The sequence below is a fragment of the Streptomyces sp. 4N509B genome (assembly GCF_052245655.1).
Classification (GTDB): Bacteria; Actinomycetota; Actinomycetes; order Streptomycetales; family Streptomycetaceae; genus Streptomyces.
In genome coordinates, this window is record NZ_JBQQBZ010000015.1 from 1 (window position 1) to 57026 (window position 57026).

Genomic DNA, 57026 nt, shown 5'->3' on the forward strand with positions numbered 1-57026 from the left:
AGCCGTATTCTCCGGAGGAGGTGCGGGAGGCGTTGCAGATCGGTCCTGACGCGCCGATCATCACGACGGACGCGCGGGCGCGGGGTGAGGCGAAGTCCACGTTGATCACCCTCGTCGAACACGCGCTCATGGCCCGCCTCCGCTGACCACGCGCGGTTTGGGGGGCGGCTTCGACCGCCGGCCGACCGCGCGGTCCCCAGGGCCGTCCCGTCATCCCCGACGTGCTCGTGACGCCTGCGACTTCCCCGGTTTCGTTGTCGCCCCCGGCCAGCCTGCAAGGCTGACTCCCTCCTCCGCCTTGCAATCGAAGCCTCGTGACGCCGCTCCCTGACCCACGGGGGATGCCGGGACGGCCCTTAGACTGACCCCGTGCGTATCGCCAGATTCTCCATCGACGGCACCGTCGGCTTCGGCGTGGTCGAGGGCGACGAGCTGGACATCGTCCGCGGTCACCCCTTCGCCGGCGTCGAGCGGTCCGGCCGGCGCGTCCCGCTCGACAAGGTCCGTCTGCTGCCGCCCGTCCTGCCGAGCAAGGTCGTCGCCGTCGGCCGGAACTACGCCGACCACGCCCGCGAGCTGGGCAACGCCGTCCCCGAGGCCCCCCTCACCTTCCTCAAGCCCTCCACGGCGGTCGTCGGCCCCGACGCGCCCGTGCCGTACCCCGGCTTCACCTCGGACATCCACCACGAGGCCGAGCTCGCCGTCGTCATCGGCCGGCTGTGTCGCGAGGTGCCCGCCGAGCGGGCGCACGAGGTCATCCTCGGGTACACCTGCGCCAACGACCTCACCGCCCGCGACGTGCAGCAGCGCGAGAGCCAGTGGGCCAGGGCCAAGGGCTTCGACGCCTCCTGTCCCCTCGGCCCCTGGATCGAGACCGAGGTCGACCCGGCGGACCTGGCGATCATGTGCACCGTCAACGGCGAGCAGCGTCAGCTCGGGCGCACCAGCGAGATGATCCACTCCGTCGCGGACCTGATCGTCCACATCTCCCAGGCCATGACCCTGCTGCCGCAGGACGTCATCCTCACGGGCACCCCGGCCGGCGTCGGGCCCCTGCACGTCGGCGACGAGGTCGCTGTCACCATCGAAGGCATCGGCACCCTCACCAACAAGGTCGTAAAGAGTTGACCACCACACCTGTCCGCGTTCGCTTCTGCCCCTCCCCGACCGGCAACCCCCACGTCGGCCTGGTCCGCACCGCCCTGTTCAACTGGGCGTTCGCGCGCCACCACGGCGGCACCTACGTCTTCCGCATCGAGGACACCGACCTGGCGCGCAGCACCGAGGAGTCCTACCAGGCGCTGCTGGAGGTGATGCGCTGGCTCGGCCTCGACTGGGACGAGGGCCCCGAGGTCGGCGGCCCCCACGGCCCCTACCGGCAGTCCGAGCGCATGGACGTCTACCGGGAGATCGCGGCGAAGCTCCTGGACGCCGGCCACGCGTACCACTGCTACTGCTCGCAGGGCGAGCTCGCCGCCCGCCGCGAGGCGGCCCGCGGGGCCGGCCGTCCCTCCGGGTACGACGGCAGGTGCCGCACCCTGACCGCCCAGGAGGTCGCGGCCTACCAGGCGGAGGGCCGCAGCCCCATCCTCCGCTTCCGGATGCCCGACGCTCCGATCACCTTCACCGACCTGGTCCGCGGTGAGCTCACCTTCACCCCGGAGAACGTCCCGGACTACGGCATCGTCCGTGCCAACGGCGACCCCCTCTACACGCTCGTCAACCCCGTGGACGACGCCCTGATGGAGATCACCCACGTCCTGCGCGGCGAGGACCTGCTCTCCTCCACCCCCCGCCAGATCGCGCTGTACCGGGCGATGGCCGAGGTCGGCGTCGTCCGCGACCACGTCCCCCACTTCGGCCACCTGCCGTACGTGCTGGGGGAGGGCACCAAGAAGCTCTCCAAGCGCGACCCCGAGTCCTCCCTGAACCTCTACCGCGAGCGCGGCTTCCTGCCCGCGGGACTGCTGAACTATCTCGCGCTGCTGGGCTGGTCGATCGCCGAGGACCGCGACATCTTCACCCTGGAGGAGATGGTCGCCGCGTTCGACATCGCCGCGGTCAACGCGAACCCGGCCCGCTTCGACCTGAAGAAGTGCGAGGCGGTCAACGCCGTCCACATCCGCGAGCACCTGTCGGCCGAGGACTTCGTCGCCGCCTGCGAGCCGTGGCTGCGCGCCCCGCACGCCCCGTGGAAGCCCGAGGCCTTCGACCCGGCCGCCTTCGCCGCCCTCGCGCCGCTGGCGCAGACCCGCGTGACCGTGCTCTCCGACATCGCCGACAACGTCGACTTCCTCTTCCTCGACGAGCCGGTCCACGACGAGAAGTCCTGGAGCAAGGCGATGAAGCCCGGCGCGGCCGAGGTCCTCGCCGCCATCCGCGCGGCGCTGACCGAGCTCGACGCGTGGACGGCCGAGCGGCTGAAGGAGGCCGTACAGGCGGCGGGGGAGGCCCACGGCCTCAAGCTCGGCAAGGCCCAGGCGCCGCTCCGCGTCGCCGTCACGGGCCGCACGGTCGGCCTGCCGCTCTTCGAGTCCCTGGAGGTGCTGGGCCGCCCCCGCACCCTGGAGCGCGTCGACGCGGCCCTGGGGCGCCTGGCCGAGGCCGCCGGCACGTCCGCGTAACGACCGCCGCGCGCCCGGCGCCTGCCGTCCCGGGGTCGCCACGACGCCGCCGCCACGCGCTGCCCGCGCCTCTTCACACCGGCCCGTGCGACTGCCGGTGGCTGCCCCGGTGGGGTGGGATGGACCGGTGCCCGGAGCCCGCCCGCGGGAGGCGTGCGGGCGGGAGTTCGGGCCGACATCCGGGGCGAGGAGGCGGTGCGCTGATGAACGACCCCAGTGGTCGCGCAGGCGGCGAGTGCGTGGTCGTGCGAGGCGGGGAGCGCGGGGGGAGACGGGGAGGCGGGTTCGTGGCCGGGGTGTCGGCCCAGTCGGCCGGTGCCCGCCACCTCCGCCTCCACCACCTGCGCTTCCCGCCCGGCACGCGGGGGCGGCCGCACGTCCACGCGGGCCACGAGTCGGCGATCTTCGTCGCCTCGGGGGACGTCGACGTCTGGCACGGCGTCGAGCTCTCCCGGCGCGTGACGGTGAGCGGCGGCGACTACGTCTACATCCCTCCCGACACCCCACACCTTCCCGTCAACGTCGGCGCCTCGGACGCCGTCGTCGTGGTGGCCCGCACCGATCCGGAGGAGACGGAGGAGTCGGTGTTCCTCGTCGAGATGCCGCGGCGGCTGGTCGAGGAGATCGGCGCGCTCCCGGTCGCCGGGACGGGCGTGCCCTCGCGTCCGCCGGGGCCGCCGGGGGCGGGCGCCGCGGGGTGAGGCCCGTGGCGGCTTCCGTCCAGGAAGCCCGGCGTCCGGGAAGCCCGGGAGGCCCGGGAACCGTTTTGGCCCAGCGAACGTGATCGGTGTAGTGTTCTGTCTGTCGCCAGCAAGCGACCGCCACAGCAAAACCCCCGCCATGGGGTTGCGTTTTGGTGGGGTATGGTGTAATTGGCAGCACGACTGATTCTGGTTCAGTTAGTCTAGGTTCGAGTCCTGGTACCCCAGCGATTCCGCTCGACCGCCTCGCGGTCGGGTGTGATCAAGCCCCCGTTGTGTAGCGGCCTAGCACGCTGCCCTCTCAAGGCAGTAGCGCCGGTTCGAATCCGGTCGGGGGTACGGCCCCGTTGTGTAGCGGCCTAGCACGCTGCCCTCTCAAGGCAGTAGCGCCGGTTCGAATCCGGTCGGGGCTACGTTGTTCGATCATCTCTCCCTCTGCCCGTGGCATCCGCCGCGGGCAGAGGTTTTTTCGTCACGGCGGCCCGGACGGGGGACGCCCGGACCGCCGTGACGCTCCGCGTTCAATCGGTCGCCGTCGGGCGGTCAGCCGCCCCGCTTGAGTGCCTCGGTGAGCCGGGCGGCGGCGTCGAGGAGGGCCTGGGCGTGCATCCGCCCCGGGTGGCGGGTCAGCCGCTCGATCGGTCCGGAGACCGACACCGCGGCCACCACGCGGTTGGACGGCCCGCGGACCGGCGCCGAGACCGAGGCCACTCCCGGCTCCCGTTCGCCCACCGACTGCGCCCAGCCGCGTCGGCGCACGCCGGAGAGGGCGGTCGCGGTGAAACGAGCCCCCTGGAGGCCGTGGTGGAGCCGCTCGGGCTCCTCCCAGGCGAGCAGGATCTGGGCGGCCGAGCCCGCCTTCATCGGGAGGGTGGAGCCGACGGGCACGGTGTCGCGCAGGCCGGAGAGGCGTTCGGCCGCGGCCACGCAGATGCGCATGTCGCCCTGGCGGCGGTAGAGCTGGGCGCTCTCGCCCGTCACGTCGCGCAGCTGGGTCAGCACGGGGCCGGCCGCGGCCAGCAGGCGGTCCTCGCCCGCCGCGGCGGCGAGCTCGGCCAGCCGGGGCCCGAGGACGAAGCGGCCCTGCATGTCGCGGGCCAGCAGTCGGTGGTACTCGAGGGCCACCGCCATGCGGTGTGCGGTGGGCCGGGCAAGCCCCGTCGCCGCGACCAGCCCCGCCAGGGTGGCCGGCCCGGACTCCAGCGCTCCCAGCACCAGGGCAGCCTTGTCGAGTACGCCCACGCCACTGGAGTCGCCACGAGAGTTGTCCATGCAACGATACTCGCGTCTCACAGTGTGAAACGCAAGTTCAATTTCCCGCCGAAGGGGCCAGGCTATGTCTCCCGGTCTCCATCCGGTGCGCGGGGAACGGATGGCGGCCGCGACACGGCAAGGCCCACAGACATCAGACCAGCACGGCTCAGACTGGCCGGAGGGGAACGCGATGGGACGGACACTGGCGGAGAAGGTGTGGGACGACCACGTCGTCCGACGGGCGGAGGGCGAGCCCGACCTGCTCTACATCGACCTCCACCTCGTTCACGAGGTGACCAGCCCGCAGGCCTTCGACGGCCTGCGCAAGAGCGGGCGCACGGTCCGGCGCACCGATCTCACGATCGCCACCGAGGACCACAACACCCCCACGCTCGACATCGACAAACCGATCGCCGACCCGGTCTCCCGCACCCAACTGGAGACCCTGCGGCGCAACTGCGCCGAGTTCGGCGTACGGCTGCACTCCCTCGGAGACGACGAGCAGGGCGTGGTGCACGTCGTGGGCCCCCAGCTCGGGCTGACCCAGCCCGGGATGACGGTGGTCTGCGGCGACAGCCACACCTCCACGCACGGCGCCTTCGGCGCGCTCGCGTTCGGCATCGGCACCAGCCAGGTCGAGCACGTGCTCGCCACCCAGACGCTGCCCATGGCGCCGTTTCGGACCATGGCCGTCAGCGTCGAGGGAGAGCTGCCCGAGGGCGTCACGGCCAAGGACCTGATCCTCGCGATCATCGCGCGGATCGGCACCGGCGGCGGCCAGGGGTACGTCATCGAGTACCGGGGTGAGGCCATCGAGAAGCTCTCGATGGAGGCCCGGATGACCATCTGCAACATGTCGATCGAGGCGGGCGCCCGCGCCGGGATGATCGCGCCCGACGAGACCACCTTCGCCTACCTCAGGGGACGCGACCACGCTCCCGCCGGCGCCGACTGGGACGCCGCCGTCGCGTACTGGCGCACGCTGCGGACCGACGAGGACGCGGTCTTCGACCACGAGGTCGTGATCGACGCCGCCACGCTGTCGCCCTTCGTCACCTGGGGAACCAACCCGGGGCAGGGCCTGCCGCTGTCGGAGGCGGTGCCGAGCCCGGGCGACTTCGCCGACCCCGTCGACCGGCTGGCCGCGGAGAAGGCGCTGGAGTACATGGGGCTGACCGCCGGCACGCGACTGCGCGACATCACGATCGACACCGTCTTCGTCGGCTCCTGCACCAACGGCCGGATCGAGGACCTGCGCTCGGCGGCGGCCGTGCTGGAGGGGCGGCAGGTCGCCGACGGGGTGCGGATGCTCGTCGTGCCCGGCTCGGTCCGGGTGGCCCTCCAGGCGATCGAGGAGGGGCTGGACAAGGTGTTCACCGCCGCGGGCGCGGAGTGGCGGCACGCCGGCTGTTCGATGTGTCTGGGCATGAACCCCGACCAGCTCTCGCCGGGGGAGCGCTGCGCCTCCACCTCCAACCGCAACTTCGAGGGGCGGCAGGGCAAGGGAGGCCGCACCCACCTGGTCTCTCCGCAGGTCGCGGCCGCCACCGCGGTCCTCGGCCACCTCGCGTCCCCGGCCGACCTGGCCGACGCCCCCGTTCTCGTGGAGGTCTGACAAGCCATGGAAGCGTTCACCACCCACACCGGCCGCGCCGTGCCGCTGCGTCGCAGCAACGTCGACACCGACCAGATCATCCCGGCGCACTGGTTGAAGAAGGTCACCAGGGACGGCTTCGAGGACGGGCTGTTCGAGGCCTGGCGCAAGGACCCGGAGTTCGTCCTCAACCAGCCGGAGCGGCAGGGTGCCACCGTGCTGGTCGCCGGCCCCGACTTCGGCACGGGCTCCTCGCGCGAGCACGCCGTCTGGGCGCTGCAGAACTACGGCTTCAAGGCGGTCCTCTCCTCGCGGTACGCGGACATCTTCCGGGGCAACTCGCTGAAGAACGGGCTGCTGACCGTCGTGCTGCCGCAGGAGACGGTGGAGCGGCTGTGGGAGCTGACCGAGGCCGATCCGGCCGTGGAGATCACCGTCGACCTGGTGGACCGCGTCGTCAGGGCCCCGGGGATCGAGGCCGGATTCGAGCTCGACGAGAACGCCCGCTGGCGGCTGCTGGAGGGCCTGGACGACATCAGCATCACGCTGCGGAACGAGGACACGATCACCGCCTTCGAGGCGCGCCGTCCGTCCTACAAGCCCCGCACGCAGGCGGCCTGACGCCGTCTCAGCACGCCCCCTGGTTCACTCCCGAGCGCCCGTGTCGCCCACGCGACACGGGCGTTGGGGGGCTTAGAGGTCGATACCCGGTCCAAGGTGGCACAATCGGCCGCATGGAACGCGACGGTCAACTCGAACTCTACGACCGCGTCGCCGCAGGACTGAAGGACGCTCACCGCGCGGTGCGCGAGCTGGAAGTGCCGGAGGACGTACGGCGCGCCCTCGCGCGGAGGCTGCTGGCGATCACCTCGGTCGCCAAGCAGGACCTGCCGAGTGCCGCCCGCCGTCTGGAGCGGCTGATGGAGGACGTTGAGGCGGGGCGGCTGCCGTCGGAGTCGTCGCCGGGTTCTCCCGGTGACGCGCGCGACGGGGCTCCGTGATGGTCGACTTCGTTGCGACACAAGGGTGATTCGCCCGTTTCACGTTTGATTTGCGGAATATATCTGCCTAACGTGCGAAAAAGCGCGAACACAATGTGTTCCTGCTAGCCTCCGAAGGGGAAAAGAGACGTGAACAAGGCACAACTCGTGGAAGCGATCGCCGACAAGCTCGGCGGCCGCCAGCAGGCCGCGGACGCGGTCGACGTCGTGCTCGACGCCATGATCAGGGCGGTCGTCGCTGGTGAGCGGGTCTCGGTGACCGGCTTCGGCTCGTTCGAGAAGGTCGAACGTCCCGCCAGGTACGCCCGCAATCCGCAGACCGGCGAGCGGGTCCGGGTCAAGAAGACCTCCGTGCCCCGCTTCCGTGCTGGTCAGGGCTTCAAGGACCTCGTGGCGGGGACCAAGAAGCTCCCCAAGAACGACGTCGCCGTCAAGAAGGCCCCCAAGGGCAGCCTGACCGGCGGCGCCGCGACCAAGAAGGCGGCGGCCAAGAAGGCGACCGCGAAGAAGGCCACCACGGCCAAGAAGGCCACCACCGCCAAGAAGGCGCCGGCCAAGAAGGCCACGGCGAAGAAGACCACCGCCAAGAAGACGCCGGCCAAGAAGGCGCCCGCCCGGAAGGCCACCGCCAAGAAGGCGCCCGCCAAGCGCGCCACCGCACGCACCACCACGGCCAGGAAAGCCGCCAGCCGCCGGAAGTGACGGCCGCACCCCCGTCGGCCGCCACGTGGGCCGGACTCCGTCGAGGAGTCCGGCCCGCGGCCGTGTCCGAGCCCTTCGGCGGCGCCCCGTCCCGCCTCCCGGTCCCGTTCTCCGCCACGGCCGTCGGCCCGGCTTCCGGCCCTGTCTGATGGAGGTCACCAGCCCGGGCCGCGACGGTTTCCCGGCCGCCGCCACCCGGCGCGTGGTGCGTTAGGCTCCCCGCATGCAGGCCACGGCGTACACCTTCGATCCCGCGACGCGCACCGGCAGCGTCCTGCTGGACGACGGCACCCCGATGGACTTCGGCGCGAGCGCCTTCGACGCCGGTGGCCTGCGGCTGCTGCGCCCGGGGCAGCGCGTCCGCATCGAGGTCAGCGGCGAGGGCGAGAGCCGACGCATCACCTACGTGACGTTGCAGACGTTCTGAAGCGTGGCCGTCCTCGGGCCCACGCCGAGCGCGAGCGCCGCCCGCAGGTCCTCCCCGGTGTCCACGTCGCGCCGCACGCTGTCGACGCCCGCCAGGTCCAGTTCGACCGCTCCCGAGTCGCGGTGACGCGCCCGCGAGGCGCCGCCGAACGCCGGGTTCAGCGCCACCCCGGGCGAGGCGGCCAGCACGGTGGTGCCGACTCCCGCCGCGTCCGCCAGGAAGCTGCGGGCGTGGCCGCCGGCCGCCGCGAGCACCCGGCCCAACTCGGCGGGCCGCAGGGCCGGCAGGTCGGCGTTGAGCGTCGCCACCGCCGCCCCCGGCGCGCCACGCCGTATCGTCGCCGCGCCGTGGGCCAACGCGGGGTTCAGCCCGCGGCCGGGCGCGTCCGGCACGACACGCGCCCCCAGCCCTGCCAGACGGCTCCCCGCCACCGGGTCGTCGGTGACCACGACCACGCTCCCCACCGCCTCGCACGCCAGCGCCGCGGCCACGGTGTCCTCCGCGAAGGCGAGGGCGAGGGAGGGACGCGCGGCGTCCCCCGCGGCGACGGCCAGCCGGCTCTTGGCCAGCCACAGCGGCTTGAGCGGGACGACCAGCGCCCACCCGGACTCGAGAACCGTCTCAGACACCGCCTCATTCTCCCCGACGACCCCACGCGCCACGCATTAGGGTGCAAAGGGTCCGTTGCGACCGAGGGGCGAACCGCTGGACAGCCCAACAACCCGGGGTGACACTTGTGCGGCCGTCCGCGGTGACCGGCCGGAACATGGCCGACGGAGTGCAAGAGGAGATGGTGACGAGTGTCCCGCCCCAGAATCGGCTTCTGGTACCGACTGGCCGCAACCGTGCTGAAGCCTCCACTCGTGCTCCTCTTCAGGCGTGACTGGAGGGGAGCGGACAACATTCCCGCCACGGGCGGATTCATCACGGTGGTGAACCACAACTCCTACCTCGACCCGATCTCCTACGCCCACTTCCAGTACAACACCAGGCGCGTCCCCCGTTTCCTGGCCAAGGAGGGGCTCTTCAGGACCGGGGTCGTCGGCACCGTCATGCGCGGCACGGGCCAGATCCCCGTCCTGCGGGAGTCCTCCGACGCCGCCGGCGCCTTCCGCGCCGCGGTCGACGCCGTGAACCGGGGCGAGTGCGTCGTCTTCTACCCCGAGGGCACGCTCACCCGCGATCCCGACCTGTGGCCGATGGAGGGCAAGACCGGAGCGGCGCGCGTCGCGCTGCTCACGGGTGCACCGGTGATCCCGATCGCCCAGTGGGGTGCCCACGAGGCGATGCCGCCCTATGCCAGGACAAAAAGGTTCCGCCTCTTTCCCCGCAAGACCCTGGTCGTGGTGGCGGGGGAGCCCGTCGACCTCAGCGCGTACCAGAATGTGGAGATCACCGCCGAGGTGCTCCGTGAGGTCACCGACCTGATCATGGACGCCGTCACGGCGCTGCTCGCGGAGATCCGGGGCGAGCAGCCACCCGCCCAGCGGTACGTTCACCGTAAGCCGCTTCAGGAGCGCGCCGTACGGCCCGCTCCCACCCACCCCGAGGAGGAGATCGCCGAGTGACACGCGTCGCCGTCTACGGCAACGGCTCATGGGGGACCGCCTTCGCCATGGTCCTGGCCGACGCGGGCTGCACGGTGGCCCTCTGGGGCCGCCGCCCCGAGCTCGCCACGGTCATCAACGACACCCGCACCAACCCGGACTACCTGCCCGGAGTGTCCCTCCCGGCCGGTGTCCGCGCCACGGCCGACCCCGCCGAGGCCGCTGACGGCGCCGAGTTCACCGTGCTCGTCGTCCCCTCCCAGACCCTCCGCGACAACCTCTCCCGCTGGGCGGGGCTGCTGCCCGCCGACACCGTTCTCGTCTCGCTGATGAAGGGCGTAGAGCTCGGCACCGCCAAGCGGATGAGCGAGGTCATCGCGGACGTCACCGGCGCGGGACCGGAGCGGATCGCCGTCCTGTCGGGGCCGAACCTCGCCCGCGAGATCGCCGAGCGGCAGCCGGCGGCCACCGTCGCCGCCTGCCGCGACGAGTCCGTGGCACGGCGCCTCCAGGCGGCCTGCCACACCCCGTACTTCCGCCCGTACACCAACACCGACGTGGTGGGCTGCGAGCTCGGCGGCGCGGTGAAGAACGTCATCGCGCTCGCCGTGGGCATCGCCGACGGCATGGGGCTGGGGGACAACGCCAAGGCCTCGCTCATCACCCGCGGCCTCGCCGAGACCACCCGGCTCGGCATCGCGATGGGCGCCGACGCCCACACCTTCGCCGGCCTCGCGGGCATGGGCGACCTCGTCGCCACCTGCTCCTCGCCCCTCAGCCGCAACAACACCTTCGGCACCAACCTCGGCCGGGGCATGACGCTGGAGGAGACCATCGCGGTCACCCGCCAGACCGCGGAGGGCGTCAAGTCCTGCCAGTCCGTGCTGCAACTCGCCCGCCGGCACGGGGTCGACATGCCGCTCACGGAGACCGTGGTGGGGATCGTGCACCACGGCACGCCGCCGCTGGTCGCGTTGAAGGAGCTGATGTCCCGCTCCGCCAAGGCCGAGCAGGGCTGAGCGCGAACGCTCCGCCCACGGCGAACGGCCGGGGGCGAACGGTCGGGACGAAAGCGGGGGACGAAGGCGGGGACGAACGCGGGGGACACGGACAAACGGGTCGGCGCGCACAACGCTGCCGTCCCGGCCCACCGCCGGGTAGCCTCATGGGGTTATGAGCAGCGAGTCCACACCCCAGCGTCCCAAGCCGCGCGTCGCCGTCGTCTTCGGCGGACGCAGCTCAGAGCACGGCATCTCGGTCGTCACCGCCGGCGCGGTGTTGCGCGCCATCGACCGCGGCCGCTACGACGTGCTGCCCATCGGCATCACCACGGACGGCCGTTGGGCGCTGACCGCCGACGACCCCGAGCGGATGGCCATCGCGGAGCGCAGCCTGCCCAGCGTGGAGCAGGTCGCCGAGCCGGGCACCGGCGGCGTCGTGCTGCCCCTGGACCCCGGCCGACGCGAGCTGGTCTACGCCGAGCCCGGCGAGGTGCCGAAGGAGCTCGGCGAGGTCGACGTCGTCTTCCCCGTGCTCCACGGCCCCTACGGCGAGGACGGCACCCTCCAGGGCCTGCTGGAGCTCGCGGGGGTCCCGTACGTCGGCGCCGGCGTGCTGTCCTCCGCGATCGGCATGGACAAGGAGTACATGAAGCGGGTCTTCACCTCCTTCGGCCTGCCCGTCGGGCCGTACCTCGTGATCCGCCCCCGCGAGTGGCAGGCGGACCCCACGGCGGCGCGGGCGCGGATCATGGACTTCGCCGCCGAACACGGCTGGCCGCTCTTCGTCAAGCCCTCCCGCGCCGGGTCCTCCATCGGAATCACCCGCGTCACTGGCCCCGAAGGCATCGAGGAGGCCCTGGCCACCGCCCGGCACCACGACCCGAAGGTCCTGGTCGAGGCGCAGGTGAGCGGGCGCGAGATCGAGTGCGGCGTGCTGGAGTTCCCCGACGGCCCGCGCGCCAGCCTGCCCGCGGAGATCCTCTCCACCGACAGCCACGACTTCTACGACTTCGAGGCGAAGTACATCGACTCCGCCGAGGGCGTCGTCCCCGCCGAGCTGACCGAGGAGCAGACGGCGCGCGTGCGTCAGCTGGCGGTTCGCGCCTTCGACGCCGCCTCCTGCGAGGGCCTGGTGCGTGCCGACTTCTTCCTGTGCGAGGACGGCTCGTTCGTCATCAACGAGATCAACACCATGCCCGGCTTCACCCCGATCTCGATGTTCCCCCGCATGTGGCAGGCCACCGGCGTGAGCTATCCCGAGATCGTGGACCTCCTGATCCAGGCGGCCCTCAGCCGTTCCACGGGCCTGCGCTGAGGACGGGCCGCGCGTCGGGCGGCACGCGGCCCGTCAGCCGCGCGGGCCCCTCCGGTCGCGTCGACCGGGTCACGGGTCAGCTGGGCGGCAGGTACAGCGGGTCCAGCGGCACGTGCTCGTCGACCGGCTCCGTCAGCTCCGTCAGCACCGCCGGCTCGGGCGCGTGGTCGTCGGGCACGGTGACCTCCACGAAGACCGCGCGGTCCGTCGTCGTGAAACGGACCTCGCCCTCCCCGGCCTCCAGCAGCCAGGGAACGCCGTTGACGTCCACGGTGTCCGCCTTCGGGTTGTAGGTCTCGCTGCCCGGCGTCAGCACCGCCGGCCGGTCCACCCCGCAGCGCAGCACGATGGCCGGATCGCCCCACACGGCGGCGTAGGGTGTCTCCTGGTCCAGCGTGCCGCGCTCCTGCTCCGCCAGCCGCTCGGGCAGCGCCCGCGACAGCTGTCGGCAGGCCCGCGCCGCCTCGCCGTCGGGGGAGGGCACCGCCACCTCCGGCGTGTCACCGCCCGAGGTGCACCCCGCGAGGACGACGAGGGCGAGCGCGGCGGTGGGCAGAACGGGCAGGGCACGGCGCACGGTGGCGATCACCCGGCGAGCATACTGGGGTGTTACAGATGAACGACCGGGCAGGTCAGCGTTCGTGTGATACCGGGCACGCGCTGCACCTCGGCCACGACCAGGCGGCCGAGCTCGTCGACCGAACCGGCCTCCGCCCGCACGATCACGTCGTAGGGGCCCGTGACATCCTCGGCCTGGATCACCCCAGGAATCTTGGAGATCACGTCAGCCACGGTCGACGCCTTGCCCACCTCGGTCTGGATCAGGATGTACGCCTGCACCACGGGTCCTCCACAGCGGCTACGAGGAACGGGGGCGCTACCGTAGCGCGTCATGACCTGCGCGGGGAGACTACGACCGGCATTCGAGGCGGCGCGTGGCATGACGAGGCATCACGAGGCATGAGGAGAGCTGCGTGAAGGGCAGTGTGGGCGAGCTCGGGGAGTTCGGGCTGATCCGGGAGCTGACGTCCCGGATCACAAGCGCCCCCGCCGTGCGACTTGGTCCGGGTGACGACGCCGCGGTGGTGGCCGCCCCGGATCGTCGGGTGGTCGCCACCACCGACGTCCTGGTGGAGGGACGCCACTTCCGTCGCGACTGGTCCACCGCCTACGACGTCGGCCGCAAGGCCGCCGCCCAGAACCTCGCCGACATCGCGGCGATGGGCGCCGTGCCCACGGCCGTGCTCCTCGGCCTCGCGGTCCCGGCCGAACTCCCCGCCACCTGGCCCATCGAGCTCATGGACGGCATCCGCGACGAGTCGGAGGCGGCGGGCGCCGGGGTCGCGGGCGGTGACGTGGTGCGCGGCGAGTCCGTCACGGTCTCCATCACGGCCCTCGGCGACCTGCGGGGCCGCGAGCCGGTGACCCGGTCGGGCGCCAGGACGGGCGACATCGTGGCCGTCACCGGCTGGCTCGGCTGGTCGGCCGCCGGGTTCGCCGTCCTCTCCCGCGGCTTCCGCTCGCCGCGGGCCTTCGTCGAGGCCCACCGCCGGCCCGAGCCGCCGTACGCCGCGGGGCCCGCGGGCGCGGCGCTCGGCGCCACGGCGATGACCGACGTGAGCGACGGGCTCGTCGCCGACCTCGGACACATCGCGCGGGCCAGCAAGGTCCGCATCGACATCCGGTCGGCGGCACTCGACGTGCCGGCCCAGATGTCCGACATCGGGCAGGCCGTCGGCGTGGACCCGCTGCACTGGGTGCTGACCGGTGGCGAGGACCACGCCATCGTCGCCACGTTCCCGCCCGAGACCAAGCTGCCCGCCCGGTGGCGCGTCATCGGCGAGGTCCTGCCCACGCGGCTGCGCGGCGGTCCCGGCGGCCCGGCGGCGCTGCCGCGGGTGACCGTCGACGGCGCCGTGTGGGACAAGGCGGGCGGCTGGGAGCACTTCGCCGCGCCGGAGGGCGGCGACCGGCGGTGACCCGCCCGCGGCGGTGACCGGCGGGGGACGGTGACCAGCGGACGGACCGGCCGGCGGTGGCGTCGCCGTCGGCGCTACCGTCCTGAGTCATGCACGCAGCCACGCGGCCGCCCACCGGGCCGCTCCCCCGCGTCCTGACGATCGCCGGATCCGACTCGGGCGGCGGGGCGGGCATCCAGGCCGACCTGAAGACCATGCTGGCCCTCCGCACCCACGGCATGAGCGTGGTCACCGCGATCACGGCCCAGAACTCCCTGGGGGTACAGGGCGTCTGGGAACTGCCCACCGAGGCCGTGGACCAGCAGTTCCGCAGCGTCGTCGGCGACATCGGGGTCCAGGCGGTGAAGACCGGCATGTTGGCCAGCGCCGAGCTCGTCGAGACCGTCGCGGCGCTGCTGGGCGGCGCCCCGGGAACGGGCGGGGCGCCGGTCGTGGTCGACCCGGTGGGGGTCTCCAAGCACGGCGACCCGCTGCTCGCCGCCGACGCGCTCGACGCGGTGCGCGAGCGGCTGCTGCCCACCGCGACGGTGACCACGCCCAACCTGGCGGAGGTCGCCCAGCTGACCGGCGTCCGGGTGGAGACCGAGGCCGACATGCGCACGGCCGCCGCCGCGATCCTGGCGTTCGGCACCCGCTGGGCGTTGGTCAAGGGCGGTCACCTGCCGGGCGACCAGGCCACCGACCTCCTCACCGACGGCGACGAGGAGCACTGGCTGCGCGCGCCGCGCGTGGTCAACCGGCACACCCACGGCACGGGCTGCACGCTCGCCGCGGCGATCGCGAGCCACCTCGCGCGCGGGAGTTCGGTGCCCGAGGCGGTGGTCGCGGCCAAGGACTACGTCACGGGTGCCATCAGGGCCGGCTTCCCGCTGGGCGGCGGCATCGGACCGGTCCACCACGGTTACCGGATACCCGCGCACCCGACGGACACGGACACGGGCACGGCGTAGGCCGGGCCAGCACGGCTCGGACACGGCCGGGTCCGCGCGAACGCGCGAGGCCGGCCCGTCGTGGGGTTCACGACGGGCCGGCCTCGTGTGTGCGTGAAGAGCTGGGTGAGCTGACGAGGTCAGCGCGGATCAGCGCGGAACCTTGTCCGCCTTGATGCACGAGGTGCAGACGTAGAGGCGCTTCGGCGTCCCGTTGACCACGGCCCTGACCCGCTGGATGTTGGGGTTCCAACGACGCGGGGTGCGGCGGTGCGAGTGGGAGATGCGGTTGCCGAAGCCCGGCCCCTTGCCGCAGAGATCGCAGTTGGCAGCCACGGGTTACTCCAAAGACAGACCACGGAAGACAGATAACAAAAGACAGAATGTCGCTATCAAGCAACCGGGGAAGCATACCCCGGGCCCTCCTGGCCGGTGAAATCCTGGTCGGCGGCACCGCCCGGACCGGCAGGGCCTAGGGTCACCTGGGGACCCGGCTTCGCCGGTCTGGTGTCGGGAAGCTGAGGAGGTCGTCACGTGCCGCAACCGCTTGACGCCACGGCGGTCCGGCGGTGGTGCGCGATCGCGCTGCACTCGCTGGGGCAGGCCAGGGAGGGCATCGACGCGATCAACGTCTACCCCGTCGCGGACGGGGACACCGGCACCAACCTCTACCTCACGGTCGAGTCCGCCGCCCAGGCCGTGGCGGCGGCCGAGGCCGCCAACCCCACGTTGACCGACGCGGTCCGCACCATGGCCCACGGCGCGCTGATCGGCGCCCACGGCAACTCGGGCACCATCCTCGCCCAGCTGCTGCGCGGCATGGCGGAGGCACTCGCCGCGGGCCCCGAGCCGGCGGACGCCGAGGCCCTGTCCGCGGCGCTCGCGCGGGCGGCACGGTCGGCGTACGAGGCGGTGGCCCACCCGGTGGAGGGCACCATGCTCACCGTGGCCCGAGCCGCGGCGGACGCCGCCGGAGCAGCCGGAGCCGACGGAGCCGACGGAGCCGCGTCGGCGGGGCCGGCGGCGGGCACGGCCCGGGTCGCCGCGGCGGCGTGCGCGGGGGCCCGGCGGGCCCTGGCCGCGACCCCGGGGCAGCTGGCGGTGCTCGCGGAGGCCGACGTGGTCGACGCCGGGGGCAGCGGCCTGGTGACGGTGCTGGAGGCGCTGGACGCGGCCCTGTCCGGGCGGGCCCCGGACACCGCCCTCCACCACGGCCTGGGCCACCAGACGGCCGCCGGGCGAGGCGGCGGCGCGGCCGTCGTCCGTCGCCAGGAGCGCGAGACCCGGCGCCACCAGGCGGGCGCCGGGCAGCACGAGGAGGACCGGGGGTGTGAGGGGACCGACGGCGGGCCAGAGGGGCACGGCGACCACCTCGGGCACGGTGGCTACGAGGTGATCTACCTGCTCGACGCGCCCGACGCCGCCGTCGGGCCGCTGCGCGAACGACTCGACGCCCTGGGCGACTCCCTGGTGGTCGTCGGCGGCGACGGGCTGTGGCACGTCCACCTGCACACCGGCGAACCGGGACCCGCCGTCGAGGCGGGCCTGGAGGCCGGCCGCCCCCACCGGATCCGCATCAGCTGGCTGGCCGCCGGCCACCCGTCGCCCGAGCGTCCCGGGCCGGCGCGCCGCGCCGTCCTCGCGGTCACACCCGGCGACGGCCTGGCCCAGCTGTGCCGCGAGGTCGGCGCCGAGGCGGTGGTCACGCGCCCGGAGGAGCCGCCGGGCAGCGGGGAGCTGGCCGCCGTGATCCACCGCGCCCACGCCCGCGAGGTCGTCGTGCTCCCCAACGACGAGGCCCTGTGGCACGCCGCCGCGGCCGCCGCGGAACAGGCCCGCGCCGCGGGCACCCGGGTCGCCGTGATCCCCACCCGCTCCCCGGTGCAGGGCCTCGCCGCGCTCGCCGTCCACGCCCCCGAGCGCCGCTTCGACGAGGACGTCGTCGCGATGACCGCGGCGGCGGGAGCCACGCGCTTCGGCGAGGTCGCCGTCGCCGACCGGGAGGCGTGGACGATGGCCGGCGTCTGCCAGGCCGGGGACGTCCTCGGGCTCGTCGAGGGCGACGTGGCGGTCATCGGCGACGACGTCGCGGAGGTCGCCGGGCAGGTGCTGGAGAGGATGCTGTCCGCCGGCGGCGAGCTCGTCACGCTGGTGCTCGGCGCGCAGGCGCCCACCGGCCTCGCCGACCGCCTGCGGGAGCAGGTCCGCCGGGGCCACCTCGGGGTGGACACCGAGGTCTGCGACGGCCGGCAGGGCGTGCCGCTGCTCATCGGCGTCGAATGACCGCGCCGAACGCCACGGCGCGTGAGCGCTGACGCCGACTGTCGGTGCCGTGGTGTGCAATAGGCACCGTGACCGCCCCACACCTGTCCCCGCCCCCGCCCGAGAAGCAGGAGCTCATGGGCCAGCCGCTCGGCCGCGTGGTCGGCGGCACGACCGCGAAGGTCATGGCCGAGCAGCTCGGCCTCCACACGGTCGGTGACCTCCTGCACCACTACCCACGGCGGTACGCCGAGCGCGGCGAGCTCACGCGCCTCGCCGAGCTGCCGCTGGACGAGCACGTCACCGTCGTCGCCGAGGTCGCCGACGCCCGCCTGCTGACGTTCAACCGCGGCAAGGGCCAGCGCCTGGAGGTCACCCTCACCGACGGCAGCGGACGGCTGCGCCTGGTCTTCTTCGGCCGCACGGCCCAGCACCACCGGCGGGAGCTGGTGCCCGGCCGGCGTGGCATGTTCGCGGGCAAGGTGTCGGTCTTCCGCCGCCAGCTCCAGCTCGCGCACCCGGCGTACCAGCTGCTGACGGGCACGGGCACCGACGACGGCGGGGGAGCGGGAGGCGAGGGCGGGGAGGGCGACGACGCGGCGGCGGTCGCCGAGTTCGCCGGCCGCCCGATCCCGCTGTACCCGGCCTGCCGCCAGCTGGAGTCCTGGCGGATCGCCAAGGCCGTGCGCGTGGTGCTCGACCGCATGGACGCCGAGTCCTGGTCGGGCCTGGTCGATCCGCTCCCGGGGCGGCTGCGCGCCGAGCGCGCGCTGATCCCGCTGCCCGAGGCGTTCCACAGGATCCACCAGCCGCGGGCGCAGACCGACGTCGCCGCCGCCAGGGCACGCCTGAAGTGGGACGAGGCGTTCGTCCTCCAGACCGCCCTGGCCCGCCGTCGTCACGCCGCCTCCCAGCTGCCGGCCGTGCCCCGCCACCCGGCCGAGGACGGGCTGCTGAGCGCCTTCGACGCGCGGCTGCCGTTCGAGCTGACGGGCGGTCAGCGGCGGGTCAGCCAGGAGATCCTCGCCGACATGGCGGGCGAGCACCCGATGCACCGGCTGCTCCAGGGCGAGGTCGGCAGCGGCAAGACGCTGGTCGCGCTGCGGGCCATGCTCGCCGTCGTCGACTCCGGCGGCCAGGCGGCGCTCCTGGCGCCCACGGAGGTGTTGGCCCAGCAGCACCACCGCTCCGTCACGGAGATGATGGGGGAGCTTGCCGAGGGCGGCATGCTCGGCGGCTCGGAACGCGGCACGCGGGTCGTGCTGCTGACGGGCTCGATGGGCGCGCCGGCACGGCGACGGGTCCTGCTGGACGCGGCCACGGGCGAGGCGGGGATCGTCATCGGCACCCACGCCCTGATCGAGGAGACGGTCCGCTTCCACGACCTCGGGCTCGTCGTCGTCGACGAGCAGCACCGTTTCGGCGTCGAGCAGCGGGACGCGTTGCGTGCCAAGGGGGAGCGGCCGCCGCACCTGCTGGTGATGACCGCCACCCCCATTCCGCGCACCGTCGCCATGACCGTCTTCGGGGACCTGGAGACCTCCGTGCTCGACGAACTGCCCGCCGGCCGTTCACCGATCGCCAGCCACGTGGTGCCGGCGGCCGACAAGCCGCACTTCCTCGCCCGCGCCTGGCAGCGGGTGCGTGAGGAGGTCGAGGCCGGCCACCAGGCGTACGTCGTCTGTCCCCGCATCGGAGACGAGTCGGAGCCCGGCGCCGGAGCGGGAGGCGGCGACGGCGACGGCGGCGGCGGCGGCGGCGAGGAGCGTCCGCCCCTGTCGGTGACCGACGTCGCCGCGGAGCTCGCGGCCGGCCCGCTCGCCGGGCTGCGCGTCGCGGTGCTGCACGGCAGGATGACGCCGGAGGCCAAGGACGAGGTCATGCGCGAGGTCGTCGCCGGAGGCGTCGACGTGCTCGTGGCCACCACCGTCATCGAGGTCGGGGTCAACGTCCCGAACGCCACGGTCATGGTGATCATGGACGCCGACCGGTTCGGCGTCTCCCAGCTGCACCAGCTGCGGGGCCGCGTCGGCCGTGGCGCGGCGCCCGGCCTGTGCCTGCTGGTCACCGAGGCGCCCGAGGCCAGCGCCGCCCGTGCCCGGCTGGACGCCGTGGCCGGCACGCTCGACGGCTTCGAGCTCTCCCGCATCGACCTCGAACAGCGGCGCGAGGGGGACGTGCTGGGCCAGGCACAGTCCGGCGGGCGCAGCAGCCTGCGCATGCTCACGGTCGTCGCCGACGAGGAGATCATCGCCGAGGCCCGCGCGGAGGCCACGGCGCTGGTCGCACGCGACCCCGGGCTGGAGGCCCATCCCGCGCTGCGCACGGCGCTCGACGCGCTGCTCGACGCCGAGCGTGAGGAGTACCTCGACAAGGGCTGAGGGCTTCCACGGACGGGGACGCACCCGTCGGTTCGCCCGGACCAGCGGCCCGCCTCCTCCTGACGGCCCGTCCGGTCTCCGCGTCGTCACGGCGTGACGGCCCTGTGCCGGCGCCTCCCCCCGGCGTCGGGCCCGGCGCGCGGCGAGGCGGACCGGAGCCCGTCCGGCGGGCGCGGCCGGATTGGCTCCCTTGGCTCGTCCCGAACGCTCCCCTAACCGCCCCCGGAGGACTACGGTGTCTCCCGGGTCGGTCGAGGGCGTCGCGCCGGGGAGGTTTCCGCCATGAGTGAGCAGCCAGGCGAAGGGCCCGAGAGGGCCGTCCCCTCCGTGGAGGAGCTGGAGTTACTGTTCGCCGGCGGTGTGGCGGAGCGACGACGCGGCGGCCCGGTCGGCAGCGGCAGGTGGCCCGGCGGCCGGCCGGAGTACCCGGGGGTGGACGCCTGGGAGCACGCACGCCGGCTCCTGCGCCGTTCGGTCAACCCCGACCGTCCCGGCGAGGAGACGCTGCGACGCCTCGCCGAGGCCACGGCGTACGACATCGAGCGGCTCCCGGAGCCCTCGGGGCCCCTCGGCTGCGGCGGCTGGTGCGCGATCTACGAGCACGCCTTCCTGCTCCGCGACGGCAGCGAGACCTGCCTGTACGAGGTGGAGCACGACCTCACTCCCGGTGGCCACCTGGTCAGCGAGGTCTACGCCGACGAGATCGCCGCAGGCCACGCCGCCCGGTTCCACACCCACGCGTTGGGAGGGACCTGACCCATCGCGCCGCACGGCGACCGTATAGCGTGGTCATCAGCCACACCGTGGTAACCGACGGCTGACGTAGAGAGCGCTACGAGGACCCTGCATGACGCGCGTGATCGCCGGCACCGCCGGCGGGCGGCGGCTGGCCGTGCCGCCCGGCAGCGGCACCCGGCCGACCTCCGACCGGGCGCGGGAGGGGTTGTTCTCCACGTGGGCGGCGCTGCACGGCCCGCTCGCGGGAGCACGCGTCCTCGACCTCTACAGCGGTTCGGGCGCCGTCGGGCTCGAAGCCCTCTCGCGGGGCGCGGCCCACGCGCTCCTGGCCGAGTCGGACCCCCGGGCGGTGCGCACCATCCGGGAGAACGTCCGGGCTCTCGGACTGCCCGGCGCGGAGCCCCGCGCCGCCAGGGCCGAGCAGCTCGTCACCACACCGCCCCCCGGCGACCCCTACGACCTGGTCTTCCTCGACCCGCCCTACGCCCTCGGCGACGACAGCCTGCGCCAGATCCTCACCACCCTCCGCTCCTCGGGCTGGCTCGCGGCCGACGCGCTCGTCGCCGTCGAACGGAGCACGCGGGGCGGCACGTTCCTGTGGCCCGACGGCTTCACCGCGCTGCGAGCCCGTCGGTACGGCGAGGGGACCCTGTGGCACGGCCGGGTCGCCGCATGACCGACCGCAAGACCAAGGAGACCCCCTTGCGCCGCGCCGTCTGCCCGGGATCGTTCGATCCCGTCACCAATGGCCACCTCGACATCGTCACCCGCGCCGCCAGGCTCTACGACCAGGTCCACGTCGCCGTGATGGTGAACAAGTCCAAGCAGGGACTGTTCACCATCGAGGAACGCGTCGCGCTGATCGAGGAGTCCCTCCAGGACTACGACAACGTCACGGTCGAGGTCTTCCACGGCCTGCTGGTGGACTACTGCAAGCAGCGCGACATTCCCGCCATCGTCAAGGGCCTGCGCGCGGTCAGCGACTTCGACTACGAGCTCCAGATGGCGCAGATGAACAACGGGCTCTCGGGCGTCGAGACCCTCTTCATCCCCACCAACCCCGTCTACAGCTTCCTCTCCTCCAGCCTGGTCAGGGAGGTGGCCGCGTGGGGAGGCGACGTCTCCCACCTGGTCCCCGAGCACGTGCTGCGGGCCCTCTCGGCCAAGCTCAGGCGCGACGCCTGAGCGGTAGCGCGCCCGCCACCACGTCGGCGAAGACCGGCGGACGGGGCCACACGAGGGCCGCGTTGGCCGTACAGTCGCTTCCGTGGACGCACATTCCGTGGACGTACAGCAGAAGCTCGACGAGATCGTCGCGGCGGTCCAGGCCGCCAAGGGCATGCCCATGTCGGCCTCCTGCGTGATCAACAGGAGCGAGCTGCTCGCCCGCCTCGAAGAGGTGCGCCAGGCGCTGCCGGGCTCGCTCGCGCAGGCCCAGGAGGTGCTCGGCGACCGGGCGCAGGTCGTCGCCGAGGCCGAGGCGGAGGCCCGGCGCATCGTCGAGGCGGCCCACGCCGAGCGCGGCTCCCTCGTCGACGCCACCGCCGTCGCCCGGCAGGCGCAGGAGGAGGCCTCCCGCATCCTCGGGGAGGCCCGCCGCGAGGCCACCGAGGTGAAGGCCGAGGCCGACGACTACGTGGACAGCAAGCTCGCCAACTTCGAGGTGGTCCTCGGGAAGACCATCGGCTCGGTGGACCGCGGCCGCGAGAAGCTGCTCGGCCCGGACCGGGGCGACCCGCAGGAGCTGCTGCAGCGCGCCGACGCCTACGTGGACGCCCAGTTCTCCGCGATCGAGGCGGTGCTGCGCAAGACCCTGGAGGCCGTCGGCCGCGGCCGGCAGAAGCTCACCGGGTACCGTCCCGCCGACGAGCTCGCCGAGCACGTCGCCGCCCAGGAGCAGGCCGAGCAGGAGGCCGGCGGCGCTCCCGCCGCCGCGGGGTACTTCGAGTCCGGCGCGGCCGAGCAGGACACCTACAGCTACCTCGGCGTGCCGCAGCCCCGGACCGAGCCCGCCGCCGACGGATACCAGACCGCCGACGACCCGTACGCCGGCCAGCACCAGCCCGTGGGGGCGGCCGGCTCGTACCCGTCGCAGGAGGGCTACGCGTACGACACCGGGAGCTACGGCCAGGACCCCTACGCCCAGCAGCAGGACGCGTACGGCCAGCGCCAGGACGCCTACGGGCAGCGGCAGGACGCGTACGCCCAGCAGCAGGACCCCTACGGCCAGGCCGCGGCCTACGGATACGACCAGCAGCAGACGGGCTACGCCTCGTCGTCCTCCGCGCCCCCGTCGCCGCAGCTCCCGCAGCTGCCACCGGGCCCCGGCGTGCTCGACGAGACGAGCCTGTTCGACACCGGCATGCTTGACGCCGAGCAGCTCCGCCGCTACGAGCAGGGACACCACTGACCCCACCGCCACGCTCCGTAGCCGCGACCACCGCCGTGACCAGGCCCGATTGGGCCGGCGGCGACCCGTGAAGTATGCTGACACTTCGGTCGCGGCATGGTGATGGGTCGCGGCTGACCGCCCGGCCCCTCTTCGAGGGGCCGTCTCGTGCGGGTCCATGCGGCCATCGTGGAGAAAGCGACAAAGCCCTGAACGCCCCCCTTGACCACCGAGCCCCGCTCGTGTTCGACACGCGCGACCTGGGGCGGCGGCCGGGTGCGCTCAAGCGGGTCTCCCGTACCGTCGTGGCCCCTCCCGACCTCGGCAACGAGGTCATCGGCGTGCCGGAGGGCGGCAAGCTCGACGTGGAGCTGCGCATGGAGTCGGTGATCGAGGGCGTCCTCGTCACCGGCACGGTGCGGGCGCCGCTGACAGGCGAGTGCGTCCGGTGCCTGGAGCCCCTGACCGACGAGGTCGAGGCCGACTTCCAGGAGATGTTCAGCTACCCCGACGCCGACGCCTTCGGCGGCGTCGCCCCCTCCGCGGAGGACGGGGAGGAAGGCGAGGGCGCGGAGTACCTCCTGCAGGGCGACCTGTTCGACCTGGAGCCCGTGCTGCGGGACGCGATCGTGCTGTCGCTGCCGTTGCAGCCGGTCTGCCAGGAGGACTGCCCCGGCCTGTGCCCCGAGTGCGGCGCACGGCTGGCCGGGGACCCCGACCATCACCACGACGAGGTCGTCGACATCCGCTGGGCCGGGCTTCAGGAGCTGGCCGTGGACATGCGCCGACAAGAGCACCAAGAAGACAAGCCTCCCCGCACGCGCGGGGACGATCCACAGGAGAGGTAGCCGTGGCCGTTCCGAAGCGGAAGATGTCGCGCAGCAACACCCGCCACCGCCGGTCGCAGTGGAAGGCCCAGGTTCCGCAGCTCGTCCGTTGCGAGCGCTGCCAGGAGCCCAGGCTGCAGCACACCGCCTGCGCCAACTGCGGCACGTACCGGCGGCGCCAGGTCCTCGAGGTCTGATCGGCGGGTGACAGGCTTCATGGCAAACGCCAGGAGGTCCCAACCCCAGGCGTCGGCGGACACAGCCTCGTCCCTCGCGACTCTGGAAGGGCGGCTCGGCTACGAGCTCGAGACCGCCCTTCTGGTGCGCGCACTGACCCACCGCAGCTACGCCTACGAGAACGGCGGCCTGCCCACCAACGAGCGGCTGGAGTTCCTCGGCGACTCGGTGCTGGGCCTGGTCGTCACCGACACGCTCTACCGTCGGCACCCCGACCTGGCCGAGGGCCAGCTCGCGAAGCTCCGCGCCGCCGTGGTCAACGCCCGGGCGTTGGCCGAGGTCGCGCGCGGGCTCGACCTCGGGTCCTTCGTCCGGCTCGGCCGGGGCGAGGAGGGCACGGGAGGACGGGACAAGGCGTCGATCCTCGCCGACACCCTCGAAGCCGTGATCGGCGCGGTCTACCTCGACCGCGGCCTCGACGCGGCGGACGAAATGGTGCACCGGCTCTTCGACCCGGTGATCGAGCGCTCCGCGAGCCTCGGCGCCGGCCTGGACTGGAAGACCAGCCTCCAGGAGCTGACGGCCGCCGAGAGCCTCGGCGTGCCCGAGTACGTGATCACCGAGACCGGACCCGACCACGAGAAGACCTTCACCGCTGCCGCCCGTGTCAGTGGCGAGACCTACGGCACCGGCACAGGCCGCAGCAAGAAGGAGGCGGAGCAGCAGGCCGCCGAGACCGCGTGGCGCGCCATCCGCGCCTCGCTGGACGCGGAACGCGCCGCGGAGCGCGCCGCCGACGGCGCGCTGGACGGCGCGCCGGGCGCGGACCCGGCCCGGCACGAGGAGCCCGACGGCAGGTCCTCCCTTGCCTGAGCTGCCCGAGGTCGAGGTCGTCCGACGCGGCCTGGAGCGGTGGATCGGCGGGCGCACCATCGTGGCGGCCCAGGTGCTGCACCCGCGCGCCGTCCGCCGTCACGTGGCCGGCCCCGAGGACTTCGCGGCCCGGCTGGCGCGGCGGCGCGTGGCGGCCGTGCTGCGGCGCGGCAAGTACCTGTGGCTGCCCCTGGAGGACGGCGACGGCGACGCGGGCGGCGGCACGTCCTCGTACGCGCTGCTGGCGCACCTCGGGATGAGCGGCCAGCTGCTGGTGCAGCCGGGCCACGCCCTCGACGAGAAGCACCTGCGGGTGCGGATCGGCTTCACCGACGCCACCGCCGGCGAGCTGCGCTTCGTGGACCAACGGACCTTCGGCGGCCTCTCGGTCCACCCGGTCACCGACGACGGGCTGCCCGAGGTCATCGCCCACATCGCCCGCGACCCGCTGGACCCGGCCTTCGACGCCGACGTCCTGCACGCCGCGCTCCGCCGGCGCGGCACCACGATCAAGCGGGCGCTGCTGGACCAGTCGCTCGTCAGCGGGGTCGGCAACATCTACGCCGACGAGGCGCTGTGGCGCTCCCGTCTGCACTACGACCGGCCCACGGCGACCCTGAGCCGCCCCCGCACCGCCGAACTGCTCGGCCACGTCCGCGACGTCCTCACCGAGGCGCTCGCCCAGGGCGGCACCAGCTTCGACAGCCTCTACGTGAACGTCAACGGCGAGTCCGGGTACTTCGACCGCTCGCTCAACGTCTACGGCCGGGAGGGGCGGCCCTGTCGCCGGTGCGCCACCCCGATCCGGCGTCGGCCGTGGACGAACCGTTCGAGCTACTTCTGTCCGCGCTGCCAGCGCCCCCCACGGCCGCTCTGAGCGGTCCGCGTGGGCGCCGGGCGCGGGAGTCGAAGCCCGCGGGAGGCCCGAGGCCCGTCAGAAGCCGAAGTCCTGCGTCCACCACGGGCCGCCCTCGCCCAGGTGCACACCTATGCCGATGGTGCGGAAGTCGCAGTTGAGGATGTTGGCCCGGTGTCCGTCGCTGTTCATCCAGGCGTCCATGACGGCCTGGGCGTCGGCCTGGCCGCGGGCGATGTTCTCCCCGCCGAGGTAGTCGACGCCGGCCGCCAGCGCGCGGTCCCACGGCGTCAGGCCGTCGGGGTCGCCGTGCGAGAAGTATCCGCGCTCGGCCATGTCCCGGCTGTGCTCGCCGGCGAGCAGCGCCAGGTCCTCGTCGAGCACCAGCGGGTCGCATCCGACCTCGGCGCGGGCCTCGTTGACGAGCGTCAGCACCGCCTCGACCGCGAGCACGTCGGGTGCCTCGTCGGGGCTCGGCTCCTCCTCGGTCGGTGACGGGCTCGACGGCTCAGGATCCGGTTCGGGCTCCGGCTCGGGCTCCTCGGTACTCTGCGAGGGCTCGGGGTCCGGCTCGGGGGTCCTGGTGCTCGGGTCCGCGCTCGGCTCCTGGCTCGGCTCCGCCGACTCCCGCGCGGTCTCCCCGCCGCCCGCCTCGCTCTGGTCCTCGCCGCCCTCGGTGGGCTCGGTGGTCTCCTCGACGGGGCCGCCCTCGGTGCCGCCGGCCGTCTCCGTGGCGCCACCGTCCGGCTCCAGCGTCCGGGACGGACTGGAGAGGTCGTACGGCGGCAGGGAGCGGTCGCTCGGGTCCTGGGCGCGGACGTCGGAGGAGTCGCCCGCGAGACGGTCCGCGACGCCCGGCATCAGGGTGGCGCCGACGGCGACGGCACCCACGGTCAGCGCCGCCGAGGCACCCAACACTCCGGTGCGCGGCTCGCGGGGCCGGCGGTGCGCCCCTCGCGATCGGCTGTCTCCGCGGCTGCCGTTGGCGACCGGCTGCGCGTGTGGCCCGGAACGGCGATGGCGACCCATCGGCGACACCGTCCTTCACTCGACACGAACTTCAACAAGAAAGTGATCACAATCTTCACCCGATTGGGTGAAGTTCTGTCGCGTGACTGTACGGCATGAGCAGAGCCGAGGGATCCCTCGACAGGGAAATGGCTTGGATAGCGTGCGTCACATGAACGCTCCGACGTCACACTCCGCCGACGCCCCACAGCAGTCCGTCCGCCTCACCGCCTGGGTGCGGGGGCACGTCCAGGGCGTGGGCTTCCGCTGGTACACGCGTGCCAGGGCGCTGGCCATCGGCGAGTTGCGCGGCTTCGCCCGCAACCACCGTGACGGCCGGGTCGAGGTCGTCGCCGAGGGGCCGCGCGAGCGCTGCGATCGGCTGTTGGAGTGGCTTCGGACGGGCGACACGCCCGGCATGGTCGAAGGCGTCACCGAGATTTGGGACACACCGCGCGGCGGCTACGGGGACTTCTCCATCCGCTGAAAGCCACCGCCGTCGCCCCGTCAGAAAGTGCCGGAAACTGCTTGCCATCCCCGTTCCGACGTGCGAGGCTGCGCCCATCACCCCCAAGCGGTGTAGACCGCTTGGGCCCTCACCACCGACGCGGCGACATCCCGCCGGAGCACGCCGCGCCGACGCCCCCCGAGCGATACGCGGTGTGATCGTGTTGACCGTCCCACCTTTTGGTGAGACGCTGAAAGTCCCGCGCATCTCGGCTGTGTGGCCCCGGAATCACCGCGCCGAGTAGACGTCGCGGGAGTTATCCCTCACGACCCACCACGGCTTCGGTCGGTCACTCAGTGTGGAGGACCATCCATCATGGCAAAGGCGCTTCTCGGTCACGTCGGCGGCTCCGACCCCCGAGTCCTCGCCGAGATGCGACGGCTTCAGCAGCGCGTCCAGGATCTGGAGACCCAGCTCCTCCGGGTTCAGGCGGAGAACGACGCGCTTGCCGCCGCCGCTCGACACAGGGATCCGGTGCTCGACGGCATCGACGTGTCCAAGGCGGAGCCCGCGCTCACCTGACCTCAACGGCGAGGCAGGGTACGGGAATCACGCTTGCGGATCATGCGAGGGACGCTTCGGCGTCCCTCCGTCATGTGTGTGACGTCCTGGTGTGGCTCTGGTACGGCTCTGGTGTGACTCTGCTCGGCTTACTGTCTGATGTGCCCTGCATCATCAACGCCGAAACGACGAACCACCGAAGAACGCCGGGTAAAGTCCGACGGCGTGCACCTCAAGAGCCTGACCCTGAGAGGCTTCAAGTCCTTCGCCTCCGCCACCACGCTGCGGTTCGAGCCCGGTATCACCTGCGTGGTGGGCCCGAACGGGTCCGGCAAGTCGAACGTCGTGGACGCGCTCTCCTGGGTGATGGGCGAACAGGGCGCCAAGTCGCTGCGCGGCGGCAAGATGGAGGACGTCATCTTCGCCGGGACCGCCGGCCCCTCGGGGCGCCCGCCGCTCGGCCGCGCCGAGGTCTCCCTCACCATCGACAACTCCGACCACGCGCTCCCCATCGACTACTCCGAGGTCACCATCACGCGGACCATGTTCCGCAACGGGGGCAGTGAGTACCAGATCAACGGCGACACCTGCCGCCTCCTCGACGTCCAGGACCTGCTCTCCGACTCCGGCATCGGCCGCGAGATGCACGTCATCGTCGGACAGGGACAGCTCGACTCGGTGCTCCACGCCGACCCCACCGGCCGTCGCGCCTTCATCGAGGAGGCCGCCGGCGTCCTCAAGCACCGCAAGCGCAAGGAGAAGGCGCTCCGCAAGCTCGACGCCATGCAGGCCAACCTCGCCCGCGTCCAGGACCTCACCGACGAGCTGCGCCGCCAGCTGAAGCCCCTGGGCCGCCAGGCCGCCGTCGCCCGCCGCGCCGCCGTCATCCAGGCCGACCTGCGCGACGCCCGTCTCCGCCTGCTGGCCGACGACCTGGTCGCCCAGCGCGAGGCGCTGCGTTCGGAACTCGCCGACGAGACCGCCCTCAGGGAGCGCAAGCAGGCCGCCGAGGCCCATCTCGCCGAGGCCCTGGCCCGGGAGGCGCGGCTGGAGGAGGAGGTCCGCGCCCTCGCGCCCCGGCTGACCCACGCCCAGCAGACCTGGTACCAGCTCTCGCAGCTGACCGAGCGCGTCCGGGGCACCGTGAGCCTGGCCGACGCCCGGGTCACCAGCGCCTTGACCGAGGAGCCGGAGGAACGCCGCGGCCGTGACCCGGAGGACCTAGAGCGCGAGGCGGGCCGGATCCGTGAGCAGGAGGCGGAGCTGACCGCCGCTCACGAGGCCGCCGACCGCGCGCTGGAGGACACCGTCGACCACCGCGCCGAGCTCGAACGCCGGCTCGCCGAGGAGGAACGTCGGCTGAAGGACGCCGCCCGCGCCCTGGCCGACCGCCGCGAGGGCCTGGCCCGGCTCAACGGCCAGGCCAACGCCGCCCGCAGCCGCGCCGCCTCGGCGCAGGAGGAGATCGCGCGGCTCACCGAGGCCCGCGACCAGGCGTGGGAGCGGGCCGAGGCCGCGCGGCGCGAGCACGACGCGCGCGCCGGCGAGGTGGGCGACCTGGACGCCGACGACACCGCGCTCGCCGAGGAGCTGCGGGTCGCGAAGGAGGAGCTCACCGAGGCAGAGGAGGCCGCCCGCGCGGCCCGCGACGCGCTGAACCGCACGGAGCGGGAACGCGCCGCGACGGCCGCCCGCCACGACGCCCTCGCCCTCCAACTGCGCCGCAAGGACGGCAGCGGGACGCTGCTCGGCTCCCGCGACCAGCTGACCGGCCTCATCGGACCCGCCGCGGAACTGCTCAGCGTCACCCCCGGCTTCGAGGTGCCCGTGGCCGCCGCGCTCGGCGCGGCCGCCGACGCCGTCGCCGTGGACGGTCCCGGCACCGCCGCCGAGGCCCTGCGCCTGCTGCGCAAGCACGACGCGGGCCGCGCGACCCTTCTCCTCGCCGGCCCACCCGACGCCGCCGACCCCCCCGAGCCGGCGCCGTCCGTCGGGCCGCCCCGCGCCGCCGACCTCGTCAGCGGCCCTGCCGGCCTGCTGTCCGCCGTGCGGCGCCTGCTGCGCGACGTCGTCGTGGCCGACACCCTCCAGGACGCCGAGGACGTCCTCGCCGCCCACCCGGACCTGACGGTCGTCACCGCCGAGGGCGACGTGCTCGCCCGCCACCTCGCCCACGGCGGCTCCGCCGGCGCGCCGAGCCAGCTGGAGGTCCACGCCCAGGTCGCGGAGGCCGCCGCCGAGCTGCGGGAGCTGACCGCCCGCTGCACCGAGCTGGCCGAGGCCCAGGCCGAGGCCCGCGAACGCCGCCGGGCGTGCGCGGCCCGCGCCGAGGAGCTCGCCGGGCGGCGCACCACGGCCGAACGCGCCCGGTCTCGGGCGGCCCAGGAGCTGGGCCGCCTCGCGGGCGCCGCCCGCGCCGCCGAGGGCGAGGCGGAACGGGCCGCCGCCGCCGTGACCCGCGCCGAGGGGGAGCTGGCCGGCGCGGTGGAGCGCGCCGAGGAGCTCGCCGAGCGCCTGGCCGTCGCCGAGGAGGCCGCCGAGGCCGAGGAGGAGGCGGACACGAGCGTCCGCGACCGGCTCGCGGCCGACGGCGCCAACGCCCGGCAGACGGAGATGGAGGCACGTCTCCAGGTCCGCACCCTGGAGGAACGCCTGAAGGGCCTGGCCGGGCGCGCCGACTCCCTCGACCGCGCCGCCGCCGCTGAGCGCGAGGCCCGTGCCCGCACCGCCCGCCGCCGCGCCCGCCGGCGCCACGAGGCCGAGGTGGCGGGCGCGGTCGCCGCCGGCGCCCGCCAGCTGCTCACCCACGTCGAGGCGTCCCTGGAGCGGGCCCACGCCGAGCGGGCGGCCGCCGAGGCCGCCAAGGCGGAACGGGAACGGGCGCTCGACGTCGAGCGGAACCAGGCGCGGGAGCTCAAGACCGAGTTGGACAAGCTCACCGACTCCGTGCACCGGGGCGAGGTGCTCGGCGCGGAGAAGCGGCTGCGCATCGAGCAGCTGGAGGAGCGCGCCCTCACGGAGCTCGGTGTCGAGCCCGAGGTGCTCGTGCGCGAGTACGGCCCCGACCAGCCCGTGCCGCCCTCACCGCCCGCCGAGGGCGAGCAGCTGCCGGAGGACCCCGACCACCCGCGGAACCAGCCGCGGCCCTTCGACCGCGACGAGCAGGTCAAACGGCTCAGGGCGGCCGAGCGGGCCTACAAGCAGCTCGGCAAGGTGAACCCGCTGGCGCTGGAGGAGTTCGCGGCGCTGGAGGAGCGCCACAGGTTCCTGAGTGAGCAGCTGGAGGACCTGAAGAAGACCCGAGCCGACCTGCTCCAGGTGGTGAAGGAGGTCGACGAGCGCGTCGAGCAGGTCTTCAGCGCGGCCTACGAGGACACCGCCCGCGAGTTCGAGGGCGTCTTCTCGCGTCTCTTCCCCGGCGGCGAGGGCCGCCTGGTGCTCACGGACCCCGCCAACATGCTGACCACCGGCGTGGAGGTCGAGGCCCGGCCGCCCGGCAAGAAGGTCAAGCGCCTCTCGTTGCTCTCCGGCGGCGAGCGCTCGTTGACGGCGGTCGCCCTGCTGGTGTCGATCTTCAAGGCCCGCCCCAGCCCGTTCTACGTGATGGACGAGGTCGAGGCAGCCCTGGACGACACCAACCTCCAGCGCCTGATCCGGATCATGGAGGAGCTCAAGGACAGCTCCCAGCTCATCGTGATCACGCACCAGAAGCGCACGATGGAGGTGGCCGACGCGCTCTACGGCGTCTCGATGCAGGGCGACGGCGTCTCGAAGGTCATCAGCCAGCGGCTCGCCTGACGGGCCCGGTCGCGCTGTGGACGGCCTCGTGCGTGGCCACCCACGGGCCCGGCGGTACGTTAGGACGCGTTGCCCCCACCCGTCCGTGACGCAGAGCTAGGACCCCGATGGACATCGTCATCATCGCCGCAGTGATCGCCGTGGTCGTCCTCGCGGTGGCCGGCGGCCTGTTGGTCAGCCGCCGCGGCCGACAGGCGCCCCCGCCTCCCTCGGACACCGCCAGGACCGCGCCGCCCGCGGCCACCGCGCGGGGTGAGGCCGACGAGGACACGACGACCGTCGCCGAGGAGGAGCGGCGGGGGATCGAGGACGTCTCGCTGCCCGCCTCGGCGGAGGCGCGGGCGGAGGCCGAGGCGGAGACGGCCGCCCCGCCCCCGGCGCCCCCGGTCGAGGTCCCCGAGCCGGCGGCGGGCCGCCTCGTGCGGCTGCGGGCGCGCCTGTCCCGTTCGCAGAACACCCTCGGCAAGGGCCTGCTCGCGCTCCTGTCCCGGGAGCGCCTGGACGACGACACGTGGGAGGAGATCGAGGACACCCTGCTCACCGCCGACGTCGGCGTCGCGCCCACCCAGGAGCTGGTCGGCAGGCTGCGGGAGCGGGTGCGGGTGCTCGGCACGCGCACGCCGGAGGAGCTGCGGGCCCTGCTGCGCGAGGAGCTGCTGACGCTGGTCGGCACCGACCTCGACCGGAGCCTGCACACCGAGGGCGGTGTCTCCGAGGAGGGCGAGGAGCTTCCCGCCGTCATGCTCGTCGTCGGCGTCAACGGCACGGGCAAGACCACGACCACCGGCAAGCTCGCCCGCGTGCTGGTCGCCGACGGCCGCTCCGTGGTGCTCGGCGCGGCCGACACCTTCCGCGCCGCCGCCGCCGACCAGCTCCAGACCTGGGGCGAGAGGGTGGGCGCGCGCACGGTCCGCGGCCCGGAGGGCGGGGACCCGGCGTCCGTGGCGTTCGAGGCGGTCCGCGAGGGCATCGCCGAGGGCGCCGACGTCGTGCTCGTGGACACCGCGGGTCGGCTGCACACCAAGACCGGTCTGATGGACGAGCTCGGCAAGGTGAAGCGGGTCGTGGAGAAGCACGGGCCGGTCAGCGAGGTGCTGCTCGTGCTCGACGCCACCACGGGGCAGAACGGCCTGGTGCAGGCGCGGGTCTTCGCCGAGGCCGTCGACATCACCGGCATCGCGTTGACCAAGCTCGACGGCACCGCCAAGGGCGGCATCGTGGTGGCCGTGCAGCGCGAGCTGAGCGTCCCGGTGAAGCTCGTCGGTCTCGGTGAGGGGGCCGACGACCTGGCGCCGTTCGAGCCCGAGGCCTTCGTCGACGCCCTTATCGCCTGACCCCCGGGGGCGTCGCCTCCGGCCCGGGGCACGGCGGCGGACGGAGCGCGGCCCGGCGGCAGACGTACGCCAGCGTGCCGAGCAGCAGGCGGGCGTGGGGCGGGGAGGCGGCCGTGTCGGCCGTCTTTGGGGTGGGCGGGCGCAGCCACCGCACCGGCCCATGGCCGCCGTGGTCGGAGGGCGGCGCCGTGATGTGGCCGCCCGGTCCGACCGCGCGCAGGTCGAGCGCCGCGCCGTCCCAGCCCGTGCGGTAGAGCAGCTCGGGCAGGGCGGCCGCGGCGCCGGGAGCGACGAGGAACCAGGCGCGGCCGTGCGGTGCCACCGCGACCGGCCCGAGGGGGAGCCCCATCCGCTCCATGCGCTGCACCGCGCACCGCGCGGCGGCGGAGGGCACCTCGATGACGTCGAACCGGGTGCCCGTGGGCAGCAGCACGGTGACCCCCGGGGTGCGGGCGGCGGCGTCGGACCAGGCGTCCATCGCCTCGGTCAGCGGCGTGCCGGCGGGGATGAGGGCAAAGGACGCGAGCGGGTGCGCTCCGGGGGCGGGACAGCGCTCGCGGCCGCACGAGCAGCCGGGCGCCGCCCGCCCGGGTGACCGGCGGACACCGGCTCCGAGGACGACGTCCCACCCCCACAGACCGGTGTACTCTGCGACGGCCGTGCCGACGACCTGCGGGCGGCGGCCGGGGCGTCGGGGCCGTTCGGTCCGGCGGGCCGTCAGCCGCCGTTCGCGCGGCCCGCCGCGCGGTCCACCGATCGTGAAGCCCATGCACTCTCCAACGTTTCCCGGCCGCGCCGGGTTACGGCGGCTCGCAGGGGGAGTGCGCGGCAAAAGTGCGCGCCCCCGGTGTGCATCGTTTCACCCAGCGTTGACCATCCTGCGTACAAGTGAAGCGGCTGCGGCGGGCATGAGCTTCATTCGAAGGGGTGGCGAATGGTGGCGCTTGAGGCTTGCCATCAGCCGCATCGGTGATCATAGGATTACTTTCAGTGCACTAGTCGATGTCGCGTCCCGTGTCGGGCACCCCCGTACCGGTCCCGCGGCGTCAGATCGATGGGGGCCTCACAGTGGGCGTGGGCGGCAACGGGACCGCGGGCATCGCGGCCAAGCAGCCGAACGAGCGGCTGACCTCGTGGTTCCAGCGCAGCGGCTGGTCGAAGGGTGAGCTGGCCCGGCAGGTCAACCGCAGGGCCCGGCAGCTCGGCGCGCACCACATCAGCACCGACACCTCCCGGGTGCGGCGCTGGCTGGACGGCGAGCAGCCCCGCGAGCCGATACCACGCATCCTCTCCGAGCTCTTCTCCGAACGCTTCGGCTGCGTCGTCAGCGTCGAGGACCTCGGCCTGCGCACCGCCCGTCAGTCGGCCGCCGTCTCCGGGATCGACCTGCCCTGGGCGGGCGAGCAGACCGTCGCGCTGATCAACGAGTTCTCCCGCAGCGACCTGATGCTCGGTCGTCGCGGGTTCCTCGGCAGTTCCCTCTCGATGTCGGCCGGGCCGAGCCTCATCGAGCCCATGCAGCGCTGGCTCGTGCCCTCGCCGGGCGAGACGGGGCCGGCCGGGCTGTCCGAGGAGGCCGAGGACGCCTCCGTCGTCGAGCTGCCGGGCCAGGCCCGTGGCCTCGCCCGTGGGGCGACGCGGCTGTCGGTGCCCGAGCTGGAGATGCTGGAGCGCACCACCGTGGAGTTCCGCGCGTGGGACGCGCACGCCGGCGGCGGGCTGCGCCGCAAGGCGGTCGTCGGCCAGCTCCACGAGGTCACCGACCTGCTCCAGGAGACGCACCCGGAGCGGGTCAGGCGCCGGCTGTTCCGCATCACCGCAGAGCTGTCGGAGCTGGCCGGCTGGATGAGCTACGACATCGGCCTCCAGCCCACCGCCCAGAAGTACTTCGTGCTGGCGCTCCACGCGGCCAAGGAGGCGCGGGACCGCCCGCTCGGCGCGTTCGTCCTCTCCCAGATGAGCCGTCAGATGATCCACCTCGGCCGGGGCGAGGACGCGTTGGAGCTCATCCACCTGGCGCAGTACGGCAGCCGGTCGAGCGCCGGGGCCCGCACCCGGTCGATGCTGCACGCCATGGAGGCCCGCGCGTACGCCACGCTCGGGCAGCCGCCCAGGTGCCACCGCGCGGTGCGGATGGCGCAGGAGGCGTTCGCCGAGATCGAGGCGGACGAGGAGGAGCCGAGCTGGATCGCGTTCTTCACCGAGGCGGAGCTGAACGCCGAGAACGCCCACTCCTACCGCGACCTGGCCTACGTCGCCGGCCGCAGCCCGATGTACGTCTCCCGCGCCCGTCCCCTGATGGAGCGCGCGGTGCGGCTGTTCGCCGAGGAGTGCGCGAGTGACGACGGGACGGGCGGGAGCCACCTTCGGTCGTATGCACTGAACCTCATCGGCCTGGCCACCGTTCATCTGCTCGCCCGGGAGCCGGAGGCGGGTGCCGAACGGGCGATCGAGGCCGTGCCGCTGGCCTCACGCCTGCGCTCGGAGCGGGTGAGCAACCGGCTTCGGCGGACCTCGGCCGCCGCGAACCGCGAGTTCGGACAGGTGCCCCAGGTGAGGGAGCTGGCCGAGCTGCTGACGGAGGAGCTACCCCGGCGGCTGGGGGAGAGCCCCGTGAGCGAGGCGGTATGAGACGCCTCCGTCACGTGCCACCCCCGACCTCCGTCCCGACGCCCCCGGGTGCCTCGGACGGTGCGGCGACACGATAGCGGCACTTTGGTAAAGAACCGATAAACGTCATCCCGGTGTAACGCATGGCGACCCTTCGTCACCTTCACGAAACATGCGCGGCCATCGAAGGAAACGGCCCTCGGGGAGCCTGTGGCGAATCCTGACCCGCCCGCTCCCGCGAGAGCCTGCCCCGCACGGGTCGTAACACTAAGGAGACGTTCACCTTGGAAGCGGATATCGCCTTTGTAGTGATCATGGCCGCGATGGTCATGCTGATGACACCGGGACTCGCTTTTTTCTACGGCGGAATGGTCCGGGTCAAGAGCGCGCTCAACATGCTGATGATGTCCTTCATCGCCCTGGGCATCGTCTCCGTGCTCTGGGTGTTGTACGGCTTCAGCCTCGCCTTCAGCCCGACCGGGACCAGCCCGATCATCGGTGACCTGGAGTTCGTGGGCTTCCCCGAGGACCTCTACATGGTCGACGGGGAACTCGACGCGGCGTTGATCGCCTTCGCCCTCTTCCAGTTGATGTTCGCCGTTCTCACCCCGGCGCTGATGAGTGGCGCGCTCGCCGACCGCGTGAAGTTCAGCAGTTGGGCGGTGTTCATCACGCTGTGGGTCACCATCGTCTACTTCCCGGTCGCGCACTGGGTGTGGGCCGTTGACGAGGGCTGGCTGTTCAACCAGGGTGTGATCGACTTCGCGGGCGGCACCGCCGTCCACATCAACGCGGGAGCCGGCGCACTCGCCGCGGCGCTGGTGGTGGGCAGGCGGATCGGTTTCAAGCGGGAGCCGATGCGCCCGCACAACCTTCCGATGGTGCTGCTGGGCGCGGCCCTGCTGTGGTTCGGCTGGTTCGGCTTCAACGCGGGCTCGGCGCTGACCCCGAACGGCACCGCCGCCATGATGGGACTCAACACGCAGGTCGCCACGGCCGCGGCGGTCGTCGGCTGGCTGGCCTACGAGCGCATCCGCCACGGCGCCTACACCACCCTCGGCGCCGCCTCCGGCGCGGTCGCCGGCCTGGTCGCCATCACCCCCTCCGGCGCGAACGTCAGCCCGATGGGCGCCATCGTGATCGGCCTCGCCGCCGGTGCCATCTGCGCCTGGGCGGTCAGCCTCAAGTACAAGCTCAACTACGACGACTCCCTCGACGTCGTCGGCGTCCACCTCGTCGGCGGCCTCGTCGGCACCCTGCTCGTGGGCTTCCTCGCCACCGAGGGCGCCGGCTTCGAGCAGTTCGGCAAGCAGGCGCTCGGCGCGTTCGCCGTGATGGGCTACTCCTTCGTGGTCAGCTACGTCCTCGCCCTGCTGATCCAGCGCACGATCGGCTTCCGCGCCAAGGAGGAGGACGAGACCGGCGGTCTCGACCAGGTCTTCCACGCGGAGACCGGGTACGACTTCTCACAGGCCGGCAGCGGTAGCGTCGGCGGCAACGGCAGTGTCGCGGTCTCCACCGCGGACGCGAAGAAGGTGGACGCATGAAGCTCATCACCGCTGTCATCAAGCCGCACCGGCTGGACGAGGTCAAGGAGGCACTCCAGGCGTTCGGCGTGCACGGCATGACCGTCACCGAGGCCAGCGGGTACGGCCGCCAGCGCGGCCACACCGAGGTCTACCGCGGCGCGGAGTACACCGTCGACCTGGTGCCGAAGGTCCGTGTCGAGATCCTGGCCGAGGACTCCGACGCCGAGCCGATCATCGAGGCCGTGGTGAAGGCCGCGCGCACCGGAAAGATCGGTGACGGGAAGGTCTGGAGCCTGCCCGTGGAGACCGCCGTCCGCGTGCGCACGGGAGAGCGCGGCCCGGACGCCCTGTAGGGCTTCTTGTAGGGCCCCCTGTCGGGGCCTTGGCCCGGCACGGGCAGCCTGCCCGCCCCGTCCACGCCACGGGGCGGCGGGCCGGCAGGACACCAGGACGACACTCACCAGGAGTTGGGGACCGCGCATGACGGCGGAGACGAAGCCCACCGGCGAGCCCACCATCGGCGACGACGGCCCCAGCGGCAGCTACGCGGCGGCCCGGCTGCGCCTGCTGACCCCGCCCGACGGCGGGGCCCGGCAGGCGCTGACCGGGCCGCCGCGCCGCGCCGAGCTGGCCCGCCTCACCGACGGCTGGCTGGCGGGCCTCCTCGCCGAGGAGCCCCGCCCCACCCGCCTCGCCCTGGTCGCCGTCGGCGGCTACGGGCGCGGCGAGCTCTCACCGCGCAGCGACCTCGACGTCCTGCTGCTCCACGACGGCGGCGCCAGCGACGACGACATCGCCGCCGTCGCCAACCGGCTGTGGTACCCCGTCTGGGACCTCGGCATCTCCCTCGACCACTCCGTGCGCACCCTGAAGGAGGCGCACGACCAGGCCGCCGAGGACCTCAAGGTCCACCTCGGCCTGCTCGACGCCCGGCACGTCGCCGGCGACGCGACCCTCACCGCCGAGCTGCGCACCGCCCTCCTCGCCCAGTGGCGCGCGCAGGCCCCCGCCCGCCTGCCGCAGCTGCACGAGCTCGGCCGGGAACGCGCCCGCCGCCACGGCGAGCTGCCGTTCCTCCTCGAACCCGACCTCAAGGAGGCCCGCGGCGGCCTGCGCGACGCCACCGCGCTGCGCGCCGTCGCCGCCTCCTGGGTCGCCGACGCCCCCCGCCAGGGACTGGAGGCGGCGCGCAACGTCCTCCTCGACGTCCGCGACGCCCTCCACCTCACCACCGGCCGCGCCACCGACCGCCTCGCCCTGGAGGACCAGGACCAGGTCGCCGACGCCCTCGGCGTCCTCGACGCGGACGCCCTGCTCCGCTCCGTCTACGAGGCCGCCCGCACCATCTGCTACGCCTCCGACGTCACCTGGCGGGAGGTCGGCCGTGTGCTCCGCGCCCGCACCGCCCGCAGCCGGGTCCGCGGCCTCCTCGGCGGTCGCTCCCGCACCTCCCGGGCCGGAGCCCGGCGGCCCGCGGAGCCCGAGCGCACCCCCCTCGCCGAGGGCGTCGTCGAGCAGGAGGGCGAGGTCGTGCTCGCCCGCGCCGCCCGACCCGACCGCGACCCGGTGCTGCCGTTGCGCGCCGCCGCCGCGGCGGCCCAGGCGGGGCTTCCCCTCGCGCTCCCCGCCGTCCACGCCCTCGCCGCCGCCGACACCCCGCTGCCCGTGCCCTGGCCGTCGGAGGCCCGCGAGCAGTTCCTCACCCTGCTCGGCGCCGGGCCCGACACCGTCCCGGTGTGGGAGGCGCTGGAGGCCGCCGGCCTCATCACCCGGCTGCTGCCCGACTGGGAGCGCGTCCGCTGCCGCCCCCAGCGCAACCCGGTCCACCGCTGGACCGTGGACCGGCACCTGGTGGAGACCACCGTGCGCGCCGCCGCCCTGACCCGCCGCGTCGGCCGCCCCGACCTGCTGCTCGTCGCCGCCCTGCTCCACGACATCGGCAAGGGCTGGCCCGGCGACCACAGCGTCGCCGGCGAGACGATCGCCCGCGACATGGCCCACCGCATCGGCTTCGGCCCGGCCGACACGGAGGTGCTCGCCACCCTGGTCCGCCACCACCTGCTGCTGGTCAACACGGCCACGCGCCGTGACCTCGACGACCCGGCCACGGTGGCGCACGTCGCCGAGACCGTCGGCACGGCCGGCACTCTCGAACTGCTCCACGCCCTCACCGAGGCCGACGCGCTCGCCACCGGCCCCGCGGCCTGGTCCTCCTGGCGCGCCTCGCTCGTCGAGGACCTCGCCAAGCGCGTCGCGGCCACCCTCGGCGAGGGGAACGGCGGCGCCGCGGCCGAGGCCGTGCCGCAGCCCACCGTCGTCGCCGAGCGGCTCGCCATGGAGGCCGTGCGCACGGGGGCGGCCGTGCTCGCCCTCCACAGCCGGCCGCAGGAGCCCGAGCGGGACCCCGCCCCCCGGACGGCGCGGGGCGGCGAGCGGGACACCAGGCGGGACGCCGCGCGGGGCCGGGCCCAGGACGGCGCTCCGGACGGTGAGCCGGAACCCGTCGGCGTGGAGCTCCTGGTCGCCCTGCCCGAACGTCCCGGGGTGCTGCCCGCCATGGCCGGCGTCCTCGCGCTCCACCGCCTCACGGTCCGCTCCGCCGAGCTGCGCAGCGTCGACCCGGCGGGGCAGGGCCCGGTGCTGCTGCTGGACTGGCGGGTCGCCGCCGAGTACGGCTCGCTGCCGGAGCCGGACCGGCTGCGGTCGGACCTGGTGCGCGCGCTCGACGGCTCGCTCGACATCGCCACCCGCCTCGCGGAGCGCGAGGCCGCCTACCGCCGCCCCCGCCGCCGCTCCTCCCGCGTGCCGCCGCCCCGCGTGACGATCGCGCCCCTCGGCTCCCAGCGCGCCACCGTCATCGAGGTGCGCGCGCAGGACGCCCCCGGCCTGCTGTACCGCATCGGCCACGCGTTGGAGGGCTCGGGAGCACGGGTGCGCAGCGCCCACGTCAGCACGTTGGGAGCCAACGCGGTGGACGCCTTCTACGTCACGCTGCCGGACGGCGGCCCGCTGCCGCCCGAGGAGGCCACCGCGCTCAGCCACGAGCTGGAGCGCGCGCTCGCCCCCGACTGAGCGGGCCGTCGGGCGCCCACCGTGGGCTGACCGTTCCGGCGGCGGCCGGATACGCTGGAGAACCTCTCCCGGTTCCGCGGACCCCCGGGGGAGCCCGTTACGCACCCAAGCCACCGCCGCGCCAGGGCCCAGGAGGACTGACGGCACCGTGTTCGACACTCTCTCGGATCGCCTTGCGACCACATTCCGTAACCTCAGGGGCAAGGGCCGTCTGAGCGAGGCCGACATCGACGCCACCGCGCGCGAGATCCGCGTCGCGCTGCTGGAGGCGGACGTCGCGTTGCCCGTGGTGCGCGCCTTCATCAACCAGGTCAAGGAGCGGGCCCGCGGCGCCGAGGTCTCCCGGGCCCTCAACCCCGCCCAGCAGGTCATCAAGATCGTCAACGAGGAGCTCGTCGGCATCCTCGGCGGCGAGACGCGGCGCCTGCGCCTGGCCAAGAACCCGCCGACCGTCATCATGCTCGCCGGCCTCCAGGGCGCCGGCAAGACGACGCTCGCCGGCAAGCTCGGCCGCTGGCTGGCAGGCCAGGGCCACACGCCGCTGCTCGTCGCCTGCGACCTGCAGCGGCCGAACGCGGTCGGCCAGCTGACCGTCGTCGCCGAACGCGCCGGCGTGGCGATCTTCGCCCCGGAGCCGGGCAACGGTGTGGGAGACCCCGTCAGGGTCGCCGAGGAGTCGGTCGCCTACGCCCGCGACAAGCAGTACGACGTCGTCATCGTCGACACCGCCGGCCGCCTCGGCATCGACGAGGAGATGATGCGGCAGGCCGCCGACATCCGGGACGCGGTCAGCCCCGACGAGGTGCTCTTCGTCGTGGACGCCATGATCGGCCAGGACGCCGTCACCACCGCCGAGGCGTTCCGCGACGGCGTGGGCTTCGACGGCGTGGTGCTCTCCAAGCTCGACGGCGACGCGCGCGGTGGCGCCGCGCTCTCCATCGCGCAGGTCACCGGCCGCCAGATCATGTTCGCCTCCAACGGCGAGAAGCTCGACGACTTCGACGCCTTCCACCCCGACCGGATGGCCTCGCGCATCCTCGGCATGGGGGACATGCTCAGCCTCATCGAGAAGGCGGAGCGGACCTTCGACCAGGAGGAGGCCGAGAAGCTCGCCAGCAAGCTGGCGAAGGGACCCAAGGAGTTCACCCTCGAGGACTTCCTGGCGCAGATGGAGCAGGTCCGCAAGATGGGCTCCATCTCCAAGCTGCTCGGCATGATGCCCGGCATGGGCCAGATGCGCGACCAGATCAACAACCTCGACGACCGCGACGTCGACCGCACCGCCGCGATCATCAAGTCCATGACCCCCGGCGAGCGCGCCGACCCCAAGATCATCAATGGCTCGCGCCGCGCCCGGATCGCCCGTGGCTCGGGCGTGGACGTCTCGGCCGTGAAGAACCTCGTGGAGCGCTTCTTCGAGGCCCGCAAGATGATGTCCAAGATGGCCAGGGGCGGCGGCATGCCGGGGATGCCTGGCATGCCGGGGATGCCCGGCGCGGGCGCCGCGGCCAAGCGCAAGGGGAAGCAGAAGAAGGGCAAGGGCGCCCGCCGCTCGGGCAACCCCATGAAGCGGCAGGCGGAGGAGCGCGCGGCGGCCACGCGTGGCGACGAGGACGCCCCGTTCGACGCCGAGAACTTCGAGCTGCCCAAGGAGTTCAGGGACATGCTGCCGCCCCGCTGAGCGCTGATCCGCCCTTCCCGGTGGGCAGGGGCCGCTCGGTGCCCGCCGGGGTGACGGGACAGCCTTCGGGGCCTGTCCATGGCCGGGGATGGCCGCGTGGCCGCGGTCGATTCACGCTTCGGCCCCGCCGACCCGTACCATGCCCCGCATGGCTAAGGCTCCCGTACTCACCCCCCAGGCGGAGGACTTCCCCCGCTGGTACCAGGACGTGATCAACAAGGCCGAACTGGCCGACAACGGGCCGGTCCGCGGCACCATGGTCATCCGACCGTACGGGTACGCGCTGTGGGAGCGGATGCAGCAGGAGATGGACGCCCGCATCAAGGCGGCGGGCGCCCGCAACGCCTACTTCCCGCTGCTCATCCCGCAGGCGCACATGGCCAAGGAGGCGGAGCACGTCGAGGGCTTCGCCCCCGAGTTGGCGGTCGTCACCCACGGCGGCGGCAAGCAGCTGGAGGAGCCGGCCGTCATCCGGCCCACCTCCGAGATGATCATCAACGAGTTCTTCGCCAAGTGGGTGCAGAGCTACCGGGACCTGCCCCTGCTGGTCAACCAGTGGGCCAACGTCGTCCGCTGGGAGATGCGCACCCGCGCCTTCCTGCGCACCTCGGAGTTCCTCTGGCAGGAGGGCCACACCGCGCACGCCACCTTCGAGGAGGCGCGCGACTACGCCGCCCTGATCCACCGTGAGGTCTACGGCGACTTCATGACGAACGTCCTCGCGATGGACGTGGTCCCGGGCCGCAAGACCGCCGCCGAGCGCTTCGCCGGCGCCATCAACACCCTCACGCTGGAGGGCATGATGCGCGACCGCAAGGCGCTCCAGATGGGCACCAGCCACGAGCTCGGCCAGAACTTCGCCCGCGCCTTCGACACCAGCTACCTGGCGAAGGACGGCAGCCGCGAACTGGTCTGGCAGACCTCCTGGGGCAGTTCCACCCGCATGGTCGGCGGGCTCATCATGACCCACGGCGACGACAACGGACTGCGTGTCCCGCCGCGGCTCGCGCCCGTGCAGGCCGTGGTGCTCGCCGTCAAGGACGACCCCGCGGTCCTGGAGGCCGTGCGGCGGGTGGCGGCCGAACTGGCCGACGCCGGGGTGCGGACCGAGGTCGACGACCGCGCCGACGTCCCGTTCGGGCGGCGCGCCGTGGACTGGGAGCTCAAGGGCGTGCCCGCGCGCGTCGAGATCGGTCCGCGTGACCTGGCCGGCGGCTCCGGCATGCTGGCGCGCCGCATCCCGGGTGGCAAGGAGCCGGTCTCCCTCGACACGCTGCCGAAGGTGCTGCCCGGGCTGCTGGAGGAGGACCAGGCGCTGCTGCTGGCCCAGTCGCGCCAGCTGCGCGAGGAGAACACCACCGACGTGCGGACCGTGGAGGAGGCCGCCGAGGTCGCCTCGGGCGGCGCGTGGGCCCGCGTTCCCTGGGCGGTCCTCGGGCCCGAGGGCGAGGCGCGCCTGGCCGCCGACGCGGTCTCGGTGCGCTGCCTGGTCGCCGAGGACGGTTCGGTGCCCGCCTCCGACGACGCCCCGGGTACCCTCGCCCTCGTCGGGCGCGCCTACTGACCGCCTCGGCACCGCATCCGTCCGAGTCCCACCCCGACCACGCCGCGACCTCCCCCGGCCCGCCGCACCGTCACGACCAGCGCTTTCGTGGCCACGCCTTTCCCGGCGTTCGTCAGCAAACTGACTGGTAGGTGCAAATTCGCGGACTTGACCCGGAATCGGAACACCCGGGGGAAGTCGCTCGTTAGGTACGACGTGAGCACGACACCACCAGTTCTCGCCGCCGAGCTGGCACTCGCCTGGGCCGACATTCAACGGCACCACCCCGAGCTGCCGGATCTGGCCGCGCCGGAATCCTTGATCGGGGAGTCCTCCTCCGCCTGCGGCGCGGAGCTCTCCTTCGAGCGACTGCTGCACGAGGCAGTGCACGGCATCGCCGCCGCCCGTGGGGTGCGGGACACCTCCCGCGCCGGGCGATACCACAACCGCCGTTTCCTCGCGATCGCCGAGGAGCTCGGCCTGGACCACACCGACGACCCGCATCCCAGCAGCGGTTTCTCGCTCGTCACCATGAACGCCGAGACCCGCCGCCGTTACCGCGCCACCGCCGAGCGCCTCCAGCGCGCGGTCCGCGCACACGTGGCGGCGACCGCGACCGACACCAAGCGGAGCTTCCGCGGCCCCGCCGCGCGCCATGGATCCTCGGGGGGTGGTGTGCGCGTGAAGGCCGTCTGCGACTGCGGGCGGAACGTCCGCGTCGTCCCCTCCGTTCTCGCGCAGGCGCCGATCCTGTGTGGCGCGTGCAAGAAGCCCTTCCGCATCGCCGAGCCGGGCGTCGCGGTGGCCATGAGCGCCCCCTCCTGACACGGCAGGGGTGATGTCCGGGGCGACGGGGGGTGGTATCCGCGGCGCCCCGGACCGCGGTCGGTGGCCGTCACGCCGTGTGGCAGAATGGACCGCTGAACTCGCCGGTCGCACAGGACCCTCTCTCCTCCGGCCAGCGCGTCCGTCGGGCCCCCGGCGCGCCGCCCTCCCCACGCGGCAGCCCGCGGCCCACCCAAGCCAAGACCAGGAGACACCACAGCAGTGGCAGTCAAGATCAAGCTGAAGCGACTGGGCAAGATCCGCTCGCCGCACTACCGCATCGTCGTCGCGGACGCCCGGACCCGCCGGGACGGCCGCGCCATCGAGGAGATCGGCCTGTACCACCCGGTGCAGAACCCCTCCCGCATCGAGGTCGACTCCGACCGCGTGCAGTACTGGCTCGGCGTCGGCGCGCAGCCGACCGAGGCCGTCCGCGCCATCCTCAGGGTCACCGGCGACTGGCAGAAGTTCAAGGGTCTGCCCGCGCCGCCGCCCATGAAGGTCGCGGAGCCCGCGCCCGACCGCCGTGCCCTGTTCGAGGCCGCGGCCAAGGAGTCCGGTGGCGAGCCGAAGGGTGAGGCCATCACCCCCAAGGCCAAGAAGACCAGCAAGTCCGAGAAGACCGAGAAGTCCGCCGAGAAGTCGGGCGACAAGGCCGAGTCGGCCGAGGGCTAAGGGATGCTGGAAGAGGCCCTCGAACACCTGGTCAAGGGCATCGTCGATCACCCCGATGACGTCCAGGTCGCCTCGCGCACCCTCCGCCGCGGCCGTGTGCTGGAGGTCCGGGTCCACCCCGACGACCTCGGCAAGGTCATCGGCCGCAACGGCCGCACCGCCCGCTCCCTGCGCACGGTCGTGGGAGCGCTCGGCGGCAGGGGCGTGCGCGTCGACCTGGTCGACGTGGACGAGATCCGCTGAGATCCGCAGAGGTTCGCACCGCCTCGCCACGGACACCGTCCGTGGCGAGGCACGGCGCTGCGCCGCGGCGCCCTGGCAGGCAGCACTGAAGGACGGAACGGAACGAGCACCGTGCACGTTGTCGTCGCCCGCATCGGCCGCGCCCACGGCATCAGGGGCGAGGTCGCCGTCGAGGTGCGCACCGACGAGCCCGAGCTGCGGCTCGCGCCGGGAGCCGTTCTCGCCACCGAGCCCCCGGAGCGGGGCCCGTTGACCGTCGAGAGCGGCCGGGTGCACAGCGGCCGGCTGCTGCTGCGCATCGCGGGTGTCGGCGACCGTTCCGCCGCCGAGGCGCTGCGCGACACCCTCCTCCTCGCGGAGGTGGACCCGAGCGCGACGCCCGAGGACCCCGAGGAGTTCTACGACCACCAGCTGGTGGGCCTGCGCGTGGTGACCACGGACGGGGCCGAGGTCGGCGAGGTCAGCGAGGTGGCTCATCCCCCCGGCCACGACCTGCTGGTCGTCGCCCGGCCCGACGGGAGCGAGGCGCTCGTGCCGTTCGTGGCCGAGATCGTTCCCGAGGTGGATCTCGGCGCGGGGCGAATCGTCGTGGCACCGCCCCCCGGCCTGCTCGACGAGAGCGGTGCGTGAGGATCCCCGTGAGGATCGACGTCATCACCATCTTTCCCGAGTACCTGGAGCCGCTCGGCGTCTCGCTCGTCGGCAAGGCGCGCGCCCGCGGCCAACTCGACGTCCGCGTCCACGACCTGCGGAGCTGGACCCACGACCGGCACCACACCGTGGACGACACCCCCTACGGCGGCGGTCCCGGCATGGTGATGAAGCCGGAGCCGTGGGGCGAGGCGCTCGACGCGGTGCTGGCCGACGCCCCCGCCGACGGCAGCGCCCCCGACGCCCCCGTGCTGGTGGTCCCCACCCCCAGCGGGGAGCCGTTCACCCAGCCCGTGGCCGAGGAGCTCTCCGCCCGCCCGTGGCTGGTCTTCACGCCCGCCCGGTACGAGGGCATCGACCGTCGCGTCGTCGAGGAGTACGGCGCGCGGTACGAGCTGCGTGAGCTGTCGGTCGGCGACTACGTGCTGGCGGGCGGCGAGGCGCCGGTGCTGGTGATGGTCGAGGCTGTCGCCCGGCTGCTCCCCGGCGTCCTCGGCAACGCCGCCTCCCACCGCGACGACTCCTTCGCCCCCGGGGCCATGGCCAGCCTGCTGGAGGGGCCCGTCTACACCAAGCCGCCGAGCTGGCGCGGCCGGGGGGTCCCCGAGGTGCTGGTCAGCGGCCACCACGGCAGGATCGCCCGCTGGCGCCGCGACCAGGCGCTGCGCCGTACCAGCCGCGTCCGGCCCGAGCTGATCGCCGGCTGCGACCCCGCGCTGCTCGACGCGGCCGACCGCGCGACCCTGCTGGAGCTCGGCTGGCGCGAGCTTCCCGACGGCCGATTTGGGCGCCACTCGAACGGCGTGGAAGAATAGGCGGTCGGCTCACCGCGGCGCGCCGCCCTGCCACAGGGGGAGCGAGACCGCCGACCGGGGCCACCCCTGTCAGATCCACCCACACCGTTCCGCTGATGGCCTGTGGCATCAGCGAAGAGAGCAGCAGGTCATGAACCTCCTCGACAGCGTCGACTCCGCCTCCCTGCGCCAGGACGTCCCGGCCTTCCGCCCCGGTGACACCGTCAACGTCCACGTGCGCGTCATCGAGGGCAACCGCTCCCGCGTGCAGCAGTTCAAGGGCGTCGTCATCCGCCGCCAGGGCGGGGGCGTGCGGGAGACCTTCACCGTCCGCAAGGTCAGCTTCGGTGTCGGCGTGGAGCGCACCTTCCCGGTGCACACCCCGGTCGTGGAGAAGATCGAGGTCGTCACCCGCGGCGCCGTCCGCCGCGCCAAGCTCTACTACCTGCGCAACCTGCGGGGCAAGGCCGCCAAGATCAAGGAGCGTCGCGAGAGCTGAGGGCCGGCGTCACGCGGCCGGTTACCATCACGGCGTGACCTCATCCGAGAGCCCGGTCGCATCCGGAGACTCGGCCGACGTGCCGCCCGAGGCGTCCTCCGACACCGCGTCCGAGGCGCCTCCTGAGGCGCTCTCCGAGACACCCGAGCAGGCCGCGCGTCCGTCTCCCGACGTTGACGCCGACGCCGGTGCCGCGTCCGGGTCGAGGTCCGTGTCGGAGCGCGACGCGGCGGCCGACGGGGAGCCCGCCCTCGCGTCCGCGTCCGACGGCGCCCAGGGCGGGCGGGCCGGGGCGCGTGCCCCGGCCGACGCCCCGGAGGCGGAACGCGACCGCTCCGCCGGGCCGGACGAGGACCCCGGCGGCGTGGACCGCTCCCGGTGGTGGAGGCGTTCGGTGCGCAGGGGACTGGCCGGCCTGGCGGTCGCCGTCGTCATCGCCACGTTGGTCACCTCGTACGTGATGCAGCCCTTCGTCATCCCCAGCGGGTCGATGGAGGGCACCCTCCAGATCGGGGACCGGGTGCTGGTCAACAAGCTGGCCTACCGCTTCGGCGGCGAGGTGCGTCGTGGCGACGTCATCGTCTTCGACGGCGGCGGCGTGTTCGGCGGGGAGTCCTCCGACCCCGGGCCGCTGGGCGGCCTGCTGCGCGCGGCGGGCGCCGCGGTCGGTCTGGCCCAGTCCTCCGAGACGGACTACGTCAAGCGCGTGATCGGCGTCGGTGGAGACCGTGTGCGCTGCTGCGACAGCCAGGGCCGGATCGAGGTCAACGGGGAACCCCTGGACGAGCCGTACGTTTATCCAGGGGACAGACCTTCGAACGTCAGGTTTGACATCCAGGTGCCGGAGGGACGGTTGTGGGTGATGGGTGACCACCGTTCCGACTCCGCCGACTCCCGGGAGTACCTCGGCTCCCCGGGAGGCGGCACCGTTCCCGAGGACCAGGTCATCGGCCGGGTCGAGTGGATCGGCTGGCCGCCCAGCCGCTGGGCCGGCCTCGGTTCGGGTCGAGGGTAGCCGTCGTGGGAAAACGAGGACGCCCGCGCCACGAGCGCGGAGCCGACGAGCCGCGCCCCGCCGGCCACGGCCACACCTCCCGGCACGCCGCGCCCAGGGATCACCAGCAGCCGGAGTCGGACGAGCCGAGGACCACGCTGCGCGGCCCTGGTGAGGGGCGGGCCGCCCGCCGCCGGGCCGCCAAGCGGATCAAGCGTCGCCGCCGGCTGCGCGCCACCCGCGAGATCCCGATCCTCATAGGTGTGGCGCTGCTGATCGCCCTGGTGTTGAAGACGTTTCTGGTCCAGGCGTTCGTCATCCCGTCCGGATCGATGGAGGAAACGATTCGGATCGACGACCGGGTGCTGGTCGACAAGCTGACGCCGTGGTTCGGGTGGGAGCCCGAGCGCGGCGACGTCGTCGTCTTCAACGACCCCGGCGGCTGGCTCCTGCAGGACACGGGCGCCGCCGCCACCGAGGACGACGACCCGATCGGGATCAAGCAGGTCAAGGGATTCCTCACGTGGATCGGCCTGCTGCCGAGCGAGGACGACGACCTCATCAAGCGCGTGATCGGGGTCGGTGGCGACACGGTGGCCTGTTGCGACGCGCAGGGCAGGGTCACGGTCAACGGCGCGCCGGTGGACGAGCCGTACCTCTTCCCCGGCAACCCTCCCTCACAGATCGAGTTCGAGGTGAAGGTCCCCGAGAACCGCATCTTCGTGATGGGCGACCACCGGTCGAACTCGGCCGACTCCCGGTTCCACCTTGACGACCGGTGGCACGGCACGGTGCCGGAGAACCTGGTCGTGGGACGGGCGGTGGTCATCGCCTGGCCCTTCGGGCACTGGCAGCGTCTGGGCGGCGAGGAGGCCTTCGCGGCCGTTCCGGACCCCGGCGCCGGCTCCGTCAACGCCGGGAGGGACAATCGCGAGGAATTTTCGCGGCTCCCGACTCCTGCGGAACTCCCGCTCGTTATGGGAATGGTGAGCCTGTTGCGGATATCCGACAGGCCAGGACGGAGCGTGAGGAGTAGGTGTGGGGGATGTAGCGGTCGGTCCGCGGTCCAGCGCGGAGGAGCCGGAGGACCGTCCGGTGCCGCCGGGGCCCGAGGCATCCGACGAGAAGTCCCCTGGCACCGGCGACCGTGGCGGTCCCGGGGCCGGCGCCTCGGGCGAGGGTCGCGCGAGCCCTGTCGATGCGAGCGGGCCGAAGGGCCCGTCCGGACAGGACGGGTCGTCCGGCGCGGAGGGCGCCTCCGAGGGCGGTGCGTCCGGCGGGAGCGGTGACGGCGCGGAGGGCGCGGCAGGTGAGGGCGACGGAAAGCCCCGCAAGGAGGCCAAGCAGCGGTCCTTCTGGAAGGAGCTGCCGATCCTCGTCGGTATCGCCATCGTCCTGGCGCTGGTCATCAAGACGTTCCTGGTGCAGGCCTTCTCCATCCCCTCGGAGTCCATGCGGGACACCCTCCAGAAGGGAGACCGCGTTCTCGTCGACAAGCTGACGCCCTGGTTCGGCTCCGAGCCCGGGCGCGGCGACGTCGTCGTCTTCAACGACCCGGGCGGCTGGCTCGGGGACACGCCGTCGAGCGGCGGGATCGGTGCCGCCGTGCAGGACGTGCTGAGCTTCGTCGGGCTGATGCCGTCGTCGGAGGAGCAGGACCTGATCAAGCGAGTGATCGCGGTGGGCGGCGACACCGTGGAGTGCAAGGACGGCGGGCCGGTGGTGGTCAACGGTGAGCCGCTCGACGAGAGCGCGTACCTCAGCCCCGGCAGCACGCCCTGCGGTGACCGGCCCTTCGGGCCCATCACCGTGCCCGAGGACCGGCTGTGGGTGATGGGTGACAACCGCCAGGACTCCCTCGACTCCCGGTACCACCAGGATCTGGAGGGCCAGGGCACCGTGCCCGAGAGCAAGGTCGTCGGTCGGGCCGTCGTGGTGGCCTGGCCGGTGTCGCGGTGGTCCACCCTGCCGAGCCCGGACACCTTCGACGTCGTGGCCGGCTCCGCCCTCGCGCCGCCGGCGGTGGGTCTGGCCGGCGCGGTTCCGCTGGTCCTGTGGCGGCGGCGTCGCCGGCTTGGCGGCTCGCCCTCCGCCTGACCCGTTCTCCTGGTCGACGAATGTGGGGCTGGCCGGCCGGGGAGGAGGGAGGGGTAGGGTCACCTCCTGACCACAGCGGACGTCCGCGAGGGTAGGCACCGGGTAGCAGCAGGGGGCAGGTGAGCGTGGCGTGAGTGACGCGTCGAGCCGTGACGCCGGGACGCGCGGGGGACGGGTGCTGGCCGGGGTGGCGATCGCCCTCGGCCTGGTGCTCTTCCTCGGGGGTTTCGTCGCGGGGGCCCTCCTCTACCAGCCGTACGCCGTGCCGACGGACTCCATGGCGCCCTCGGTCTCCGCGGGGGACCGGGTGCTGGCCGAGCGGATCGACGGGGACGAGGTCCGCCGCGGCGATGTCGTGGTCTTCACCGACGAGGTGTGGGGCGACGCGCCGATGATCAAGCGGGTCGTCGGCGTCGGCGGCGACCGTGTCGCCTGCTGCACGGCGGACGGCCTGCTCACGGTGAACGACGAACCCATCCAGGAGCCCTACCTCGATGAGGACTCCCGCCGCGAGCCCCAGGCCTTCTCGGCCTCGGTGCCCGACGGGGAGCTCTTCCTCATCGGCGACCACCGGCACGACTCGCTCGACTCGCGGTCGATGCTGACGGACTCCCATCCCGGCACGGTGCCGCGCGAGGCGGTCTCGGCCCGTGTCGACGCGACGGTGTGGCCGATCGGCCGCGTCGGACTGCTTCCCAGCGCGGACGGCTTCGCCGGGCAGCCGGGCGGCGTCTCCGAGCGTGGCCCGCTCGTGCTGCTGCTCCTCGCCGTCGGGTCGGGCGTGCTGCTGATCGTCGCGGGCGCGCTCCACGGGCCGCTCGTCCGCCGCAGGGCCTCCCGGAGGGCGTCGCGGCGTGTCAACGTCGTCGGTGACGCACAATGAGGGAACGCACGGGGGACGCACGGCTGAAGGGGATCACGCCATGAGTGCCGAGGACCTCGAGAAGTACGAGACCGAGATGGAGCTGAAGCTCTACCGGGAGTACCGCGACGTGGTCGGGCTGTTCACCTACGTGATCGAGACGGAGCGTCGCTTCTACCTCACCAACGACTACGAGATGCAGGTCCACTCGGTGCAGGGAGAGGTGTTCTTCGAGGTCACCATGGCGGATGCCTGGGTGTGGGACATGTATCGGCCGGCACGCTTCGTCAAGCGCGTGCGCGTGCTGACGTTCAAGGACGTGAACGTCGAGGAACTCAACCGCAGTGAGCTCGATCTCCCCGAGGACTCCGGCTTCGGGGGCGGGCGCGGCGGCTGAACGATTCGCCAGAGCGCGCTCCGTGCGCGAGCCGCCTGGTCCGGCGTCTTCACCCTTACGAGGGAGCGCCGTATCCACAGGCCCGCCGCCATCCACAGATGTCGAACACGGTCCGCCACGGAGGGTGATCGACGAGCAGGCTGGCGGCATGACGATCCTCTCCACGCTTTCCACTGCCCTGTCCGCGTTCCTCCTCGCGCTGCCCGCCAGCGCCGACGGCCGGGAGCGGGCCTGGCCGGTGCCGGCCGCGGACGGCGGTCCCCGGCCCCTGGTGGCCCGGCTGTGGGAGCCGCCCGCCACCCCCTGGGGGCCAGGCCACCGCGGGGTCGACCTGGCGACGGCGGCCCGCGCGCCCGTGCGAGCGGTGGCCGACGGCCGGATCGCCTTCGCCGGCCCGGTCGCCGGGCGGGGGGTGGTCGTCGTGGAGCTCGACGGCACCGGCGGGCCCCCGCTGCGTGTCACCTACGAGCCGGTGCGACCGGCCGTGACCGAGGGACAGCGGGTGAGGGCGGGCGAGGTGGTCGGAAAGCTCGCCGACGGGCCGTTCCACTGTCCCGGTCCCTGCCTGCACTGGGGTCTGCTGCGGGGCGAGCACTACCGCGACCCGCTCTCCCTCCTGCCACCCCGGCTGCTACGCGCCGGACCCTCCCGACTGCTGCCCGTCACCGGGGTCCCGCTCCCCGACGCCGTCGAGCACCAGCCGGACGGCGGCCGCCACCACGTCCTCGGGGTCCCGGCCGGGGCTCCGAGCGTCGACGCAGCGGACGGCGGCGTCCACGACGCCCTGCACGAGCAGCGCCGTCACCCGTGGCTCGCGGTGTCCGAGGTCGCGCAGCACGCCGACCACCATCTCCAGCAGCCCCTCGTGCGCCGCGCGGATCTTCTCCCTGGCCGCCGCGCTCAGCTCCCCCGCGGAGATCGCCACCACGGCCCGATGCCGTTGGTCGGCCGCGAGCGCCAGCTGTCGGCGCACGTACGCCTCGATCTGGTCGCGCGGCGAGGCCGCGTCCGCCATCGCCGCCTCGACCTCCGCCGCCCAGAGCGGAAAGTCGGCGGCACACAGCTCCTCGACCACGGCGGCGCGGGAGGAGAAGTACGCGTAGACGGAGGAGCGGGCCATGCCCGCGCGTCGCGCCATGGCCGGGAAGGTCAGGGCCGTCACGCCCCCCTCGGTCAGGAGGGACCGCGCGGCGCCCAGCAGCGCGGCGCGCTGCATCCTGCGGTGCTCGGCCACGGAGGCCGCCTGGATCCTGGGCACGCACTCACGATAGGCCCTGGCCGAGGTGGTCCGGGGCCGGCGGGGGTCAGCCGCCGCTGACGTCGGCGAGCTTGGCCCGCAGCTGCAACACCGACTTGGTGTGGATCTGGCTCACCCGGCTCTCGGTGACGCCGAGGACCTCGCCGATCTCCGCGAGCGTGAGCCCCTCGTAGTAGTAGAGGGTCACGACGGTCTTCTCGCGCTCCGGCAGCGTGTTGACGGCGCGTGCCAGCAGGCGGCGCAGCTCCCGGTCCTCGGCCACCTCCACCGGGTTGTCGGCGGCCGTGTCCTCCAGGGTGTCCATCAGGCTCAGCCGGTCGCCGCCCTCGCCGCCGGCGTGCAGCAGCTCCTCGAGGGCCACCACGTTCGCCAGCGAGAGCTGGCTGATGACGCCCTGCAGCTCCTCCAGGCTGATGCCCATCTCCCGGGCGACCTCGGACTCGGAGGGCGTGCGCCGCAGCGACGCCTCCAGGGTGGCGTAGGCGCGCTCGATGGCGCGGGCCTTCTGCCGCACCGACCGGGGGAGCCAGTCCAGTGCCCGCAGCTCGTCGATCATCGCCCCCCGGATGCGGGTGATCGCGTACGTCTCGAACTTGATCGACCGGTCCGGGTCGAACTTCTCGATCGCGTCGATGAGCCCGAACACCCCCGAGGAGACGAAGTCGGCCTGCTCCACGTTGGGCGGCAGGCCCACGCTGACCCGGCCCGCCACGTACTTGACCAGCGGCGAGTAGTGAAGGATCAGCTGCTCGCGCAGCCGTTCGTCGCCGGTGGTCTTGTAGCAGCGCCACAGCTCCTCGAGGGAGGTGGGCGCGGGAGAGCCGGCGGCGCTCTCAGCCGCTGCCGGCCGTGGCGCCGCGTCCTGGGGCCCGGGGGAGTGCTGTGGCATGCGTCGTCGTGAGCCGTTCTGCCAGGGTGACGTGCTTCTCGTGCGGGTTCTGGTGTCAGAACCCTGTGAGCGTAGCGTGACTGGGATGTTGCATTGCGCACGTGGGCGAGGATTCGCGCGGGAGCGCAGACCGAACGAGCCCCGCGCGAACGGGGACCACGCTGGTGGTGCGCCCGTGGGGGGCCACGGGGCGTCAACCCGGCCGTGTGTCGGTTCACCGGCACAACTGCCAGCGATCGCCCACACGTTCGACGAAGCCGAGGGAGCTCAACTCGTGCAGCCGAGCCGTGACGGCCTCCGGGCTGGAACAGGCGCCCCGCGCCAGCTCCTCCGCGTCCCGCGCGCCGACCGCGGGCAGCGCGTCCAGCACCTGCGCGGCCTCCCGCGCCAGCAGGTCCCTCGGCACCACGGGCCGGGCCGGCTCCTCGGCGACCTCCCCCATCGCGCCGGTGAGCTCGACGATCTCCGAGGCGTCACTCACCAGCGTGGCGTGCTCGCGGATCAGGCGGTGCGCGCCGGCGGACAGACCCGAGGTGACCGGGCCCGGGACCGCCATCAGGTGCCGCCCCAACCGCTCCGCGTGGCGCGCGGTGATGAGCGAGCCGCTCCGTCGCGCGGCCTCCACCACGACCGTGCCGCGGGTCAGCGCGGCGATCACACGGTTGCGCTGGACGAAGCGGCTGCGTGCCGGATGCGCCCCCGGAGGCAGCTCCGCGACCAGCAGGCCGTCGGCGGCGATCCGCCGCAGCAGCTCGCCGTGGCCCGCCGGATAGTCGACGTCCACCCCGCAGGCCAGCACCGCCACCGTGGCGCCTCCCACCGCGAGGGCCCCCCGGTGTGCCGCGCCGTCGACGCCGTACGCCGCGCCGGAGACCACGGTCCAGCCGCGCTCGGCCAGCGCGCCGCCCAACTCGGCCGCGACGTGGGCGCCGTAGTCCGTGCAGGCGCGGGCGCCGACCAGGGCGACCGAGCGGAGCGCCACCAGCCGCAGCGAGCACGGCCCGCGCACCCACAGCCCGATCGGCCTCGACGCCCCCAGGTCGTCCAGCTGGCGGGGCCACTCCCCGTCGCCGGGGCAGACGAACCTGCCGCCGAGCCGAGCGATCGCCGCCAGGTCCCGGTCGGGGTCGGTCCGCTCCGCGCGCAGCCGCATCCCCGCCCAGCGGTGCGCCGAGGCGCCGGCCAGCGGCTGCCCGCCCTCCCGCACCGCCCGCCACACCGCCACGGGGCCCAGCTCCTCAAGCCACCGCCCCGCCCGCTCGTCGCCCGGCTCGACGATCCTCGCCAGCGCCGCCCGTGCCCGCCGCGTCTCCCACACCTCCGGCGACTCCTCCACGCCCACGTCGCGCGTCACGGCAGGCTCCCGAGGACACCGGCACCGCGTCGCACGCCGGTGCGCAGCTCCAGCGCGGCGTCCACGTCGTCGGCGGTCGGCCGATCGTGTCCGGCGAGGTCTGCCACGGTCCAGGCGACCCGCAGCACCCGGTCCAGGCCCCGAGCGGTGAGCAGCCCCCGCTCCAGATCCTGCTCGGCGCGCGCCAGGGCGGACGGCACCGGCGCGAAGCGGAAGCGCAGCTCGTGCCCCGGCACCTCGCCGTTCGACGTCCAGGGCGTGCCGGCGTACCGCGCGACGGCCCGGTCGCGGGCGGCCAGCACCCGCTGCGCCACCACCGCCGTCGCCTCGCCGACGGTCCCGGAGACCAGCTCCGCCCGTGCCACGGGCTCCACCGGCACGCGCAGGTCCACGCGGTCGAGCAACGGGCCCGACAGTCTCGCCCGGTACCGACGGACCGTGCTCGGGAGACACTCGCACTCCCCGCCGGCCGAGCCGTGACGGCCGCAGGGACAGGGGTTGGCCGCGAGCACGAGCAGCACCCGGGCAGGCATACGCACCGTCCCCGCGGCCCGCGCGACCACCACGTGCCCGCACTCCAGGGGCTGGCGCAGCGCGTCCAGCACCTGGCGGCTCATCTCGGGAGCCTCGTCGATGAACAGCACCCCGTGGTGGGCCAGCGACACCGCGCCGGGCCGCGGCAGCCCGCTGCCACCGCCGACCAGCGCGGCCATCGACGCGGAGTGGTGCGGGGCGCAGTACGGGGCGCGGTCGATCAGCGGCCTGCCGGCGGGCAGGGCACCGCCCACCGAGTGCACGGCCGTGACCTCCAGCGCCTCCCGCTGCGTCAGCGGCGGCAGCAGTCCCGGCAGCCGCTCGGCGAGCATCGTCTTGCCCGCACCGGGGGCGCCCTGCAACAGCAGGTGATGGCGCCCCGCCGCCGCGACCTCCAACGCCCGCCGCGCCAGGCGCTGCCCGGCGACCTCGGTGAGGTCGGGCGCGTGCCGCGCCTCGGCGTGCGGCGCCTGGAAGAGCCCGGCGGACTGCGGAACACCCCAACCCGCGCCGAGCAGGCCGGGCACGCCGTCCTCCCCGTCGTCACCACCACGGCGCTCGTCCGCCGGCTCCTCGGGCACCGTCTCGTCGGCCAGCAGCGCGATCAGCTGGCGCAGGCTGCGCACGCCCAGCACCGAGACGTCGGGCACCAGGGACGCCTCCGCGGCGGCCTCCTCGGGGACGACGACGTGTCTGTATCCGGCGCCGGCCGCGGTGAGCACGGCGGGGAGCACCCCGCGCACGGGCCTGACCCGCCCGTCGAGCCCCAGCTCACCGACCATCATCAGCTCGGCGATCGACCGCGGGTCGATCCGCTCGGCCGCGGCGAGCACGCTGCACGCGACGGCCAGGTCGAAGCCGCTGCCGCACTTGGGCACCGCCGCCGGGCTCAACCCGACGGTGAGCTTCTTCTGCGGCCACTCGGCCCCCGAGTTGATCACCGCGGCCCTGACCCGGTCCCGGCTCTCGCTCAGCGACTTGTCGGCGAGGCCCACCAGGGAGAACGACGCCACCCCCGGCTCCAGATCGGCCTGGACCTCGACCACCACCCCCTCGACACCGACGAGCGCGACCGCGCAGGTGCGGGCGAACGACATCACGCCACCCCCCTGACGTGCTCCACCACCGGGCCGCCCCGCAGCGGCAGCACGATCCCGACCAGGTCGATCCTGACCCCTCCCGCCGGGGGTGCGCCGTGCTCCACGAGCCACCGCTCGCACAGCCAGCGCTGGGCCAGCTCCCGCAGCCGTCGCGACTGGCGGGGCGCGAGCCCCGCCATCGGCTGCTGGTAGGAGGTGGCCCGTCGGGTCTTCACCTCGCACACCACCAGCGCGCCCTCCCGCCCCTCCTCCCGGGCCACGATGTCGATCTCGCCGGCGACCCCGGCGACCCCGGCGGCGCCGGCCGCGCGGCACCGCCAGTTCCGTTCAAGGATCGTCATGCCCAGGTCGCACAGCCACCGCGCGGCCACCCGCTCGCCGAACCGTCCGAGCGCACCTCGCCCGTTCATCCGGATCACCTCCGTCACTCAGAGTGACCCATCGTGACGGGGGTGGGGTGCGGGTGGGCGAACCGGTGGAGAACCCGGGGCCTGTGCGCAACTCCGTCACCCGTGTGGGGGACGCCTGGTGCCCCGCCCCTGCGACCGTCCGCTGGTCGCCCCGGCCTCACCCGGTCCCGTACACTGCTGGTGGCGATCCGGACCCCCGGATCGACCTCGCATGCCCCGCCACCTCGGCGCAACGGCCACGTCCGTGGCGCCGCGGAGGTCGCGTCACTCGGTCCCCGGAGTG

General features: G+C 73.5%; 56 protein-coding genes, 3 tRNA genes and 2 pseudogenes. 49 read left to right on the forward strand and 12 right to left on the reverse strand.

Annotated elements, in window-relative coordinates; genetic code table 11:
* The 7 genes and pseudogenes from ACTWP5_RS15790 to ACTWP5_RS15820 all read left to right on the forward strand — a co-directional run.
* Window positions 1–146: pseudogene (locus tag ACTWP5_RS15790) on the forward strand (ATP-binding protein); the annotation flags it as partial.
* Window positions 147–369: 223 nt separating this feature from the next.
* A complete protein-coding gene (locus ACTWP5_RS15795) occupies window positions 370–1128 on the forward strand; it encodes a fumarylacetoacetate hydrolase family protein (RefSeq protein ID WP_443221583.1) in 759 nt (252 codons plus the stop codon).
* A complete protein-coding gene (gene gltX, locus ACTWP5_RS15800; protein ID WP_443221584.1) occupies window positions 1125–2624 on the forward strand; it encodes a glutamate--tRNA ligase in 1500 nt (499 codons plus the stop codon). Before ACTWP5_RS15795 ends, gltX begins: the two co-directional genes overlap by 4 nt.
* 287 nt (window positions 2625–2911) lie before the next feature.
* Window positions 2912–3325, forward strand: a complete 414-nt coding sequence (locus ACTWP5_RS15805) for a cupin domain-containing protein (RefSeq protein ID WP_443221585.1) — start codon at window positions 2912–2914, stop codon at window positions 3323–3325.
* Window positions 3326–3481: 156 nt separating this feature from the next.
* Window positions 3482–3553: transfer RNA gene (locus tag ACTWP5_RS15810), tRNA-Gln, on the forward strand.
* A gap of 38 nt (window positions 3554–3591) precedes the next feature.
* Window positions 3592–3664 (forward strand) — tRNA-Glu (locus ACTWP5_RS15815).
* 1 nt (window position 3665) lies between these two features.
* A tRNA-Glu gene (locus ACTWP5_RS15820) sits at window positions 3666–3738 on the forward strand.
* Between the two features lie 130 nt (window positions 3739–3868).
* On the opposite strand, the gene ACTWP5_RS15825 is transcribed toward ACTWP5_RS15820, so the two are convergent.
* Window positions 3869–4597, reverse strand: a complete 729-nt coding sequence (locus tag ACTWP5_RS15825) for an IclR family transcriptional regulator (RefSeq protein ID WP_443221586.1) — start codon at window positions 4595–4597, stop codon at window positions 3869–3871.
* Window positions 4598–4769: 172 nt separating this feature from the next.
* Here ACTWP5_RS15825 and leuC point away from each other — a divergent pair, with 172 nt between their 5' ends.
* The 5 genes from leuC to ACTWP5_RS15850 all read left to right on the forward strand — a co-directional run bounded on the left by leuC (window position 4770) and on the right by ACTWP5_RS15850 (window position 8303).
* Window positions 4770–6194, forward strand: a complete 1425-nt coding sequence (gene leuC / locus ACTWP5_RS15830) for a 3-isopropylmalate dehydratase large subunit (RefSeq protein WP_443221587.1) — start codon at window positions 4770–4772, stop codon at window positions 6192–6194.
* A 6-nt stretch (window positions 6195–6200) separates the two neighbouring features.
* Window positions 6201–6794, forward strand: coding sequence for a 3-isopropylmalate dehydratase small subunit (gene leuD / locus ACTWP5_RS15835; RefSeq protein WP_443221588.1), 594 nt, complete (start codon window positions 6201–6203; stop codon window positions 6792–6794).
* Window positions 6795–6907: 113 nt separating this feature from the next.
* On the forward strand, window positions 6908–7174 hold the full coding sequence (locus tag ACTWP5_RS15840) for a hypothetical protein (RefSeq protein WP_443221589.1): 267 nt from the start codon (window positions 6908–6910) through the stop codon (window positions 7172–7174).
* Window positions 7175–7303: 129 nt separating this feature from the next.
* The gene (locus ACTWP5_RS15845; protein WP_443221590.1) at window positions 7304–7876 is read left to right on the forward strand and encodes an HU family DNA-binding protein; all 573 of its coding nucleotides are present in this window, start codon (window positions 7304–7306) and stop codon (window positions 7874–7876) included.
* A 223-nt stretch (window positions 7877–8099) separates the two neighbouring features.
* Complete coding sequence (locus ACTWP5_RS15850) at window positions 8100–8303, forward strand: hypothetical protein (RefSeq protein ID WP_443221591.1); 204 nt, start codon at window positions 8100–8102, stop codon at window positions 8301–8303.
* Here ACTWP5_RS15850 and cofC read toward each other — a convergent pair.
* Window positions 8279–8932 (reverse strand): 2-phospho-L-lactate guanylyltransferase, encoded by a 654-nt coding sequence (gene cofC / locus ACTWP5_RS15855; RefSeq protein WP_443221592.1) that lies wholly within the window; start codon window positions 8930–8932, stop codon window positions 8279–8281. The genes ACTWP5_RS15850 and cofC overlap by 25 nt on opposite strands.
* Window positions 8933–9103: 171 nt before the next feature.
* Here cofC and ACTWP5_RS15860 point away from each other — a divergent pair, with 171 nt between their 5' ends.
* The 3 genes from ACTWP5_RS15860 to ACTWP5_RS15870 all read left to right on the forward strand — a co-directional run bounded on the left by ACTWP5_RS15860 (window position 9104) and on the right by ACTWP5_RS15870 (window position 12166).
* Complete coding sequence (locus ACTWP5_RS15860; RefSeq protein ID WP_443221593.1) at window positions 9104–9871, forward strand: lysophospholipid acyltransferase family protein; 768 nt, start codon at window positions 9104–9106, stop codon at window positions 9869–9871.
* Entirely contained in the window at window positions 9868–10869 is a 1002-nt protein-coding gene (locus ACTWP5_RS15865) for an NAD(P)H-dependent glycerol-3-phosphate dehydrogenase (RefSeq protein WP_443221594.1), read from the forward strand. The genes ACTWP5_RS15860 and ACTWP5_RS15865 overlap by 4 nt, the downstream gene beginning before the upstream one ends.
* Window positions 10870–11023: 154 nt before the next feature.
* Window positions 11024–12166, forward strand: a complete 1143-nt coding sequence (locus ACTWP5_RS15870; protein ID WP_443221595.1) for a D-alanine--D-alanine ligase family protein — start codon at window positions 11024–11026, stop codon at window positions 12164–12166.
* A gap of 76 nt (window positions 12167–12242) precedes the next feature.
* Here ACTWP5_RS15870 and ACTWP5_RS15875 read toward each other — a convergent pair whose 3' ends face one another.
* Both ACTWP5_RS15875 and ACTWP5_RS15880 read right to left on the reverse strand, forming a co-directional pair.
* Window positions 12243–12755 carry a DUF3515 domain-containing protein gene (locus ACTWP5_RS15875; protein WP_443221596.1) on the reverse strand — a complete coding sequence of 171 codons (513 nt, stop codon included), beginning with the start codon at window positions 12753–12755 and terminating at the stop codon, window positions 12243–12245.
* A gap of 20 nt (window positions 12756–12775) precedes the next feature.
* Window positions 12776–13009: an Lrp/AsnC family transcriptional regulator gene (locus tag ACTWP5_RS15880; RefSeq protein WP_443221597.1), complete on the reverse strand. Its 234-nt coding sequence runs from the start codon at window positions 13007–13009 to the stop codon at window positions 12776–12778.
* Between the two features lie 131 nt (window positions 13010–13140).
* On the opposite strand from ACTWP5_RS15880, the gene ACTWP5_RS15885 reads away from it, so the two are divergent.
* On the forward strand, window positions 13141–14145 hold the full coding sequence (locus tag ACTWP5_RS15885) for a thiamine-phosphate kinase (RefSeq protein WP_443221598.1): 1005 nt from the start codon (window positions 13141–13143) through the stop codon (window positions 14143–14145).
* Window positions 14146–14234: 89 nt separating this feature from the next.
* A complete protein-coding gene (gene thiD, locus ACTWP5_RS15890; RefSeq protein WP_443221599.1) occupies window positions 14235–15095 on the forward strand; it encodes a bifunctional hydroxymethylpyrimidine kinase/phosphomethylpyrimidine kinase in 861 nt (286 codons plus the stop codon).
* A gap of 129 nt (window positions 15096–15224) precedes the next feature.
* Here thiD and rpmB read toward each other — a convergent pair whose 3' ends face one another.
* Window positions 15225–15410 (reverse strand): 50S ribosomal protein L28, encoded by a 186-nt coding sequence (gene rpmB / locus ACTWP5_RS15895; protein WP_443221600.1) that lies wholly within the window; start codon window positions 15408–15410, stop codon window positions 15225–15227.
* Between the two features lie 198 nt (window positions 15411–15608).
* On the opposite strand from rpmB, the gene ACTWP5_RS15900 reads away from it, so the two are divergent.
* The 10 genes from ACTWP5_RS15900 to mutM all read left to right on the forward strand — a co-directional run bounded on the left by ACTWP5_RS15900 (window position 15609) and on the right by mutM (window position 25598).
* Entirely contained in the window at window positions 15609–17357 is a 1749-nt protein-coding gene (locus ACTWP5_RS15900) for a DAK2 domain-containing protein (protein ID WP_443221601.1), read from the forward strand.
* A 116-nt stretch (window positions 17358–17473) separates the two neighbouring features.
* Complete coding sequence (gene recG, locus ACTWP5_RS15905; RefSeq protein ID WP_443221693.1) at window positions 17474–19717, forward strand: ATP-dependent DNA helicase RecG; 2244 nt, start codon at window positions 17474–17476, stop codon at window positions 19715–19717.
* Between the two features lie 282 nt (window positions 19718–19999).
* The gene (locus ACTWP5_RS15910; protein WP_443221602.1) at window positions 20000–20473 is read left to right on the forward strand and encodes a DUF6227 family protein; all 474 of its coding nucleotides are present in this window, start codon (window positions 20000–20002) and stop codon (window positions 20471–20473) included.
* A gap of 91 nt (window positions 20474–20564) precedes the next feature.
* Entirely contained in the window at window positions 20565–21131 is a 567-nt protein-coding gene (rsmD, locus tag ACTWP5_RS15915) for a 16S rRNA (guanine(966)-N(2))-methyltransferase RsmD (RefSeq protein ID WP_443221603.1), read from the forward strand.
* Between the two features lie 26 nt (window positions 21132–21157).
* On the forward strand, window positions 21158–21640 hold the full coding sequence (coaD, locus tag ACTWP5_RS15920) for a pantetheine-phosphate adenylyltransferase (protein WP_443221694.1): 483 nt from the start codon (window positions 21158–21160) through the stop codon (window positions 21638–21640).
* 97 nt (window positions 21641–21737) lie between these two features.
* The gene (locus ACTWP5_RS15925; protein ID WP_443221695.1) at window positions 21738–22865 is read left to right on the forward strand and encodes a cell division initiation protein; all 1128 of its coding nucleotides are present in this window, start codon (window positions 21738–21740) and stop codon (window positions 22863–22865) included.
* Between the two features lie 221 nt (window positions 22866–23086).
* Window positions 23087–23692, forward strand: coding sequence for a YceD family protein (locus tag ACTWP5_RS15930; protein ID WP_443221604.1), 606 nt, complete (start codon window positions 23087–23089; stop codon window positions 23690–23692).
* Between the two features lie 2 nt (window positions 23693–23694).
* A complete protein-coding gene (gene rpmF, locus ACTWP5_RS15935; protein ID WP_443221605.1) occupies window positions 23695–23868 on the forward strand; it encodes a 50S ribosomal protein L32 in 174 nt (57 codons plus the stop codon).
* Between the two features lie 19 nt (window positions 23869–23887).
* Window positions 23888–24721, forward strand: coding sequence for a ribonuclease III (gene rnc, locus ACTWP5_RS15940; protein WP_443221606.1), 834 nt, complete (start codon window positions 23888–23890; stop codon window positions 24719–24721).
* Window positions 24714–25598, forward strand: a complete 885-nt coding sequence (mutM, locus tag ACTWP5_RS15945) for a bifunctional DNA-formamidopyrimidine glycosylase/DNA-(apurinic or apyrimidinic site) lyase (RefSeq protein WP_443221607.1) — start codon at window positions 24714–24716, stop codon at window positions 25596–25598. The genes rnc and mutM overlap by 8 nt, the downstream gene beginning before the upstream one ends.
* Window positions 25599–25655: 57 nt before the next feature.
* Here the strand turns inward: mutM and ACTWP5_RS15950 are convergent, their stop codons facing one another.
* A complete protein-coding gene (locus ACTWP5_RS15950) occupies window positions 25656–26495 on the reverse strand; it encodes a CAP domain-containing protein (RefSeq protein WP_443221608.1) in 840 nt (279 codons plus the stop codon).
* 262 nt (window positions 26496–26757) lie between these two features.
* On the opposite strand from ACTWP5_RS15950, the gene ACTWP5_RS15955 reads away from it, so the two are divergent.
* From ACTWP5_RS15955 to ftsY, 4 genes are all read left to right on the forward strand, one after another.
* Window positions 26758–27072, forward strand: a complete 315-nt coding sequence (locus ACTWP5_RS15955) for an acylphosphatase (RefSeq protein WP_443221609.1) — start codon at window positions 26758–26760, stop codon at window positions 27070–27072.
* Between the two features lie 336 nt (window positions 27073–27408).
* Window positions 27409–27615 carry a hypothetical protein gene (locus tag ACTWP5_RS15960; protein ID WP_443221610.1) on the forward strand — a complete coding sequence of 69 codons (207 nt, stop codon included), beginning with the start codon at window positions 27409–27411 and terminating at the stop codon, window positions 27613–27615.
* Between the two features lie 204 nt (window positions 27616–27819).
* On the forward strand, window positions 27820–31392 hold the full coding sequence (smc, locus tag ACTWP5_RS15965; RefSeq protein WP_443221611.1) for a chromosome segregation protein SMC: 3573 nt from the start codon (window positions 27820–27822) through the stop codon (window positions 31390–31392).
* A gap of 107 nt (window positions 31393–31499) precedes the next feature.
* Complete coding sequence (ftsY, locus tag ACTWP5_RS15970) at window positions 31500–32726, forward strand: signal recognition particle-docking protein FtsY (RefSeq protein WP_443221612.1); 1227 nt, start codon at window positions 31500–31502, stop codon at window positions 32724–32726.
* On the opposite strand, the gene ACTWP5_RS15975 is transcribed toward ftsY, so the two are convergent.
* On the reverse strand, window positions 32716–33495 hold the full coding sequence (locus tag ACTWP5_RS15975) for a bifunctional DNA primase/polymerase (protein ID WP_443221613.1): 780 nt from the start codon (window positions 33493–33495) through the stop codon (window positions 32716–32718). The two genes, ftsY and ACTWP5_RS15975, sit on opposite strands and share 11 nt — an antisense overlap.
* 305 nt (window positions 33496–33800) lie before the next feature.
* Between ACTWP5_RS15975 and nsdA the strand changes: the two genes are divergently transcribed.
* The 18 genes and pseudogenes from nsdA to ACTWP5_RS16065 form a co-directional block, all read left to right on the forward strand.
* Complete coding sequence (nsdA, locus tag ACTWP5_RS15980; protein WP_443221614.1) at window positions 33801–35357, forward strand: transcriptional repressor NsdA; 1557 nt, start codon at window positions 33801–33803, stop codon at window positions 35355–35357.
* Between the two features lie 293 nt (window positions 35358–35650).
* Window positions 35651–36883: an ammonium transporter gene (locus ACTWP5_RS15985; RefSeq protein WP_443221696.1), complete on the forward strand. Its 1233-nt coding sequence runs from the start codon at window positions 35651–35653 to the stop codon at window positions 36881–36883.
* Entirely contained in the window at window positions 36880–37218 is a 339-nt protein-coding gene (locus ACTWP5_RS15990; RefSeq protein ID WP_443221615.1) for a P-II family nitrogen regulator, read from the forward strand. Before ACTWP5_RS15985 ends, ACTWP5_RS15990 begins: the two co-directional genes overlap by 4 nt.
* 127 nt (window positions 37219–37345) lie before the next feature.
* A complete protein-coding gene (locus ACTWP5_RS15995) occupies window positions 37346–39937 on the forward strand; it encodes a [protein-PII] uridylyltransferase (protein ID WP_443221616.1) in 2592 nt (863 codons plus the stop codon).
* Between the two features lie 148 nt (window positions 39938–40085).
* Complete coding sequence (ffh, locus tag ACTWP5_RS16000; RefSeq protein WP_443221617.1) at window positions 40086–41618, forward strand: signal recognition particle protein; 1533 nt, start codon at window positions 40086–40088, stop codon at window positions 41616–41618.
* A gap of 148 nt (window positions 41619–41766) precedes the next feature.
* Entirely contained in the window at window positions 41767–43182 is a 1416-nt protein-coding gene (gene proS, locus ACTWP5_RS16005; RefSeq protein ID WP_443221618.1) for a proline--tRNA ligase, read from the forward strand.
* A gap of 195 nt (window positions 43183–43377) precedes the next feature.
* The gene (locus ACTWP5_RS16010; protein ID WP_443221619.1) at window positions 43378–43986 is read left to right on the forward strand and encodes a hypothetical protein; all 609 of its coding nucleotides are present in this window, start codon (window positions 43378–43380) and stop codon (window positions 43984–43986) included.
* Between the two features lie 222 nt (window positions 43987–44208).
* Window positions 44209–44661: a 30S ribosomal protein S16 gene (gene rpsP / locus ACTWP5_RS16015; RefSeq protein WP_443221620.1), complete on the forward strand. Its 453-nt coding sequence runs from the start codon at window positions 44209–44211 to the stop codon at window positions 44659–44661.
* 3 nt (window positions 44662–44664) lie between these two features.
* Window positions 44665–44904 (forward strand): RNA-binding protein, encoded by a 240-nt coding sequence (locus ACTWP5_RS16020; RefSeq protein ID WP_443221621.1) that lies wholly within the window; start codon window positions 44665–44667, stop codon window positions 44902–44904.
* A 111-nt stretch (window positions 44905–45015) separates the two neighbouring features.
* A complete protein-coding gene (rimM, locus tag ACTWP5_RS16025) occupies window positions 45016–45534 on the forward strand; it encodes a ribosome maturation factor RimM (RefSeq protein WP_443221622.1) in 519 nt (172 codons plus the stop codon).
* An 8-nt stretch (window positions 45535–45542) separates the two neighbouring features.
* The gene (trmD, locus tag ACTWP5_RS16030) at window positions 45543–46370 is read left to right on the forward strand and encodes a tRNA (guanosine(37)-N1)-methyltransferase TrmD (RefSeq protein WP_443221623.1); all 828 of its coding nucleotides are present in this window, start codon (window positions 45543–45545) and stop codon (window positions 46368–46370) included.
* A 130-nt stretch (window positions 46371–46500) separates the two neighbouring features.
* Window positions 46501–46848, forward strand: coding sequence for a 50S ribosomal protein L19 (gene rplS / locus ACTWP5_RS16035; RefSeq protein ID WP_443221624.1), 348 nt, complete (start codon window positions 46501–46503; stop codon window positions 46846–46848).
* A 211-nt stretch (window positions 46849–47059) separates the two neighbouring features.
* On the forward strand, window positions 47060–47863 hold the full coding sequence (gene lepB / locus ACTWP5_RS16040; protein ID WP_443221697.1) for a signal peptidase I: 804 nt from the start codon (window positions 47060–47062) through the stop codon (window positions 47861–47863).
* 5 nt (window positions 47864–47868) lie between these two features.
* A complete protein-coding gene (lepB, locus tag ACTWP5_RS16045; protein ID WP_443221625.1) occupies window positions 47869–49131 on the forward strand; it encodes a signal peptidase I in 1263 nt (420 codons plus the stop codon).
* An 82-nt stretch (window positions 49132–49213) separates the two neighbouring features.
* The gene (gene lepB / locus ACTWP5_RS16050) at window positions 49214–49939 is read left to right on the forward strand and encodes a signal peptidase I (RefSeq protein ID WP_443221698.1); all 726 of its coding nucleotides are present in this window, start codon (window positions 49214–49216) and stop codon (window positions 49937–49939) included.
* Between the two features lie 130 nt (window positions 49940–50069).
* The gene (lepB, locus tag ACTWP5_RS16055; protein ID WP_443221626.1) at window positions 50070–50822 is read left to right on the forward strand and encodes a signal peptidase I; all 753 of its coding nucleotides are present in this window, start codon (window positions 50070–50072) and stop codon (window positions 50820–50822) included.
* A 40-nt stretch (window positions 50823–50862) separates the two neighbouring features.
* Window positions 50863–51198 carry a DUF2469 domain-containing protein gene (locus ACTWP5_RS16060; protein WP_443221627.1) on the forward strand — a complete coding sequence of 112 codons (336 nt, stop codon included), beginning with the start codon at window positions 50863–50865 and terminating at the stop codon, window positions 51196–51198.
* Window positions 51199–51346: 148 nt separating this feature from the next.
* Window positions 51347–51745, forward strand: a pseudogene (locus tag ACTWP5_RS16065) (peptidoglycan DD-metalloendopeptidase family protein); the annotation flags it as partial.
* 84 nt (window positions 51746–51829) lie between these two features.
* On the opposite strand, the gene ACTWP5_RS16070 reads toward ACTWP5_RS16065, so the two are convergent.
* The 5 genes from ACTWP5_RS16070 to ACTWP5_RS16090 all read right to left on the reverse strand — a co-directional run bounded on the left by ACTWP5_RS16070 (window position 51830) and on the right by ACTWP5_RS16090 (window position 56743).
* On the reverse strand, window positions 51830–52432 hold the full coding sequence (locus ACTWP5_RS16070) for a TetR/AcrR family transcriptional regulator (protein ID WP_443221699.1): 603 nt from the start codon (window positions 52430–52432) through the stop codon (window positions 51830–51832).
* Between the two features lie 70 nt (window positions 52433–52502).
* A complete protein-coding gene (whiG, locus tag ACTWP5_RS16075; protein WP_443221628.1) occupies window positions 52503–53345 on the reverse strand; it encodes an RNA polymerase sigma factor WhiG in 843 nt (280 codons plus the stop codon).
* A 214-nt stretch (window positions 53346–53559) separates the two neighbouring features.
* Window positions 53560–54699: a DNA-processing protein DprA gene (gene dprA / locus ACTWP5_RS16080; protein ID WP_443221629.1), complete on the reverse strand. Its 1140-nt coding sequence runs from the start codon at window positions 54697–54699 to the stop codon at window positions 53560–53562.
* Window positions 54696–56330 (reverse strand): YifB family Mg chelatase-like AAA ATPase, encoded by a 1635-nt coding sequence (locus ACTWP5_RS16085; protein ID WP_443221630.1) that lies wholly within the window; start codon window positions 56328–56330, stop codon window positions 54696–54698. The genes dprA and ACTWP5_RS16085 overlap by 4 nt, the downstream gene beginning before the upstream one ends.
* Window positions 56330–56743, reverse strand: coding sequence for a YraN family protein (locus ACTWP5_RS16090; RefSeq protein WP_443221631.1), 414 nt, complete (start codon window positions 56741–56743; stop codon window positions 56330–56332). Before ACTWP5_RS16090 ends, ACTWP5_RS16085 begins: the two co-directional genes overlap by 1 nt.
* Between the last annotated feature and the right edge of the window lie 283 nt (window positions 56744–57026).

Coding starts and splice junctions, on each gene's coding strand:
- ACTWP5_RS15825 (WP_443221586.1), bottom strand. CDS start 4,597: ATGGACAACTCTCGTGGCGACTCCAGTGGCGTGGGCGTACTCGACAAG.
- leuC (WP_443221587.1), top strand. CDS start 4,770: ATGGGACGGACACTGGCGGAGAAGGTGTGGGACGACCACGTCGTCCGA.
- leuD (WP_443221588.1), top strand. CDS start 6,201: ATGGAAGCGTTCACCACCCACACCGGCCGCGCCGTGCCGCTGCGTCGC.
- ACTWP5_RS15840 (WP_443221589.1), top strand. CDS start 6,908: ATGGAACGCGACGGTCAACTCGAACTCTACGACCGCGTCGCCGCAGGA.
- ACTWP5_RS15850 (WP_443221591.1), top strand. CDS start 8,100: ATGCAGGCCACGGCGTACACCTTCGATCCCGCGACGCGCACCGGCAGC.
- ACTWP5_RS15870 (WP_443221595.1), top strand. CDS start 11,024: ATGAGCAGCGAGTCCACACCCCAGCGTCCCAAGCCGCGCGTCGCCGTC.
- thiD (WP_443221599.1), top strand. CDS start 14,235: ATGCACGCAGCCACGCGGCCGCCCACCGGGCCGCTCCCCCGCGTCCTG.
- recG (WP_443221693.1), top strand. CDS start 17,474: ATGGGCCAGCCGCTCGGCCGCGTGGTCGGCGGCACGACCGCGAAGGTC.
- ACTWP5_RS15910 (WP_443221602.1), top strand. CDS start 20,000: ATGAGTGAGCAGCCAGGCGAAGGGCCCGAGAGGGCCGTCCCCTCCGTG.
- rsmD (WP_443221603.1), top strand. CDS start 20,565: ATGACGCGCGTGATCGCCGGCACCGCCGGCGGGCGGCGGCTGGCCGTG.
- rnc (WP_443221606.1), top strand. CDS start 23,888: ATGGCAAACGCCAGGAGGTCCCAACCCCAGGCGTCGGCGGACACAGCC.
- ACTWP5_RS15955 (WP_443221609.1), top strand. CDS start 26,758: ATGAACGCTCCGACGTCACACTCCGCCGACGCCCCACAGCAGTCCGTC.
- ACTWP5_RS15960 (WP_443221610.1), top strand. CDS start 27,409: ATGGCAAAGGCGCTTCTCGGTCACGTCGGCGGCTCCGACCCCCGAGTC.
- ftsY (WP_443221612.1), top strand. CDS start 31,500: ATGGACATCGTCATCATCGCCGCAGTGATCGCCGTGGTCGTCCTCGCG.
- ACTWP5_RS15975 (WP_443221613.1), bottom strand. CDS start 33,495: ATGGGCTTCACGATCGGTGGACCGCGCGGCGGGCCGCGCGAACGGCGG.
- ACTWP5_RS15985 (WP_443221696.1), top strand. CDS start 35,651: ATGGCCGCGATGGTCATGCTGATGACACCGGGACTCGCTTTTTTCTAC.
- ACTWP5_RS15990 (WP_443221615.1), top strand. CDS start 36,880: ATGAAGCTCATCACCGCTGTCATCAAGCCGCACCGGCTGGACGAGGTC.
- ACTWP5_RS15995 (WP_443221616.1), top strand. CDS start 37,346: ATGACGGCGGAGACGAAGCCCACCGGCGAGCCCACCATCGGCGACGAC.
- proS (WP_443221618.1), top strand. CDS start 41,767: ATGGCTAAGGCTCCCGTACTCACCCCCCAGGCGGAGGACTTCCCCCGC.
- ACTWP5_RS16020 (WP_443221621.1), top strand. CDS start 44,665: ATGCTGGAAGAGGCCCTCGAACACCTGGTCAAGGGCATCGTCGATCAC.
- rplS (WP_443221624.1), top strand. CDS start 46,501: ATGAACCTCCTCGACAGCGTCGACTCCGCCTCCCTGCGCCAGGACGTC.
- ACTWP5_RS16060 (WP_443221627.1), top strand. CDS start 50,863: ATGAGTGCCGAGGACCTCGAGAAGTACGAGACCGAGATGGAGCTGAAG.
- whiG (WP_443221628.1), bottom strand. CDS start 53,345: ATGCCACAGCACTCCCCCGGGCCCCAGGACGCGGCGCCACGGCCGGCA.
- ACTWP5_RS16085 (WP_443221630.1), bottom strand. CDS start 56,330: ATGTCGTTCGCCCGCACCTGCGCGGTCGCGCTCGTCGGTGTCGAGGGG.
- ACTWP5_RS16090 (WP_443221631.1), bottom strand. CDS start 56,743: ATGAACGGGCGAGGTGCGCTCGGACGGTTCGGCGAGCGGGTGGCCGCG.